The sequence below is a fragment of the Salipaludibacillus sp. CF4.18 genome (genome assembly GCF_051262595.1).
Taxonomy (GTDB): domain Bacteria; phylum Bacillota; class Bacilli; order Bacillales; family Salisediminibacteriaceae; genus Salipaludibacillus; species Salipaludibacillus neizhouensis.
This window is the reverse complement of record NZ_JBIMEV010000037.1, coordinates 1-44,423: the sequence shown is the minus strand read 5'-3', so window position 1 is coordinate 44,423 and position 44,423 is coordinate 1. Positions and strand designations below refer to the sequence as shown.

Genomic DNA, 44,423 nt, shown 5'->3' with positions numbered 1-44,423 from the left:
GAATAGCAATAGCTGAAGACCCCGCAGGACGGTTTTTGTCCGAGGAGACTAAAGCATTGCCCGCGGAAAGCGTCCGCCTACTAAAGCGGATTCGAGACTCCCTGTTCAAAAGCATCCAACAATCTCTATAAAACCAAGAAATTTATAGATTATCTGTTAAAAAAACTAAAAATCCTGTATTAACTAAACATGTTGGCCGTTAACTTCTTCTATGTTTTGCTGAGATTTTTCTTTCTCTTTTCCTAATTCTTTTTCTTCCGCTTCTTCTTGAAGTCTCTCTCGTTTTGCTTCAATCCCAAGAAATGTTCGATACGTAACGTACATTAAAATAAAGCTGAATAAACTAGGACCTACAAAGATAATTAATACAGGATAAAAATAAAATATGTGATAAATGGTTAAAAGGACAGCTATCGCATATATAGTTCGTATTGGATGATAGATCGATATTAAGATAGCATTTTTAAAATAACTAAAAAAAGAATTATTATAGTGAACAAACAATGGAATAATATAGATAAGCATTATACTGTAAATTAATGTGGTTAAAAGTAATAATATCGTAGAAATAAGTGGAATCCACTCTCCATCAACCGTAAAGAAGTTTAAATTGATATATAAGATATATCCTAGTCCAAACAGAATCCAAAATAAGAAGTTAGATTTTAAAAAGTCTGTACGATACAGATTCCAAAATGTTTTAAAAACTGGTATATCACTTTCAGACATTAAGTATTTCCTGCATACACCATACATGGCAACAGTACTAGGTCCTAACCCAAAAACAATCAGACCAAGTAAAGAAAAACAAATCCATAAAAAATTGACGTATACTAAAAAAATGGATATCTCACCAAATTTATAAAATTTACCCATAAACCCAGTACCGTTTAACAATTAAAACCTCTCCTTTCAATGTCTTCTGATAGTTTTAATTCTAGCATATAACTAGTCTTCAAAAACTTCCTGACTGAAATGTTATTAAACTTCGTCCTTCACTTGAATCGTAACAGGACCTATCAATCCTGATTTTAATGACAGGTTATCCATTTTATTTGCTATACTATTTGTAACCTCAACCTTGAGGGTATTTTTACCGCTTTTTAAATCGCTTGATTTCATTTCAAATTGGTAAGGAGCCCACATTTTCACGCCACTATCGTTCTCATTTATAAAAACATGAGCGAGCTCAAAAACTTCCCCTAGATCAATCGAAACCTTCGAGAGTAAATCTTCTTCGTTTAATTCAAAAGTTGTTTCATAGGTAACTTTTCCTGAAAAATGCTTCATTCCTGACCATTCTGTCCAAGACTGCAGTCTTTTTAGTGAAAAGGCTAATTTCTCATTCTTAATAGACCAGTCACTAGTTATATCGATTGTTCTGCCCGTTTTTGCTGAAACAGTTTGTTCCCTAATAGTTGGTTTTTGATTCGGGTCCACACAATAGATGAGTGATTCCCTTCTATTCAAGAAGATTGGTACACAATTACTTTCTGATTCTTTAATAGATGCTTCCCATGCGCTCCATACTTCCACTTTACCTTCTTCATTTACAGTTAATGTACCTCTATAAGCTGCTTCACCTTCATTAACAAACACATAAAATACCTTGTCATTTTTCTTGAGTTTACTTACCCTGATATCCTTCCCTTGAGGAGATAACAATACTTGTCGTTCATGAATGCCATCTAGTACATCAATAATAGAGTCATTCTGTGAAATCGAAACAGCATCCCTCAGTGGTGAATCTCCAAGACTAACAACTTTGCCACCGTCTTCTATGAACTGCGCTAATTTCCGCTCCACTTTTATATCTAATTGTTTACTAGCTTCCATAAGAAGCACACGATATTTTTGCTGTTTAATCTTGAGGAAACCTTTATCAATCCTTGAACTATTGAGAAACAATGATTCCTCCAAATAGTTAAACTCCACTTGATTTTCAAACAGAGGTTTCACTATTTCACATGGTAAATGATCTTCCTCACATAACACCGCTATTTCAGTTGTATTGACACTATCTGTCATTAACCAGCTCATCCGTTTGATATACTGGGCAAACTGTTTATAATAAGGCCACCAACTATTATTTGGTCCTACATCCGGAGGCCGTTCATGACTTCTCTTCATCCCGTCAATGGAATAATAAAAAGCATGTGGAGTAATGAGGTTTACCCCTCTAACAAACAGCCAATCAAAATACCATTTCATATCGCCAGGACTCAATGCCCAAGCGCTTTCTTTACCACAAACTCCTAACACTTCGTTTAAATTCCTACGTCTCCCACGATGTCTGGCAGCATCAGCAGAACACTTTCCAGCAGTAGTATGTTGCCCCTCTAGTGCCTTCCCGTCTTCAGGTGCAACCCAACGCCAAACAACGTCCTGTCCAGGGATTTGAAAATGTTCCAATAACCCAATATCATCACTAGCTGCCGGATGACCGGTTAACGAAATATGATGTGACTGGCACCAATCACTTATTGGTTTGTAATACGATGCTGTTAATTTCTCATTTACAGTTTTCCGATATGCTTTTCTAATTTCCAAGGAATGAGACTCCGCATCAAACCAAAGAGCTGGCAAATATGATTCCTCATTTCCTGCCCGTATGTAGAATGCGAGAAAATCATTAGTCCACGGCATCAAGTTTGCATCCGAGTTTCTGCCTAGCATATCCGGTTCATCCGTAAACATCGCAATAACAGTATTACCGAAGTATTCCTTTAATGCCGAGTAGTAGTTGTCATGTGTAAGGTGAATATATGTTTTCATAGCATCAGGATTCAGCAGGTCGGCAGATTTAGGTGCAGCTTCTTCGCCATCATCCTCACCGAAATGAATACCTCTAATTGTTCCATTAGTATACGTCTCAATAAAAAGTAGAATCGACCATTCACTGTCATTCGGCGGCGAAAACGATATTTGTTCACCCTGATCACCGATTACCTTCGTCTTTTCGAAATTAATAGCTGACTCGGAAAGTTTTTCAACTGCTTGAATAGAGACAAGTTGTTCCCCGGATGATACTACTGTGGAAATAGTATTATCTCCTTGTTCACAAGGGTATTCCACCATCTTGAGACCTCGACTAGCAAACTCAGGATTCTTTTTAACAACTTGCCCATTTGCAGAACCGGAAGGATACATGCCTTCATCATATAGAATGACAGTCATCCCTAAGTCATTTGCTTCTGCTACTGCAACTTGAACCAGTTTCATATAAGCATCAGATAAATAACCTATTTCTTTCGGAATGCCAATTCGAGGATGCAGAACAAACCCAGTAACCCCTTTATCATAAAAATCATGGATTTGTCTTATGATTTCTTCTTTTGTTAACTGGTCGTTCCAAAACCAGAAAGGAATTGGCGTATATTCATCTGAGGGACTCAAAAATTGTTCTCTTATGCTCGCCACAGTCATTTCGTCACACCTGCCTTTGGCTCCTCATACAACTTCGTTTTTCCATTTACTAGGCTCATCATTATTCGAGTTTTCCAGTGCCTTTTTAAGTTTCATTGTTTCGATCCCAGCTAATAAGACGATCCCTGTTCCATGTGTGTCATTTAAAATCCATGTTAGATCATTCTTATAGTAATCACCTGTAAAAGAATAGCCTGACCCCTGGCAAACGCCATATACATTTCCTTGTTTATCAATGGCTCTTTTTGCCATTCCTTCCCATCCGCGATAAACAGATTGAACGTAGTGCTCCTTATTCTTTAACCACCCATGACGTATCCCTCTCGAAAATGCACAAACAAACATCGATGTACAGGATGTTTCTTCATATGATTCTTGATCGGTTAATACTTGGTGCCACATGCCATTTTCACCTTGTAGCCGGGTAAATCCCTCTGATAATTCACGGAAAAAAGTAAGAAGTTCATTTCTTTTATCATGACTTTCAGGTAAGACAGCCAACAACTCGGATAGAGAAAATAATACCCATCCATTCCCCCGTCCCCAAGGTACATTCGTAGCAGTATCAAATTTAAAATCATATACGTGTGACATGATTTTTAGTTCAGGAATATATAAATACTTCTTATATTGTAAGAATTGATGTACAGCATCCTCTAAATACGACGGATCACCTGTTTTTTTATAATAGCGGCATAAAAATGGTGTACTCATATATAAATCATCACACCATATCGTATCTTTCATGAAATCTACGCTTCCAAATCGGCGGTATAAAGTGCCATCAGCAAGTCGATCCTGAATATTTGTAATATGGTTTACGATGTCGTCCGCTATATGGGTTGCATCTTTAATCTGTGCAGTTTCTTCGCTTAAAAGCATGGTTGCTCCGAATGAACCACAGTCATCCAGACTATCAATCGCTGACAGTTGATTGTTTATACCCGCAGCACCATATTCATCTTTATCCCAGAGTGAATACTTATATAAAGCCGTACTCGTCTCCATATGTTTTATGACATATTTGATGATGTCACCGCGCTGAAGCTCTTTTCCAGTCTCAATTAATCCGTATAACGTAACGCCCAACGGATAATCCCACTTTCCGAACAAGCGATTTTCCAGGTATGGTCTGACCCATGTATTTGGCTGATTAAGCCTCCAAAATATCCTAGAGTCTGCCCCTTCCTTGAGTGAATCCATACTCTTCAGTGTATTTAAGTCCAACACTTGATTTCTATCAAAGGGTCCAACGAATAACCAATGATCATTCGCCCCCTTCACCGGATAAGGAAGTTCAAATTCCACACCCTCTTGAGTCGTTTCTAAATGAAACCCCCAGTTTTCGGTTAAACAAGTACTCTTGACGAGAACGTCGCTCACTCCAAAAGGTAAATCAATTGCAAGATGAAAAGATCTACTTGCATCTGCTTTAAAAACTACTATTTCATTAATAAATATTTCCAAGGCACCTTTACATCGACCACTTAAGGTAATCTCTTTTTGCTCAAAGGATGTGTTTTTTATTTTTGTCCAAGCAATTGCATAGTTATTGTTTTGTTCGCCAAACATTCTTGCCATTTGCAAAGCTTGGTCGGGTTCTTCCTTAGGAAACCAATTTACTGAATCTAATTCAGAAACTGGAGCATTTAAAGGTTCCGTGAACACCCATCCTTCTTGACCTTCCTTTTCCTTTAGAGGAGACAAAAAGTGCATCGGATGCCTTTTGAAAGAACCTGTGCCAAAAATCCCGCCAATTCCAGAGGTTGTTTTCATAAACCTTAATAAAAAGTGATTCCAGCCTTTTTTTAATGTTAGCTTAAAACCGCTTCTTCTCTTTGGGTCTAACTCTTCGACGATCGTGGAGCGATAAACAAGTTCATCATTCAGATATACTTGAACCGGACCGTAACAATTCAAGGCAAACATAAAATCTGCTTCATCGTCCTGCCATATCTTTGCCCATGCATAGATGTACTGTCCATCCTTACATCCAGGGAATTTTTCACTAAAATCTAAATCGTACCGATAATCCAGTAACCTAGTTAATCCGCTTTTGTTAAATGCCCGATAAACAACAGGATGAGGCGGATTATCCCCTATATAGCGGCCAGCAATCGTGGTTAACATCTCTGCCACATCATCAGTTAACTTGCTATAAATGCTTTCATTTAAATCTATATAGGTTTCCAATCATCTCACTCCATTTCTATCTGTGAATGTTTACTAATTCATCCACTTTTACTGCTTGGCCTGTGCGTAGAGATATGTTTCCAGCAATACCAGTGAGGATAGACATCGCGCCATCAACATGCGAGGCTGCTCGATGAAATTCATCTTCTTCAGGAGTACCGAAAATATCTCGTAATAGAGCGGGATCTCCACCTCCATGACCACCTTCACCCTCTGAAACTTCTACTTCATAAGGCTTTCCGAACATAGGCAGCACATGAATAGACTTCTCTTCAATCGCCCCTTCATCTGCCTTTTCTCCACCCGAATTAATATACGACTGTTCTCGCACCTTTACTTCAATTCTTCCCTTACTACCATTAAAGGAAATAATAAATCCTTCCCAAGGTAAGTAAGCATTTAACGAATACGTTAACATCGCCTTGTTTTTATAAGTAACCATCACTCCTAATGTGTCTTCAATGTTTATTCCATCTCCAAACACACTTTGGTCACGTTGGTAGCCATCTTCCTTCTCGGCATCTAAGTACATCGCTTTCAAATGCTCATTATCTTCCATGTGTATCGCAAATGGATCTTCCTTTGCATATTCACTTCCATGTGCCCGTTGATAAAATTTCGTAACACCTCTAGACTCTGCGTTTTCTTTTCCATAAAAACGAAGTCCTCCATTTGCATAAACTGTTTCAGGTTCCGTTCCAAGCCAAAAGTTAACTAAATCAAAGTGGTGGGTCGATTTATGTACGAGTAACCCGCCACTGTTCCGTTTATCCCGATGCCATCTCCGGAAATAATCAGCACCATGCTGGGTATCTAATGCCCACTCAAAATTCACTGAATAAACATCCCCAATCGTGCCATCTTTAATGAGCTCTCTAATTTTTGTATTGTGTGGTGCATAGCGGTAATTAAATGCTACACGGACTTCTTTTCCGGTTCGATGAACTGTATCAATAATTTCTTGACACTTTTCTGCATCGATGGTCATTGGTTTTTCTGTAATCACATGACAGCCAAGTTCTAATGCTTTAATAATGTATGTATGGTGCGTACGATCCACCGTTGTTACGATCACGAAATCAGGTTTTTCTTGTTCAATCATTTTTTCAAATTCATCACTTAAGTATGTTGGGACAGCCGGGTGATCATATTTCTTTTGTAATAAGGTGTTCGCATAATCCATTCTAGTTTGGTTGATATCACAAAACGCCCTTAATTCTCCCGTTTCCTTGAATTCGCTAGTCAAAGCTCCATAGAAAAACTCTGCCCGACCGCCTGTTCCGATTAACACATATGTCTTTTTCATTGGTCATCTCCCCTTACTCATTTTCTTTAATTACTATTGTAGCCATAGCAGTTCAAACTACGGCTACTTTTTCTATGATGACTGATTTCACTTTAACCCTTCACTGAACCTAACATCATTCCTTTAGCAAAGTGCTTTTGTAAAAATGGATAAACCAACATGATTGGTACAGTAGCTACAACTATGACAGCCAACTTAAGTGATTCATCAGGCTGTTCAACCAGAGTATCCACTTCACCAAATTGCGTATCAGCCATCGTCATAATGTTTTGCAGTAATAGCATCACAGGGTACTTTGAATTATCACTTATATATAAAAGTGCATTGAAATAGTCTCCCCAGTATTGCACTGCGTAAAACAAAGCGAAAGTTGCGATGATCGGTTTTGATAAAGGCAATGCAATTTTCCAAAATACCCCTAAATCGGTACATCCATCAATACGTGCCGACTCTTCCAACTCTTTAGGAATATTGCGAAAAAACGAAATAACAATAATTAACCACATCGGATTCATTGCAATTGGCAAAATTAATGCCCATAAAGAATTTAGTAAACCTAAGTCCCTTATTAGAAGGTATGTAGGTATCATCCCACCTTGGAAAATAATTGTAAAAATAACAATATAAATATACCACTTATGCCCAATTAAGCGTGATTTCGATAAGGCATATCCCATTGTTAAAGTTAATGATAAACTAATTAACGTCCCCGCTATTGTGACAAAGATAGAAACCCCTATACCTCTAATAAATGTAGGTGTGGAGAAAATATACTTGTAAGCATTAAGGGAAAATGTTTCTGGTATAATGAAAAATGCTCTTCGCGCTAGCTCTGATTCGGTTGAAAACGATCCAGCTATAACATAGAAAAATGGTACAATCATAGCCAGTGCAATAATGGCTAGAATGATGTAGTTAAAAACATCAAATACTCTGCCTAATGGTGTATTATGCGATTTCACAACCATTACCCCCTCTATTTATGAAATAGATTTTAAAATAACGTTTCCTGGTTTAATCTTTTGGCTATATATCTTGTCGATAAAATTAATATAATTCCAACGACACCCTTGAATAAACCTACTGCAGTACTGTGGCTGAATGCACCTTGGGTAATACCGGAAAAGTAAATATAAACATCAAACACATCAGCTACAGAGCGATTTAAAGAATTCGTCATTAAATAGATTTGTTGAAATCCTTGATCAAGAAAATTTCCCATCCGTAAAATTAACAAAATGACAATAACGTTGCGTATTGCTGGTAATGTCACGTGCCACATTCTTCTAAATCTGCCAGCCCCATCAACGATTGCCGCTTCATATTGTTCGGAACTTACACCAGATAGTGCTGCTAAGAATATAATTGTTCCAAATCCTGCATCTTTCCAAATTTGCTGTCCAATGATCATCGAGCGAAACCATTCCGGACTGGACAAGAAGTTAAAGGTTTGTCCTGTTAAACTCTCAATGATTACATTTACAGCCCCACCGCTTGTCGTTAAGAAAACGTAGGATAAACTGGCTACGATTACCCATGACATAAAGTTAGGGATATAAATAACCGTTTGGATGATTCTTTTATACTTGGTAAATCTAATTTCATTTAACATCAGCGCCAAAATTATCGGAGCTGGGAAAACAAATATCGTTTCATAAAATGCCAGAACCAATGTATTTTTTAGTATTCTGTAAAAATCAGGATTCTGAAATAATCTTTCAAAATGAGTAAAACCAACCCACTCACTGGCCCAAAAACCTAAATAAGGAGAATAATCTTTGAATGCAATTAAAGCGCCCCACATTGGAACATATTTAAAAACAAGGAACCAGATGAGCCCTGGCAATAATAATAAAAACAGCCATTTATCCCTTTTTAACATTTTCCATTTAGATACTTTACGAACTGATATTGGTTCTATTGAAGTACTATGGTCCACATCTACTTTTGGCATATTGTTTCTCCTTTCATTTTGATGAAAAGCAGGGGAGGATCCCCTGCTCCATCAGGCTAATAGGGATTTTTTACTCAGCTGCCTGAGATTCTTCATAAGCCTGATTAATTTCGTCAATATATTCAGTACCGCCAGCACCCATCCATCTTTCTATTTCTGCATCAAATTCTGCATCATCAATTTGTCCAACAATGTACTGAATACGAGCATCATCAATAATATTGTCTAACTGTTGTCCTCTTTCAGTATAAGTTGGAGAAATCAATGGTTCTGCAGGATTAGCTACGACAAACTCCATATTTTCTTCCATCAGTGCATCTGCTTTCTCTTGCAATGCGGTTTGTGGTTGTACCATAAAGTTTTCTTCAGGAATAGCCATTTGGAACTGATTTAAATCAGAAACTTCACTTTCAAACTTTGTTCCTCCATCTGCTTGTGAAGTAATATCAAGAACGCCGTCTACAATTTCATGGTGAACACCTTCCACACCTATATAGGCAAGATTCTGAACTTCTTCATCGTTCAAATCGTCTAGAAATTGCAATACTCGTTTCAATTCTTCTTCCGTTTCTACAGCTGTTTTGGAAATAGCAAGCATACCTGCATATCCTGCAGTTGGTAACGTATGCATTCCATGAGGCCCTTCAACTGCTCCAAAAACATCTAAAATTTGATTTTCTTCCGTATAGCCTTCCGTGATTTGATTTTGAATTCTATTCGCTGCATCAAGCACGTCTACAAAAACACCTGCTTCTTGATTTACGAGCGGTTCCGTCCACTGTCCGGAATCCATTACAGCAAAGTCTTCATTGACCAATCCTTCATCATATAACTCCTTGAAAAAAACGAGTGCTTCACGGTATTCATCAAATGTGAAATCCGGAGCTAGCTTATTATTTTCATCAAAGCCCCACTGGTTAGGTGCCCCCATCCAAACTTGCATCGTATTCCATGGCCCTTCCCATTCAGATACGACCATTCCATACGTATCATCTTTACCCGATTGGTTTGGATCATCATTTGTAAAGGCTCTTAGTACTTCGTGAAATTCTTCTATTGTTTCAGGCATTTCTAAACCAAGATTATCTAACCATTGTTTATTAATTGCGGCACCATTTCTTCCAAGTGGTCTTGCACGATACACACCATAAATTCGGCCATCAATCGTTGTATTATTTAATACAATTTCATTCGCCTGGCTTAAATTTTCATAGTCATCTAAGTGATCTGTTAAGTCCCAAAATGCACCATCCCTTGCGGCGTTGATAAAACTTGGTTCTTTGTTTGCAACCATAATTTCTGGGAATTCCCCTGAAGCCAACGTTACATTAAAACGATCCTCATAATTTGCATTGGCTACAAACTGTAAATCGATATCTGTATTCGTATACTCTTCTATTGCCTGTAAAGCGGGACTATCTTCGCCAGCAGGCTCAGCTGCAAAGGATGGGGCCATAATAGATACTGACAACCTCTCTTCTCCGCCGTCAGAATTTGAATCAGCATCTGCATTCGCCTCTGAATTACTATCATTATTACAACCGGCAAGTAAGAAAACAAAAAGTCCTAGTGAAATACCTAAAGATGTTTTTTTCATTTGTACATTTCCCCCTTATTCTAATTGAGTGAATCGAACCATCAATACATAGAACCTTTTTTATAGAACTTTCATTTCCCCCCTTTGCTTCAAAGCATGAATTAAATTTTCCAAGGTTCTCCGGTTCACACCCTAAATATAAAGCGTTTACATTTTTCCAACAACATTCAATTTTTGCTATCCGTTATTACAAGGAATACATATGTAAAAACCTTATATGTAAACCTTTTCACTCGAATTTGCACTTTCTTGGCAAACCACACTTTCTTGCAATACAGCATCTATTCATAACCTAAGGTAGGAAATAAAGTACTTCTCTGCTCTAATTAAAAAACAACACAAAAGCATTACTAACCCCCAATAATAATTGAAGGGTTAAGTAATGCTTCCTGTTAATCATTGTTCATTAGTAAGCTTTTTCCGGTATTGACTCGGAGTAACACCAACCTGCTTTTTAAAAATACGATTAAAATAACTATGCCGGTAACCTACTTCTTCAGCAATATCGTTAATTTTCATATTTGTTTGCAGAAGTAACTCTTTTGCTTTATCCATTCTTAATCCAGTCAAGTAGTCTATGAAATTAACACCAATCACTTTTTTGAAAGCTTTACTTAACGTATACGGATTCGTTTTTACATCATCCGCACAGCTTTCTAACGAGACATCCTCCTTAAAATTCTCTTGAATATATGTGCAAACTTGTTCAACAACACTTTTCATTTCAATATTAACTCTTCCCTCTACTTTCTGAACAAAAGGAGTAATGACTTCATCTCTTAACCAAATGACCATTTGTTCAGGTTCGCGCAGGTGAGTCACTTCTTCAAACATATTCTTCCCTTCAAAAATCTCATTTGGGTGAATTCCGGAATACAGTATTTCATGTTGAATACTACTAAACAATTGTGTAATTGCTGGTAAAATGTTAATTTCTTTACTTCCTTCTTCAATAAGTTCCTGTATAAAATCCCTTATTAATTTCTCCGCTTCATCGATATGTCCTATTCGGATAGCTTGTAAAATTTCTTTTTCAATTTCAAATGGATAGTGAATATAATTTAAGTTTTTAGAAGGTTCCATCGTTTGTAAATCAATGATTTGATTTTCATCTTCAAAATTACGATACCGTTTTCCCTGTCGTACCTCTTCAAATAAGTACGGAATACGTTTTATTTCTTCATCCGGTTTACTTATCGTTACCGTTACTTGTGTTTGAAGTACTCGATTAAGAATATCCGTAATTTGTTCAGAGAAGCCATGTAATTCTGCTCTCATTTCTTTATTACTAGGATAAACAATGAGGACTACTGTCGATAGATCATAAAAATTGATGACATTATATTGATCAAATCGTTGGTGTGAAGCTTCCTCCATTATGTTTGTCAACGTAAAATCAACTAAACTTTCATCTTGCTTCATAAGTGCCCCTTTGGATTCATGTAAACCTAATACTTGAATATCAATCACTACAAAGGAGTGTTCCTTTAATTCCCATCCATAGTTTTGCATTCGATTGTATAAATCTTGTTCTGTATAATGATACAAATACCCTTGAATAAGTTGCAGTAGAAAACTATTCCTTAATTGAGGCAGCTGTGTCGTTAACCGATTTTGTAATGATTTACTTTCCTTTGACAATTCATTAAATTGCTGTTCAATTAGTAAGAACTCATCCTTTTTTTCATCATTTGACCACTTATCCTCGGCACTAAGTACCTTTATCAGTTTTGCTACGGGACTATATATCTTTTTAGAAACAAACCACGATAAAATTAAAGCCAATAGTAGCCCTGCCAAGCTGATGAGGATAATAATCTTTGATATAAAAACGATTGGCGTTGTAATCGAGGACATTGGTGCAGCTGATACATATGTCCATTCAGAGTCTATTCTCTTCATTTTCCCATAAGAAACAGAATACGTTTCATCTGAATATTCAAAAGTAAAAGAACCCGCTGGCCCATTGTCAAATTCATTTAGTAATCTCTCTCTCACCATCTGATTAAATGATTCTTCTCCTGTACTGTTATCAGCTACTAAAACATTATTATCTTCATCTAACAAAAATGTTGCACCTTTGTCATATGGAGTTAATGCTTTAAATATATCAGCCACCTTCGCACGGTCTAATATTAAAATAATAGATCCGAATGGGGCATTGCTGTTTCCAGGAATACTATGAGTAAGAACAAGCGGGGTTGGGTCTTCAAACTCACTTTCATTTGGAGAATAATAAAGTCGATTCCAACTTATATTCTTGTGATTTGCTAAAATTGACTGATAAAATTCATGTTCTTCTTCCTCAAGTACGTTATAGCTCGGTTTAAATATTACAGGTGTTGGAGAATCAACATAAAGCTCCACCTTATCAATCATCGGATTACTCCCCTGTAAAACAAGAAGTGTTCGAACGATATCACGAGTGTCTTGAAAATTTTCTACATAATTAAGATCCATTAATGACGAATTGAATCTAGGTTCAAATGCCCAATGTGAGACAGAAGTCTCAAGATAATCAAATTGATCATTTATGTTTTCTGCTCGCTGTATTATTTGACTTTCATGCATTTCCTTAAGCGAATCCTCCACTTCACTAACTCCAAACCAGTAAATACCAATCCCTGATATTAATCCTGGAGTAAACGCAATCAAAAGAATTAGAATAAAACTTTTACGAAAATACTGACTTTTCCAACCATATGTATTTTTCTGAGTATTCTTGAGATGTTTAAGCACTCAGTCCCCCACCTTATTCCTGTATCGTTTCCCCACCAATTATGTAAGCATTATCATTATACTACACTAGTCTGAATTTTTGTGCGGTATTCTGTCGAATAATCTAGATGTTTGCTAAACTACTAACCGTATTTGTTACTCTAAACCCGATTTAATGCCGAAAAAAGCATAAAAAAGTACCACACTTTCCCTCAAGAAAACATGGTCAAATCTATATTTTTTTAACTTCCCAAATGTAACCACATTCTTGTTATCACTGCAAGAAGTATGCAAATGAGTAAAGGGTTATAATTGTGTATATTTTTAAAATTGAAAGCGAATTATTGAATTCAAAAAGGCCAATCGAGCCGATAGTGTTAATCTTGGTTCCATTTAGACTAGCAAGTCTAGCTAAGTGTAGTTATAATCTCTTTATAGTAACACTCAGTATGGCAACATCCTCTGAATGTAACTATAACTTCCTATGGTTAATTCAATCTAATCCTGGGCAGCTAGTGTCACTATCCACGCTCCTAATAGGAGAAAGACTGTCTACGTGTAGACAGCCTTTCATTTGAAAATAAAAACTGTAACGACTACTCTTTTATCTTCCCTAACTTCAATCCATTGTTGTTTACTATCGGTAAAAAACATGGTCTTATATTCGGGGTGGAATTTGGTGAACAACAAAAGGGTCTCTCTTCGAATTTCTTCTTTTTTCTTAGACAAATACCTTCATCGGTTTATCCTCTCATCGGAAGTTGACTCCCTCCAAACTCGCTCCCTTCGTGAACACTCTTTCAATCTGTTTCTCCACTCCTGGATCTTCCACTAGTGGTGGTGCATGATGAGTTTTAATACGAGCATCAATAATCATTGTTTCACAAGACCAATGTTTGTTTTCATAAGAACTGTTCACTCCGTATATGTCATGAGAAGGATTACTTCGTGTGAAAGTAGCCCAAAGAAAATTTTTGTCTGTCGCACTCATAAATGTACTGTCATCACATAATACGATCATCGGGCACGATTCTACGGGACCCTTTGCTTGAATCGTATCATCTAACTCTTTTAATTCTTTTTGCGCAAGATCATAGTTTTGGAATTCCGGTCCCTCTATGGCTACAACTCCCGGCATTACTAGTTGAGGATTTCCAAACTTACTAATATCTTTTAAACCATCAGGCACATCCGTACACAACTCTCTTTTTTTATCGCCGTAAGCAGCAATAACAACTTTGCTTCCTTGATTTAACCCAGTCCCTGAATAGTCAAGTGTATCCATCGTTGTATTTGTGTAAAAATGAAGATCTCTTTTCAGATCAATCCGTTCTAATATATACTTCAAAAATGCCGTTTCATCATGAGAATTCAAAGGAATATCCTCTTCGGCAGTAATAAATAAAAACTTCGCTAAACTTAGTTGTCCAGTTCCTAAAATTTTATTTGCAATCGTAAGGATTTCTGTTGGTTGTTTTACTTGTTGATAAGGAGTGTATCGTTCACTCCCAATTGCAAAAAGTAGCGGGTGGACCCCTGCAGCATCAACAGCATGTACTTCTTTTACACCAGGTAGTTCTTGTTTTACCGCACCACCAGTTAACTCATGAATCATTTCCCCAAATACCGTATCTTCTTGAGGCGGTCGACCAACAACCGTAAAAGGTAGAATCGCATTAGATTTCGCATAGACTTTATGTACTTTCATTACCGGAAATGAATGAGTAAGACTGTAATACCCTAAGTGATCCCCAAAAGGTCCTTCAGGTTTCGTATCATTCGGGCGAATCTCACCAGTAATCACAAAATCTGCATCATTACTAATACAATAACCATCGATATAGCTATACCGAAAGCGACGGCCAGCTAGTAATCCCGCAAAAGTCATTTCACTCATTCCCTCCGGCAAAGGCATGACCGATGATAGAGTGTGCGCGGGAGGTCCACCTATAAAAATACTGACTTTTAAAGGTTTTCCAAGCTTATTTGCTTTGGCTTGATGAACCCCTATACCTCTATGAATCTGATAATGGAGACCAATTTCTTTATTGGTCTCATAGTCGTTTCCATTAAGTTGAACACGATACATTCCAAGATTCGAATTCATAATCCCCGGCTTGTCCGGATCTTCCGTATACACTTGAGGCAACGTGATAAATGCCCCGCCATCCATTGGCCAATGTTGAATAGAAGGAATATCTTCAATGCTGATTTCTTCCATAGTAACGGGAGCATTTTTATTTTTCTTAACCGGTAAAGCAGTCGAAGCTGCTAATCCTGTTTTCACGTGTTTAAATGGATTTTTTAACGCCTTTATTGGATCGTTGCGCAAAGCAATGACCGTTTGCACGGAGTCCCATGTACTGCGAAAAATAAATTTACTTCGCTCAATAGTACCAAAAAGATTGGATACCGCTTTGAATTTACTGCCTTTTACATTTTCAAATAACAAGGCAGGCCCTCCAGCCTCATATACTTTCAAGTGAATCGCAGCCATTTCCAGGTACGGATCTACTTCTTCTTTCACGCGTACTAAATGACCGTTTTTTTCTAAATCAACAATACAATCTTCTAAATTCTGATACATAATAGACATGCTCCAATCTCTTTAAACTTACGATATATAAGAGAGTTATTTTGCTAGCTATAACTAAATTTCATACATATTAAACTACTTCTATATTCGCATAATCTGGCGTAAAAGAGAAGTAGCTCATCATCTATCTTTCATGTACGTAAATCGAGTTGTTAGATAAAGAACCCGCGGAAAGCGTCCACCTGTAGTGAATTCAAGTATCCCACTGTTCAAATTCAAAACAACAATCAGTGATAACAGTGCCATTATTTTAAAATAACACTTGTGTAAGCGTTAAACATATTGCTATTCCTATGTTCATCACTACAATTAGTTTGATTTATAAGTATTTTCTGAAAATAAGGGTTGTTTTTCTTGCTTTAAGTCGTTAAACTATTTTCTATAGTTAAATAATATGACATACATCAGGGAGACACACACTATGATAACTTTCTTAGTTGCAATTATATTACTTATTGTCGGATACATCGTTTATTCCAAAGTAGTCGAACGAATTTTTGGAATAAATGACTCACAACTAACACCCGCTTATACGAAATCAGACGGCATGGATTTCGTCCCAATGAGTTGGTGGAAAGGCAGTCTCATTCAATTATTAAATATCGCAGGTTTAGGTCCAATATTCGGGGCCATTCTAGGCGCTTTATACGGACCAATTGCCTTTATATGGATTGTTGTAGGCTGTATTTTTGCAGGAGCAGTGCACGACTATTTCTCCGGAATGCTTTCCATACGTCATAACGGGGAACAATACCCAACACTCGTAGGAAGATATTTAGGAAAAACAATGCAAGGCTTCATCAATGTTATTTCTATTTTATTAATGGTACTAGTTGCCGCTGCATTCACAGCAGGTCCAGCACAGTTAATTTCAGAAATCACACCGCTAAGCTTTATCGTGGCTCTTATCGCGATCTTCGGTTATTTCGTATTAGCCGCTCTTTTACCAGTAAACAAAATTATCGGGAGAATTTATCCGATCTTCGGGGCAATCTTAATTTTCATGGCCGTCTCGATTGCTATATCCTTACTGTTTTCTGACACATCTATCCCTAACCTAACGTTCGCTAATTTACATCCAGGAGATTTACCGATTTGGCCATTATTAATGGTAACCATTTCCTGCGGTGCAATTTCCGGATTTCATAGTACGCAAAGTCCCATCATTGCTAGAACGTTAAAAAAAGAATCTGACGGCAGAAAGGTTTTCTATGGTGCAATGATTGCAGAAGGAGTTATTGCGCTGATTTGGGCAGCTGCCGGCATGACTTTTTTCGGCGGAACAGAAGGTCTTCAAGCAGCTTTAGCTGCCGGTGGGCCAGCTGGTGTTGTAAACGAAATATCAACAAGCTTATTAGGTACTCTAGGTGGAATTCTTGCTATTTTAGGAGTTATTATTTTACCTATTACAACTGGAGACACGGCAATTCGTTCATCTAGAATGATGCTGATTGAACTATTAAGTAAAAGTTTTAAGAAAACGGAAGGCGCTAGTCAGGGAAAGGGAAAATTCATCGTTATTATAGCAACGGTGTTTATTATGATTCCTACTTTCTTCTTATCTACCATCGACTATTCGTTTTTGTGGCGCTACGTCGGGTGGACGAACCAAGTTGTTGCTACAGTAATGCTCTGGACCGGAGCTATGTATTTACTTAAAAATAGTAAATTTCACTGGATATGCGGCATCCCGGCTATTTTTATGTCAGGAGTCGTATGTACGTACATTTTCTATGCACCAGAAGGATTTAGCATGGGATACAATATTTCGCTTGTTATTGGAACAGCGCTCACGTTGATTATTATTGGCTGGTATATAAAACAAATAATCTCACACAAAAATAATAACTCAGATTCTCAACACACTGCAGCTTAATACTAGATCAATTATGGAAAGCACAAGCTACTCGCTTGTGCTTTTTCACTTTTTTACTAATAACTGTCTATATCACAAACAGTGAATAAATTAAACACCGATAGAAAAACTACTCTCAGAGGATTGGTGATTGAATGACGATTGGAATGTTTTTAGACCGTGATGGAGTGATTAACGAAGTATTAAGTCACAGGGTAAAGTTTGTGAACAAGCCTAAGGATTTTTATTTATTAGAAGGGGTTGGCGAAGCGATTAAACTGTTTAATGAGGAAGGATTTAAGGTTTTTGTAGTCACGAATCAAGGTGGTATCGGACTTGGTTTTATGGAGGAAATTGCCTTGCAAAATGTACATAAAAAAATGCAGGATGATTTAGCTGTATATGGAGCCAAAATTGATGACATCGCTTATTGCCCTCATAAGCCACACGCTATGTGTGCATGTCGCAAGCCGAAGCCGCAAATGATTTTAGACCTCGCTATAAAATATGATATTGATCTAGCCAATAGTTTTATGGTCGGTGACCGAGAGCCGGACATTGAGGCTGGAAAGGAAGCCGGGGTGCAAACCATTCTTGTTGGGGATCGTAAAAAAACTCATGCAAATGCAGACATGATTTTCCCTGATCTGATATCCTTTGCTCATTGGATATGTAAAAAGTAAACGAGTGTTAAAAGATTAATGCGATCTTTTAACACTAGTTGTAAATAATTGATAGTACTCTAATACTTCTCTGCGTCAAAATTTTGAAACACATACTTATCGTAAATCGGAAAAACTTCTTTGCCGATTAAGTGATTGATGATGACTTTATTTCGATGAACGGCAAGGCCTAAGTTTGTCGATCCTACTCCATGTGAATGTGAAATTCCACTATGGACATAAATTTGGTTAGGAATATTCAGACGTAAACGATAATCAGCCTCGACTTCATACCTGCCTTGATCATCCCAGGATATATAAGATCTTAACTTATTAATCATACCAGGAACATTAGGACGATAGCCAGTCCCTACGATTACGACTTCACTTTCTTGTGTGAATGCTTTATTTTGTTGCCATTGATTACATTGGATCTCATATAACTCTCCTTTTTCTTTTATTCCTTTCACTTCTGTTAAGACCTGTAAATCAACATTCATTTCTTGTCCAGAAACCGAATTTTCATAAAGTAAATTATAAATATCGGTAATGGTATGCGAGCTAATACCTTTATAGAGCAAATCTTGCGATGCAAATATTTCGTCCTTTTTTTCTTGAGAAAATTGGTAAAAGTAATTCACGTAATCTGGTGAAAATTGTTCCACACTTAATTTTGATTCTTCCATAGACAAAAAGCTTCTCGAACGAGTGATCCAATTCAATTGATAGTGATGCATCATCCGTTCTTTTAACAATTCGCGAAACACTTCTGCGGCGCTTTGACCTGACCCAACGACAGTAATCGATTTCGCTTTTCTACATCGATCTTGACGTTCTAGAAACTGAGAAGTGTGAAAAACATTTTCTCCTGAAAGGCTTTGGTATGATTCAGGCATCACAGGATCACTGCCGGTACCTATCACAAGGTGTTTACCTTTATATGTAGTTGTCTCTTCCGTATGGATATCCTGTACGGAAATGATAAAATATTCTCCCTTTTCGATGTAATCTAACTCTACGACCTTTTTTCCAAAATGACAATTTTTCAATTCTTTAGCAGCCCACTGACAATAATCATTGTATTCTCTTCTTGGAATATCCAAGCGCTGTAAAAAATAAAATGGGTACAAGCGATTTTTTTGAGATAAATAATTCAAAAAACTATATGGATTTGTTGGATCCGCTAACGTTACCAAGTCTGCCATAAAAGGGACCTGAAGTCTTGTACCTACAATTAACATGCCTGGATGCCAATCAAAATGAGGTTTTTGATCAAAAAAAACAGATTCCACTTCCGGAAGTTCATCGAGTAAAGCCGCAAGACTCAAATTAAAAGGCCCTACTCCCACACCTACTAAATCATACACCTTATTATCCATCCTATCTTTCCTCCTCAAGTTCCTTTCCTCCTATTATTAGGAGAAAAGTCAAAAGTAATTCTTAAGGAAAGGAAGATATTATAAGGGAATGCTGAATAATAAGAAGCTCTTGAGTCACAAACCCCTTATCATTGGTTTTCCATTTCCTAGTTTATTAAACCGCGTTTGCTCATTTGAAAAAGACCATCTTCTTAGAATTAGGTGGACCACATGGTACGATGGCAAAGTGGCTCGTTACATTTTACTGTTTGAAAAAAATCCCTAATTTATTCCAAAAGAGTTTTCCAGTTTACGTATTAAATGAATAAGTTCAACCCATTCCTTTTTCAATTCTTCTCCAGTGTCATTTGTCGGTCTCATCATCGTTATATCCCTCCATTGACCATGTATCAATCAAATGTTGCAATTTCTGTAATTTTTTCAATAAAAATCTTATGACTTTTAAATTCATTAAAATCTAGCCACACAAAGATAAAAGGCGCATTAGTAAGTTATACTGACCATCTACTAAAAACTGTTCTATATATATCTTTGAATTGAATCGGTGTCTGGGTTGAGGGGGTTCCGTAGCCTGAAAGACAAATCCCAGATTAGAAGAATAAGAGCTTATAAATGAAGAAAAGGTAAGGGATCATAAATCAGCAAGATAAAAATAACCAAAATACCGGGACGACTACTACTATAGAGTAGGTAGAGGTAGCCCCTAAGATTTCAGTGAGATGTACCGTTTACGTAAAGGCTATTGAGTTTTTTTTCAATAGGCTGAAGCAACATGTTAAGTTCAAACGTTTTATGGAGTGAGTGAACCAGCAGTATAAAATCAAGTATGAGTCCTTATTCTGATGCGCCTTTCAGGCTGCGTAACCGGTAGTAGCTAAGCCCGTTGAACTGTTTAGCGTCCGCTTGTGTTTTTTCACTTTACTAATAACCAGCTGGATCTCAAACAGTGAATAAATTAACCCCCGTTTGAAAAACTAAGTCAGAGGACTGGTGATTTGATGACGATTGGAATGTTTTTAGACCGTGATGGAGTGACCTCCTTGCTGCTGCACATTGGATGTAATAAATAAGAGGGGCCTCATTAATGAGAACCCCTCGAAAGACTTATAAAAATAAAGGAATGAGCAATCCTGCCAATAAAAGGATCAAAGCTCCGCCTAACCTTGAAGCAATTTGAGCAAAGGGCATTAATTCCATTGATCTTGGAAGCAGATAGTACGGCAACGTCACCGGTTCCACCCATGTTCGCCATACAAAGACCAGCAGTGATTGCTGATTCAATAGGGTAGAAACCTACAAATTTCCCCATAATACCAGCTCCTATCGCTGCGCCTAGCACTACCGCTCCTACGATAAGGACATATTGTATGCTTAAAGCAGCCAAAACCGCATTTAAGTCTGTATATGCAACACCAATTCCAAAAAGTAGGGCTAATGTAAATGTTTTTGCAACGAATTGATACCATTGACTTGCCCCGTCTACGATGCTTTTTGGAATAAGATTGAAGATTTTTGCCATTGCTACAAGAATTCATTATAGCATAGGGTTGCTAAATGCTTTAACCATGTTCCGCTCTTATTACTATAAATATATTTTTTTGCAATTCTTTCACTTAGACCTTTTCAAAATTAACCAGACGATTCAAAGTTTCGGAACCGAACAATACACCTATTATGACACAAGACAAACCAATCCAGTGGCCAGGTTCTATCGATTCATTTAAGAATAAATACGACCCTAAAATGGAGAAGAAAGGAGTTAGATTTAAAAAAATAGCTGACTTCCCTGCACCTAATTCACGAATCGCAACATTGTATAAGAAATGGCCAATACCAGTTGCAACCACACTTGAAAAGATAAATATAAGCCAAATCTTCCAAGTACCTGTATCTAAGGCTGATAATCCATCAGGTTCTAATCCCTGACTTAATCCAAATAACATCATACTTCCTAATAACTGGCTAACACCGGTAATTAATAGAATATCGATATTATCTGATATTTTCTTGACAAATACAAATCCTATCGCCTGTACAATCACTGTACATATAAATAATAAATCTCCTAAATTAATGGATAAGGTGTATCTCGAACCAGCTAGCATGATTATAACGACTCCAACAAACCCAAACAAAATCCCTATAACTTTATGGATATTGAATTTCTCCTGTAAAAAAATAGCTGCAGCTACAGATGTAACAATTGGTACTGTCCCTAATATCAAACCACCGTTTACCGCAGATGTATGATTTAATCCAACTGACATAAAAAATTGATGACCTAATATCGTGGTTAATGATATTCCTAATAAGAATAAACCATCACGTTTCGACATCCTTTTCCACGATTTTTTGATCAAAATAAATGGTAAAATCGACAAAAATGCGATAAACACGCGTAAAGTTGTAATCGTTAACGTTGGAAATGTTGTTACGAGGACTTTAATAGCAATCACATTAAATCCCCAAACACACATGGTTATTACCAGTAAAGTATAAAGAAGTACCAATCGCATTTTAGAGCACCCTCTTTATATAAAATCTAAGGTCACTACTTATCAAGTAGTGACCTTCTTACGTTCATATTTTCATAATAATAGGTAAAACAAACAAATATAATTTAAAACCCAGATAAATCCCCAGAATGCCTGCTATTCCAGATAATGCCGGTGGTGCCGGTATTGGTAATTTTACCAATCCAAACACAAATCCAACAATAATTCCAGAAACAATAGCTAAAAATATTTGAATCATTTCCCCACCTTTTTCTAATCAGTTATTGACATTTAAATTTCCTTGAATTTTTTCACTTGTTCACGAATGGCTACTTCAGTCGGGAGACGTTCCACACTAGAGGCTCCAAAAAACCCGGATACACCAGTTGTATGATCCAATACATATTTGGCGTCTTCAGGCTCAGAAATTGGACCACCATGACAAATAACGATAATATCTTCATTTACAGATTTCCCAGCATCATGAATTTCCTGTACCAATTTAACGGACTCCTCTAAACTTAATGCAGTTTGTGCACCGATAGCTCCTTTGGTAGTTAAACCAACGTGAGCTACTAGCAAGTCTGCTCCAGCTTCTGCCATTTTAATCGCTTCTTCTTTGTTGAATACATATGGGGCAGTAAATAACCCTAGCTCTTTTGCTTTCCGAATCATATCTACTTCTAAATCATATCCCATCCCTGTTTCCTCAAGGTTTTGTCGGAATTGACCATCCGTCAAACCAACCGTTGGAAAATTTTGCACTCCAGAAAACCCCATATCCTTCAATTGTTTTAAAAAGTAGTCCATATCACGGAATGGATCTGTTCCACATACACCAGCAAGTACTGGGGTATCCTTTACAATAGTTAACACTTCATTGCCCATCTCTACCACAATTTGATTTGCATCTCCATAGGGCATAAGGCCTGCTAAAGATCCTCTTCCAGCCATTCGATAACGTCCTGAGTTATATATGATAATCAAGTCGATATCACCTAATTCTGCACTTTTCGCAGATAGTCCTGTACCTGCGCCACCACCTATAATTGCATTTCCATTCCTAATATTCTCCCTTAACCTATTTAATATTTCTTCTCTTGCTACTGTCATTCTATTCACCCTTCCTTTCTACATTAATTTTAATAATTCGTCTGCCATTAACTGTGATACGGAAGAATCATTTATGTCTTCCTCAACTTCAATATAAGGAATATGGTCTGCTAAATTTTCTTTAATAGTGTTAAATAATACTTTTCGCTGTTCATTTCCTTCAAAAGCCTGCCCCACTGTATCTAACATCGATACCCCGCCTTTTGGAAGAACCACAATTGTCTTATCGTGCGCTTTATTTAATTTATCAGCAATCATTTTTCCTAGTTGGCGGTTTTCTTCAACCGTTGTTCTCATTAATGTTGTTGTTGAATTATGTTGATAAAAAAGACGATCCTTAAATTCCTTAGGGACTGTTTCGGGAGGCCCGAAGTTAACCATATCTAACGCACCAACTGAAACAACTTGCGGAATTCCATGTTTGCTAGCACTTTCAAGACGGTCATCTCCAGGGCTGAAAATCCCGCCAACTAATAGATCAGCAAACTCTGTAGTTGTGATATCTACCACACCTTCTATAAATCCATCTTGAATTAAAGATTCCATAGCATCTCCACCTGTACCGGTTGCGTGGAAAACTAGTACATCATACCCCTTTGATTCTAATATTTCTCTCGTTTTAGTAACACACGGAGTCGTAACCCCAAACATCGTTGCGGCGATCATTGGTCTTTTTTCTATCTTAGGGGCATTATCAGCAAGTTGAACCATACCACTTATTGCGTTTGCCGCATTCTTTAATATATTAGCTGATAAGCTATTAATACCTGCTATATCTACCACAGAATACATCATCGTAATATCCTTATCTCCAACATACGGACGAGTGTTTCCAGAAGCGACAGTAGAAACAAGGACTTTTGGCAATCCAACAGGTGCACTCTGCATGGCTGTACCAGCAACTGTCGTACCAGCTGTTCCGCCCATACCGAAAATACCAGATATACTGTCTTCTGATAATAATTTTTGAACCATAGTATTAGCGCCTTTGGTCATGGTTGCTACAGCCGTTCCACGATCATTTTTTTCACGGAGTACACTAATCTCGTGACCACCAACTTTAGCTACCTCCGCACTGGTAATATCCCCCGTTAATTTTGATTCATAAATACCTGTGTTCATCAAGATTACTTCAATTCCATTTTTTTCTACTATTTTCTTCACAAAAAGAAATTCCTCTTCCTTCGTGTCTAGCGAACCAATCATTAGCACTTTTTTACCCATATCGATAACCTCCTCATTGGTTTATTTAAGCAAATTCTCTATAAACTCCTTTGTAAGGCGAACGACTTCTACTTCACCGATTTTATCCTGTTGATAGAAAGATGGATAATGCGTATCAATTGTTAAAATAACATCTGGATCCCCACTTACAAGCGCTTTCAATATTTCTTCATGTTTAAAATCATCCCTGCCTGCAATCGCAAAATTGTTGAAGCGTCCTTCTGGCATCTCATTTGAAACAGAATTAACTAACTGAGAAGCCCCTTTTAAATGAACTGAGCCAACGTAACCCTGAATATGACGCTCATATAGGACTGGTGTTGGATATTCTCCAGCTCGCCAACCATTAACAATATCCCAGTTCAGTCTTAATTGAGGATTATCCGCATATTTTATTAATTTTCCTAATTCAAAAATCGTATTTGCTAAAGTAGGTGGTTCATTTTCAACTAAAATGGTTTTACCTCTTTCAGTTGCATGTTTTACATGCTTATTTAGCATCGCAGCATTATGTTTGTATTGTTCCTCTTGCTCATTCTCAGATAATTGATCAAATTCTGGACTGCGATACAAGGAATAAATTCTTACATTCTCTGCGTCAAGTGCATCAGCTAAATCTAATAATCGATCCAATTCTTTTTCCATAGCTTGATGATGGTTATCATCATAATTATCATATCTTGGAGGACCAGAGAATGTACAAGGATTAATCGCCCATGAACTAAGTGTAGAAACCTTTAATCCATGTTCCTTTACTTTTTGTCCTAATTGTTTTGCTTTATCTACTGAAATCGAATCAATAGTATCACCATCAAGTTTTGCTCTTAACTCAACGTAATCAAATTTTAAATTTTTCGCTTCCTGTAATGCTTCATCAAAAGATTCCTTTCCCAACATATCTGTTACTATACTAAACTTCATACTATTACCTCCTCATTGGAATCCAAACCTATCGCCAACTTTATTTGGCGATAGCATGGTATTCAATAATTAGAAAAAATTTTTAAAGTTAAACTGAGACTTAGTCACCAATCTTAATCCAATTACCAGCTTTATTATCACGATATGCATCAAAAATTTGTGTTAAATGCCATGCGTCTCGTAATGTCGCTCGTTCCACTGCCTTATTTTGAATTACTGATTCTGCAAAGTGATTAACACTCTGTACCATTCCTTGAGTAAATAAGTTCTTGTTGTGTAGCTGCCCTAATGAAAATTCCGGTTCCCAATGAACAGGACCATTAGTTGGATCATCACCAATGAAGGAAGGTGCTTTACCATAGTCCCCGCTTCCCTTTTTCCCTTGATAGTAGTCAAGGCGGATAGCATTATCAATTACTATGTTTTCGCCATTCCCAATAATTTCATAGTTTTCGTTTGGAGCCGTTTCTGATTTAGTGGATGGTAAATGCAAACTACCAATCGCCCCTGATTTAAATTTAAATAATGTTTGTACATTTCCACTTGGTTGATGGTCTATAAAACACATTTCATCAAAATCACCCATTAAATAATGCATACCGGAAACGGGATGACAGATATCTAAAAACCAGTGTAATCCATCACGATGACCAGTTTCTTCATTAAATGGAGTTAATGTTAGTGGATAACGACCTGTTATCGATACCGCATCTCCAAACTTTTCACTATCTACGATTTTTTTAGCACCATCAAATGACGGATAAAAATATCGTTTATTGGAGACTAATACTTTCACATTATATTTCTGTTGTAGTTCCATTAACTCTTCGGCTTCTTTAGCCGTATATGAAATTGGCTTTTCCACCCAAATAGGTATACCTGCTTTCATAATATCTGGAAGAATTTTCGGGTAAAGTGGTTGTCCATTACGATCAAAGTTAAGTACAACGAAGATAGCATCTAAATTTTCTTTTTTAATCATTTCGTTATAATCGGTATAAGCATTGTCTGCACCAAATCGTTTTTTATATATTTCTGCTCTTTCTAGGTTCAAATCACATACTGCAACTAAATCAACTGGTGCATAATCGAAGGTTGGATATACGTTACGAAAGGCGTGAGCCCCGCAACCAATAAAACCTACTTTTATTTTGGTGTCGTACTCATAATTAAATTGAATGTTAGCCATAATAGTTCCTCCTTATTAAAATTATTCTCCAATAGTTTGACGATCTGGAGCAGAGTAAGCAATAATCATTCTACAAGGTTCCCAACTTGTAACCTTTGCATTATGTGGTACATTTCTTGGAATCCGTAACATCATACCTGGTTTTAAATGATAAACTTCATCTCCTAAGGTATGATCACATTCTCCTGATAACACAAAGATTACTTCTTCACAATTCGGATGAATATGACGAGGATTTTCCGTGCCAGCATTAATATATACCATGCCAAATGTCAGTTCACATTCAGGATCGATTTCTTCCCCTAACATCCACTGAATTCCACCCCAATCCATTGGAAGTAAGTATTTTTCCTCATTCAAATTTGTAATCGTTGCAACTTTTTGATTATTAGCCATTACAATCCCTCTCTCCTATTATTTATTGAGTTATTGTTCAATGTTTTACACAATAACATTCCTAATTACTATTTTAAAGGTAAATACAACGCTTGCAATATGGTGTTTCTCTTAAAAAAGTGGTCAAAAAGTAGATGAACCTTTTTAAAAATTTTTTATTTATTTGAACCACTCGACATACCTTCAGTGAAGGAGCGTTGAAAAATCAAATAAACAATAATACTTGGAATCATACTAATAACCGTACCACCGAATATTAAGGAATAGTTGGTAGCATTCTCTCCTTGGAAAGAATAGAGACCGAGAGATATCGTGTACTGACTTTGAGACATTAATAAAACTAACGGTAAAATAAAATCATTCCATATATTCATAAATGTAAAAATCAATAAAGCGACTATTCCTGGTTTTGCAATTGGTAACATGATTTGCCAATAGGTACGCCATTCACTGGCACCGTCTATCATGGCAGATTCTCTTAACTCTTTGGGTACATCACGGAATGTATTACGCATTAAAAATACTGAGAAAGGTAAAGCAACGCCTGCTGATACTAGTGTTAAACCTGTCAATGTGTTCACTAATCCTAAAGATCTTAAATGAAAGAAAATTGGAATGATAATGGCCTGAACAGGCAATGCCATACCTAATAAAATCAAATAGAACAAAAAGTTGTTACCTCTAAAAGTCAATTGAGAAAAGGCATATCCAGCTGGGCATGCTGCTAATGCTACTAAGAGCATCCCACCCACTGTAACTATCGCACTATTGACAATATATTGTTTAAAATTACCTACTTGCCAAGCATGAACAATATTGTCAAAATTCCATGTACTAGGCAATGAAAAAGGAGTAGAGAAAATTTCCATGTTTGTTTTAAAACTTGCTAAAACTGCATAAATAATAGGTGAAATGATCAGAGATAGGAGTAAAAATAATACAACCCATATAATAACTTGAGCAGAAGGCTTTTTTGCGATAGTTTTTTCCATTGTTATTCAGTCCTTTCTCGATAAATATTGAACGCAATTGTAAAGGTTATGATAATTATTCCCAATACCACACTTTGTGCTGCTGCGTAACTTACCTGATTCATACTAAACGCTGTTTTATATACAAGTGTTGATACAACTTCACTCATATAGAAAGGACCACCTTGGGTCATAATCCAAATTAAGGCAAATCCTTTTAATGCGTGTATAATGACCATACTAATAACAACGTTCATTGTATTACGAAGACTTGGAATCGTAATATACCAAAATTTCCGTATAGGTCCGGCTCCATCAATATCGGCAGCTTCATACATTTGAATATCAATACTTTGAAGGCCCGCTAAAAATAAAATCATATACAGTCCATAAAACGCCCAAGTAGAAGCTATTACTAATGCCGGAATTACAAGCAATGGTTCACCTAACCAGTTAAACGCAAGTACATCAAGCCCTATTGCTTCTAAGAAGATGTTAATCGGTCCCATCGTCGGATTATAAATTTTTGACCACAACACCCCAACAACTGCCAATGACAAAACACTTGGTAAAAAAAATGCTGCACGGAAGAAGGTTCGTCCCTTTTTTACTTTGCTGATCAAAACTGCTAAAACTAACGTTGGAATGACCATTAAGATTAAACTTAATACTACCCACCATAAATTGTGCATTAAAGCTTTCCCAAAAATGGCATCCTCTGTTAACGCAGCATAATTATCTAATCCAACAAAATTCATGGTGGCGGACGTTCCGTTCCAATCAAATAAACTGTAGCGAAAGGCATCTACCATTGGATATAACATAAACAATCCATATAAGACTAATGTTGGTGCCAAAAAGGAAATAAGCACTAATCTTTTTTTCCATCTACTTTTTCTCTTCATTTTGATTTGTTCTTTAAAGTTACTATTTACACTCGGAGTTGTTAAACTCATATTTATTTCTCCCTCCATATTTAATTTCTGTAAGCGGATTTATAGTTTTATTGAAATGATATTCCTCCTTTAATAGTTACTTCTATTTTTGCTTAATTTAATAGTAAGCGGTTCAGTGCACAAATAAAAGGTGCCATTCCGGTGAAAAAGGTGGGTATATCTTAATTCTACGAACACAATCAAATCAATATTGTAAGCGGATACCTTCTTCTATTCTTATGTTATTGAAAAGTAGAATTATTTGGGAATAAGTGATTCTCTAGCTTGCTTATTACTGAATAGTTGTGGAAGGTCCGTTCGAAATTTCATAAGACAATGAAAGATCATAACCTCACTGCCAACAGATCTGGACATGCTATTGATTATTACTGATTGTTATCCACAGTACCTACTTTTATATCTTTACAAGGAAAAAAGACTCCAGTTCTATTTTGAACTGGAATCTTCTCTTTAGTTTTGTAATTGGAAGCCGTTTGCTTTATCTTCTTGTGCTGCCTCTTCAATGGCATTCATGGCTTCTTCAGGGGAAACAAGTCCACCTACTAAACCTTGTAGATTTTGGAAATAAGCTTCACTAGTTTCTACACCAATAAACACACTTGGATTATAACTCGAACCTTCTTCAACTCGGTCTGCTGCTTGTCGTAGTACATCTCCGACAGGATCTATCTCCATGGATGCAGTAGACGCTAGAATGAAATTGTAATCTTCAAAACTATAAACAATTTCAGCGTAATCAGTTGATAGAATAAAGTTCAACCATTTTTCTGAAAGATTTGGTTTTTTAGCATCGGTCGGAACAACCCATGATTGTCCGATACCACCTGTCGGTTCAGCAGATCCATCATCCATGAATGATGGAGCCATAAAGAACCCTACACTATCATGGAGATCTTCTGCAGCTAAATCGGTAATCAGATACGTACCAGCAGAATAGATTGCTGCCTGCTTATTTAAGAAATTAAATTTCGCATCGGTTTCTTGTAAAGTAACAGCATCTTCTGAAATGTATCCTTTTTCTTGCCATTCAGTAAGAGTTGTTGCTACTTTCACTAATTCTGGATCATTCCATTTGCCATCGCCGAAGAAAACTTCTTCCATTTTTTCGGTACCGGCCATGGACTCCAGCATAACACCAAATAACCAACCAATTGCATAACCATTACGTGCACCTACTGTAATTGGAGCTATATCAGTTTCACTCGCTAATGTATCTAACAATTCAATATACTCATCGTTCGTTGTCGGAGCTTCTAACCCATGCTCTTCAAAAATATCTGTGTTATAGAAATGGCCAATCGCATCTACCATATGAGGTACTTCATAAATATTATCTTCGCTAGCTATTAAGTTGTAAGCAAAAGGACGAACCGCATCTTGCCATCCATTGGATTCATAAATCTCATTCAATGGTCTGATTAGCTCACCATCAGATAGTACTGATATACGACTTGTACCCGCGTTCATCAGAATTGCATCTGGTGTATTTACATTGGACTGCAATAGAGCGGTTAAACTTCCAGATTCTACCCTTACGTCACCAGCCTCCAGTTTCACTTCAATATCTGGATTCAATTCTTTAAATTTGTCAACAACCTGCGCCCACTGTTCTCTCTCAACATCATTGTAATAGTTCGGGATTAACAGTTGTAATGTGTCACCGTCTGAACTCTGTTCTTCCGATTCTTCATCTTTCTCAACGTCACTTTGGTTCTGATTTTGAATACTTGACGGTGAGGAACATGCCGCGGTAACAGCCAACAACATCAGTCCCAATAAAAGAATAGATAACTTCATCAACTTACTTAACATACCTTGACCTCCTTTTGATTAACGCAATAATACTTTTAGTGTAGCTTGCGTTTGATAGACATAATGTTAAGCGTTTTCACGAAGTATAAAAAGGGGGCATTTCTGTGACAAAGGTGGCCATTGTTGTTATCTTACTCAATATCAACTTTACTGCATTGACATAATTCTATATGTTCATTATAATTCACGTGAAAGCGCTTAATAAATTGAATCATTAATAATTAATTGTTGACTAGGCTATCAAATTAGTTAAACCATTGACTTGAGGTGTATGGATTTGAAATTTTTTCACTCCTTATTTTTCAAACTTCTATTTTGCTTACTAGTGATTTCCATTATTCCTCTTAGTATTGTTGGATATATTACATACGAGAACGCTTCGAATAGCATGACAGAAAATTTAAATTACCATGCAGACTATATCTTGAAACAAAGAGTAGCATCCTTACACCAATTGCAAGATAATCTCGAACGATTAAGCAATGGAATTGTAACCAATCGCGTTTTCGCAGAATTCAGTGAAAATACTGATTACAAGAGAAATATGCAATTATATATAGAGCTGGATAAACTGTTAGTCAGTATTGAAAATATCTTACCATCTTTTAAAGGTATTACCATTATTAACGAAGAACATTTTATGTATTATTATGGCTATTCCATCGGATTAAATGTACAAGGCAAAGATATTATACAATCTGATTGGTATACCCATATAGAGAACCAACCCTTCCCAAAAATTTCTTCTTTGCACGACAGAAACTATAGTAATCAAGTCGATGCATCACCGGTTTATTCCTTTATCTATGAAGGATGGGATAAAAAATTGAGAAATCGAAGTGTTATCATTATCGATTTTACCGAAAAATTTATTTCAAAGATTCTTAATGTTTCAGAAGGAACAGTCGATATTACGGGATCTCTCATCTATAGTAACAATGAAATTGTCTATAGTACTGGTAATGAACTCCAATTAACCTATCAAGATATTTCATCTAATCCGTCAGGGACAATTATATCTGCGCCAAACGGACAAAATTATATTATTTACAAACAGGGAGTACCATCTTTTGGTTGGACGATTGTAGAATATTTTAATGTAGATAATCTATACCAACCAGTTTATGATATTCGTAATTTTTTCATATTTACGATAATTATCAGTGTCCTCATTTGTACAGGTGCTTCCTTATTTGTTACCAAGCAAATCTCTAGCCCCATTTACAAATTACAAAGAAAAATGCGCAAAGTTGAAAAAGGTAATTTCGAGGAGGAGTATATCACCAATTCAAAGGACGTGATTGGTGATCTAGCCAGCGGTTTCAACCACATGCTTGTTCAAATCAAAGGGTTAATTAAATCCGTTGAGAATGAGGAGAAATTAAAGAGAGAGGCAGAGGTTACGGCTCTACAGTTACAAATTAACCCGCATTTTATTTACAACACACTAGAAACAATTAATTCATTGGCACGCAAGAAAAAGGACTACGAAATTAGTCATCTTATTGTACTGTTAGGAAGATTACTACGTCTCAGTATTAACACGTTTAATGAAAAAATACCTGTTTCAAAAGAAATTAATTATATTCAATACTACTTGGAAATTCAGCAAAAGCGGATGCGTAGCACTCTTGTATTTGAAATTGATGTGGATCCTGTTCTCGATAATCAAAAAATCATAAAATGGATCTTACAACCAATTATTGAAAATGCCATTATACATGGAATTGACCCATTAAAAGGTGATGGTCGAATTGATATAACTGGGATAACAAAAGATAGTGAGATCATATTTTCCGTTAAAGACAACGGTGTTGGAATGAGTTTTGAACAAGTTAATCAAATAAGAGACCATTTAAATACTAACCCTTCAGAGCTTGCTAAATATAAAAATAAAATTGGCTTATATAATGTACAGGCACGAATTCACTTACATTATGGGGCAAGTTATGGTATTAAGGTATTTAGCGAACCACATGTTGGTACAGAATTTCAAATTATTATTCCAAGAAAGGAGCAGGACTTATGAATAAAATGCTTATCGTTGACGACGATTGGATTATTGCAGATAGTTTAAAACATATGGATGAATGGTTACACATGAATATAGATGTAGTAGGGACTGCTGAAAATGGTAAAGAAGCGTTGTTTTGGCTAGAAAAGGAAAACATCGATATTATTTTAACCGATATACGAATGCCTGAAATGGATGGTTTGAGTTTAACCAAACATATTTATGAAGCAAAAATAAAATCTAATATTATTATAATGAGCGGATTTGAAGAATTTAGTTATGCGAAAGAGGCATTGCGCTACAATGCAAGAGGTTATTTATTAAAACCTATTGACCACATGGAATTGTTTGATATTGTAAAAACCGTACAAGTAGAACATTTGTCAAAAAATATGCCAACAACTAATCTTCAAGACGAAATACGAAAACCAACTCAAACTCAGCAAGAAAGAATTATTACTTCAACATTGGCCTATATTCAAAGTAATTATATGGAATCGCTTTCTTTAAGAGAGTTAGCAGACCGTGTTCATTTAAGTGGCCATTATCTTGGACAATTGTTTAAAACAGTCACCGGTGAATCATTTTTGAAATATTTAACTGATATTCGAATGCAACAAGCTATTCAGCTATTAGAAAATCCTTTATTAAAAGTCTATGAAATTAGCGAAATGGTTGGATATACAGATTCAAAACACTTCATGAAAATTTTCAAAAAAACATACCGTACTACGCCAAAAGATTTTCGACAAAAACTATTAACTAAAACATAAGGAGGAAGATAACTATGGAGTAGTTACAACATATTGCTATTCTTAATGGTTTCATGCTATATACTCACCAACCCTCAGGTGTTTATCGTTCCGCCTAGTTATTTGCCATTTTCAATAAGTACCAAGTTTTCCTCAACTCTATTAATCAAGTCATTTGTAAGGAAGATCTGAAATACTTCCTTGACGTTCATTTTTAGTTCATTTGAAAGTGCTGTTGTCGAAATATATTTAACTTTGTTCGTAGTACTCACGTAAAATTCCCAAGTTGTATAAAATCCCCTATTTATATAATGCTTTTTATTAGGACCTCAATCAACCGTTTGAGGGGAATAGTTGTAGGGTACAGAGGGGACGGTTCCTCCGGTCAGCTATTGGTAATTCCAATCAACGCGATCGACTCCCAGTAAACTATCATCACAAGCGGTGAAAATCCGTCGCCATTGAACAAGGCAACGGGCACCCACTTTGTAAAAAGAGCTTAACATACTGGTTTTTTGAACTATTTTTATGTTTTTTTGCTCACATCATTTAAAACCCTTTTATTAAACTGAACCTAATGCGACACCTTCAGTTATTTGCTTAGAGAAAACAAAATAAATAATTAACATTGGTATAGTGGCTATCGATAAGACTGCAAACAATATGCCATGATCAATCCCCGAGTCACCAGAACTGATTTCTGCAATTGCCACTGGTAATGTTCTCGCACTTGGATTCGTTAATAAAACAGACGCAAACAAATACTCGCTCCAGATTGTAATTACATTGATGATCGCAATTGTACCCACACCGACTTTGTCATCGGTAGAGCGTAAGACCAAAAGATTCTTAACTCACTCCATCCGTCTATTCGTGCAGACTCTTCAACGGCTTTTGGGATGAGCTAATTGAGTTTAGCCGAGGAAAAGGAGCAAATCAGGCTGTTCAATGTGGCAAATTAGGAATAAAACTTATATGATAGATCCTTGATCTATTTAAAAGCTCTTCTCCGACTAGTATAGTGTCATAATTAATTGCTTGTCCCGAAGTATTTTGGCCGACTCAAAGATGCTTTTTCCATCAACCTTCGTCATTAAGCGGTAGAACTCAGTATCAATAAGGGATTGTCCATCTAGCTTTGCTTCATTAAAACAGGTATATACCTCCCGCAGTCTCGTTGATTTTGTTGGTCCTACAATCCGACATTATAAGATGACATATCCTAAGGCAACGTTAACGATTCGCGGAGATAGCACGATTCCCGTTCCCGGACTTTACGAGTTATGCGAATAACATCAGGCCGCCTTTGGGATTTGCTTAATAACTAATAATAAACTAACTACCAAAGCTCAGAAAATGAAGGAAAAACGCATAGAGACCATGCGAACACAACTCATCAAAATTGCTGGGAAAGTCATTCTTACCGGACGATATACGGTTGTCAAATTGTGTAATAGTTGTTTGTATCAAAAGGAATTTCGGAAAACACTTTTGAACATCCAAAAGCTTCCTCCTCTCCAATAAAATGACCGATAGTAATCATTAAACAACGTTGTTTTGTAAACATTTTTGTTTTATTGACATGCTCGAGAAGTGAAAGGCGCGACTCCAGCTGGAAAACAACAGCTCTTCAAATATCTTAGCAAAGTTATTTTTCGATCTTGTGGGACATATTAAAACGTTTCATACAGCGTTGAAGTCTTCGATGCCATTACACATCATTGACTCTACGACAAATTCCATTGAATATCCGGAAGTACAGTTGGGGAGCGAAGGAACGCGACCGTGGACAGTTAGAAGTCCTCGTGGATGATCCGAATGCGATGTACGTGTTTGATCGCGGATATCTTGATTATGAACGCTTTGATCGGATGACTGATGACGGATACTTTTTTGAATCTCACCTGAAAAAGGATACTGTGACTCGAGATATTTATGCATTTGACCCTGGAGTAGAAGAAAACATTCTCTCTGATAATTTGGTGTGGCTCGGTACGGTACAAAAACGAGCAGAAAATGTCTATCGTATCGTTGAAGTATAAGACGATAGCGGAATGACGCTCCGACTTATCACCAATTGATTTGACATCAGTCCAAAAGAAATCAGTGAGATGTACCGTTCACGTTTAAGGCTATTGAGTTGTTTTTCAAATGGCTGAAGCAACATGTTAAGATCAAAACGTTTTGTGGAGTGAGTGAAACAGCAGTATAAAATCAAGTATGAGTGCTTATTCCGATGCGCCTTTCAGGCTGCGTAACCGTTAGTAGCGAAGCCCGTGGAACTGTTTAGCGTCCGCTTGTGTTTTTTCACGTTTTTTACTCATAACCAGCTGTATCTCAAACAGTGAATAAATTAAACACCGATAGAAAAACTACTCTCAGAGGATTGGTGATTGAATGACGATTGGAATGTTTTTAGACCGTGATGGAGTGATCAACGAAGTATTAAGTCATCGAGTAAAGTTTGTGAACAAACCTGAGGATTTCTATTTATTGGATGGTGTTGGCGAAGCCATTAAATTGTTTAATGAGGAAGGGTTTAAGGTTTTTGTGGTCACGAATCAAGGAGGTATCGGACTTGGTTTTATGGAGGAAATGGCCTTGCAAAATGTACATAAAAAAATGCAGGATGATTTAGCTGTATATGGAGCCGAAATTGATGATATCGCTTATTGTCCCCATAAGCCACACGCTAAGTGTGCATGTCGCAAGCCGAAACCGCAAATGATTACTGACTTGGCAAAAAAATACGATATCGATTTAGAAAAAAGCTTCATGATCGGAGATAGAGAACCTGATATTGAAGCTGGAAAAGAAGCTGGTACTCAGACTATCCTTGTTGGAGACCGAAAAGAAAGACAGGCCGATGCTGACATGTACTTTCCCGATCTCCTTGCCGCTGCGTATTGGATTTGTAACAAATAAAAAGGGGCCTCATTGATTAATGAGAACCCCTTGAAAGACTTATAAAAATATAGGAATGAGCAATCCCGCCAGTAAGAGGATCAAGGCTCCGCCTAGTCTTGAAGCAATTTGAGCAAAAGGCATTAATTCCATTCTCTTCGAAGCAGAAAGTACGGCAACGTCACCGGTTCCACCCATGTTCGCCATACAAAGACCAGCAGTAATAGCTGATTCAATAGGATAGAAACCTACAAATTTTCCGACAATACCAGCTCCTATCGCTGCGCCTAGTACGACAGCTCCTACTATAAGGACATATTGTATGCTTAAGGCACCCAGAACTGCATTCAAGTCTGTATAAGCTACACCAATTCCAAAAAGTAAGGCAAGGGTAAATGTTTTTGCAACAAATTGATACCATTGACTTGCACCGTCCACGATATTTTTTGGAATAAGGTTGAATATTTTTGCCATTGCTACAAGTATGATCATTAGAGCATAAGGGTGTAATGGAATAAATCCACCAAGAATGTTCCCACTTACGAAGAATACCAATGCTGCAAGTAATCCCACGGCTAATTTTTGAATATCAAATGTTGATTCATTCTTCTCCATTTCAAACCCTTTTATTAATTGACCATTCCCAGTTAAAGACGGCATTTTGTTACCGAGTTTATTTAACAAACTTGCGAACACGATCGCAAATACATTGCCAAGCGCCAGAGCTGGAACTAACATAGAAATATAATAGCTTGGTGGATTGCCAAGAAACTCAGAATAAACTTGTGACATGGGAACGGCTCCTGCTCCCATACCGCCTCCCATAATTGGCAAGGTAATAACAAGAACTGCATCCTGCAGCGTAAATCCTGATAATGTTCCAACGAGTGCCGCCATTCCCATCGCTACAATAACAGCACCAATGATAGGTGCAAAATAACGGGCTCCGATTTTCACTAATATTTTCGAGTCCATTCCAAGAATGCTTCCGGTAATTAAAGCCGCAATATAGAAGTCCAGAAAACCTCCAGTTGTCATGAATCCATCCACAGAAGTCGTTACTGATTCAGGTAAGACACCACTGTAAACGAGATAAGCAGATCCAAATATCGCAACAATAGCGCCTCCGCCAAGAAAACTATTTATAATAGGTGTTCTGTCACCAATCCAACCAAGTGTTTCCCCTAATACGATCATCACCAACAGACTACCAATCATGCCTGCGGGAAGATTATCGGTATATATACTAACAATCGTTAATGCTAAAATCACAGCAAACCAGATTATCGGCATATGAAACACTTTGACTCCCTCTTTTGACTTTATCTCATATAAATTATCTTCGTTTTTATGATTTGTAAGTAATTTTTTTGCTGCCTCTACCATTTCACATTCCCCTTTCTGGAAAAGCTTTTTCATTTTAATGTCGTAAGTTTTTTTCTAGAAGGATCACCTATATATTGGAATCGCTTTCACTGATCTATTTATATCTTAAAGAATGTGACTAAATTGTGAAATGTTTTGTAACTTAAAAAAGGTTTTGTAATTAAAAAAAGCAACCGATTGGCTGCTTTTAAGAAAACGATCTATCTTATAGAGGAAGTTCAAATAGGTAAAAAAACTACCTTTTTGACCCTCCTCTTATAGAAATTTAGAGATGGCCGATTTATTTGATTCTTTATACGTATATAAGTAAGTTGGTCTCCCAACAGGTCCGTATGTCATTCTTTCTCCTAACACACCTATGTCATTTAGGAATTTTAAATACTTCCTCACCGATACTCTTGATATATTACTTTTCTCCGCAACTTCATCCGTTGAAAAAGCTTCTCCTTTCAATTCTTCCATTGCATTAAAAATAACTTGTAATGTACTTTTAGAAAGCCCTTTAGGCAAAAGACTCACTCTTTTTTCTCTTTGATGAAATATTTCGGAATCAAGTACATCCTGGTTTAAAGCACCTTGCTTATTTAACAAGTGAAACTTCCCTTTATACGTAGCCAAGGAATGATGGAATCTCTCAAATTCAAATGGTTTAATAATATAGTCAACAGCGCCATTCCTTAATGCTGTCTGGATAGAATCGACGTCCGTTGCTGCGGTAATAAGGATGACATCAATATTTTGCAGTTCATTATCTCTAATATCTTTTAAAAGCTCCAAACCGTTTTTTCCAGCCATATAAATATCCAACAATATGAGATCAATGGCAGTCGTTTTTATATACTCCATCGCAGAATCAAAAGAATTCGCGATACCAACTAAATGGAATCCGTCTATTTCTTCTAAATATTGTTTATTGAATTTTGCGACCATGGGATCATCTTCTACTATTAATACATTAATCAATCCCGTTCACCTCAATTTCATAGGGTATGCCCATTGTAAATACTGTTCCTTCCCCTTGAAAAGAATCAACCGTAAAGTTACCACCCAGTTTATCCATACTGTTTTTCAAAAGGAACAATCCGTAGCCTCTATTTTTCCCTTTCGTCGAAAACCCTTTTTCAAATATATGTGCTAAGTGCTGCCGTTTGATTCCAGGACCAGTATCTTCCACCTTTAATTTTAGCATTTCATGCTCATAACTTAGCTTCACATCAATCTGTTTCCTATCACTATCTGTTAAAGCTTCGATCACATTATCAATTAAATTTCCTAAAATTGTAATCAATTCGTGAGTAGTGTCACTTGATTTTGGAGATGGAATGTCCGTTTCATTTACAATGTTCAACGTTATCCCATTTTCCCTCGCATAACTAAGTTTACCGATCAGAAACCCTGCCAAAACTGGATCCTTTATATTTCTCGTCACGCTACCTATTTCATTGTTTTTATGATCGACTAATTCGCGTATATAATGAGATAATTCTTCGTAGGACCTATTTCTAACCAACCCGAGTATTACGTGAAACTTATTCATCACTTCATGTGATTGTGAACGAAGCGCTTCTGCATATAATTTCACACCACTTAACTGTTTAGCCATTTCATTCACTTCTGTTTTATCTCTAAAAGTAGAAATAGCACCAATGATTTGATTATCAACAATTAATGGTGTTCGATTAACGACAAATGACATCCCATTTATCGTTAACTCTGAATCAAGTTCGGAGTTCCCGGTTTGTAACACTTCTTCTAAACCATTTCTAGGCATATACTCGGTGATTTCCATTCCTATCGGGTCGTTTTTCAGTCCTGCTTTTGCAAACAATTGTAATCCCGATTTATTAACGAGCGTAATTCTAGCATCTTTATCCACCGCAATAATACCTTCACGTACAGATTGAAGCATCGTATTTCTTTCTTCAAACGTTTTTGCGATTGTAAATGGTTCTAATCCGTAGAGAATCTTCTTTATGTAATTAGCAATGAGTAAGGCACCTATAATCCCTGTGATGATTCCGAATAGCGATCCTATAATGAGATTTTTATGACTTTCATCCAAGGTTTGCTCTACATTTTCTAAAGAAATCCCCACCGCTACAGCGCCTAATTGCTCATTATCTTCACTCATAACCGGTGTAAATGAACGTAGAGAGGTTTCCAAAGTCCCCTTGGAAATGGAACTGTACTCCTGTCCCATTAAGGCATTTGCTTCATCTTCTCCCTCGAATGGTAAGCCTACCAAATCATCGTTCGGGTGAGAATAGCGAATCCCATTCATGTCCATCACGACGATAAATAGTACTCCTGAGGTCGACCTTATATCATTTGCAAACAGCTGTATGTTTTCAGGCGTTTCCTCTGCCAAACCTTGTTGCACCGTTTCTGATTCAGCCACAATTCTTGCTACCGTTAATGCTTTTTCTTCTTGATCATCCATAATTTGATCACTGATCGTATTGCTTACGAGAACATCTGTGATCAATAATGAAATTGCTACTACAATAATAACAAGACATATAATAATTGAACGTAGTTTAAACTTTCTTCTCAGCAATGCATCCACACTCACTCCACTCACCGTAAAATATCGTTAGAATCATTATACAATAGATTATAAATGAAGGTTGTTTTCTATAGAATTGAGCTTTAATTAGAACGAGAAGTACTTGAATCAGCTCCAAGCAACGCAGAAAAAGACGGACTCTTTTTAACAAAAGTCCGTCTTTATCGTCGTTAAATTTATCATTAGTTAATCAATTTTATGAATGACTTGATTTTGCTCCTTCGTTCCTCATCCTTTATTTAATAATGAAAGGACTCGATATTCGTAAGGTCCAATCTCTAATCGTCCCGCTGAAATCATCTCTTCTGTTAAACGATCCAATGCTTTAACTGGAACGGTCACACTTCCACCTTCTCCATCCATATTGACAATCACCCACGATTGTTTGCCTTCATCATCGATTCGCGGTGCGACAATCGTTCCTTTCGTCACATCCGTTCGCACACTTACTCCTGCTTCTGTTGCATAATGATCTATGAGTTTTATTAATAAGGAATCCCCCTCTTCACCAACAGGTAAAGAACCGATGTGAACTATTTTCCCTTTTCCAACTTTCGATTCTGTTATGAAGGCCTTTCCATCTGAGTTGCCTCCTGCAATCGTACCGACAGCCGTTTGCTCATCATATTCAAACACCGTACTCCATAACCCTAACGGTGCTTTTTCACCAAATGCATGACCGACTGAGCCGGTTCCATCCATCGGATATGTGTATAACGCTTCGATCCCGGCGATTTCTTCAAGCTCTCCGAGTGCGGCATTTGTATGAATCGTATGCTCTTTCGTTCGTCCACCACTCAGAGGCCCAACGATCCATGTTCCACCACTTTTCACAAAATCAACAGCCCGCTTTCGATATTCATCTGAAATATACGGCAAGAATGGTGTAAATAATAGCTTATAGTCTTGTAAGCTTTCCTTTTCTGGAATCAAATTACGATGAACTCCTAATGAGACAAAATGGTTATAAAAATTCGTCACTAATGACCTGAAATCCATTTGCTGGTGAGGCTCCGTTTGAAAGAATGCGTTTGCCTGATCCGAATACGTTATCGCGATGTCCGCTTGCTGGGGCTTTGTTGCAACCATAAATGGCTCCACTTTCTTTCTCATCTCTTCCACTTCTAAGACACTTTGAAAACCGACCGTTGGCTTCCCCCAAGCACTAATCACCGAACCATGTGGTTGCTCACACCCTGCTCGTTGCTGTCTCCATAACCAATAACAAAAAGCTTCTCCACCTAGCGCATACGAAGCAATCGCCTCTGCTCGTAAATAACCATTTGCATGTGGACTTGCATAGCTCTCAAGCGAAGCAGCATGTGACGTGCTCGTTTCCATAATCCAAAAGTCTCGACCTTTTTTAAAGTTACGCCACAGATCACAATTCATTAAATAGGATGCTTTATTCTCTTGTGATGCATATGTATCAAACGAAGCAAAGTCTAGATTTTCAAATAAACGTTCATTATCAACTGAAAATGGAACATTACTATTATGAGTAATCGGGGCGTCTGAATATTGCCGAATAATTTCGGCCTGACTATCAGAAAACTCCGCTATCTTTTCCATTGAAAACTGGCGATACATCGTACTTAATGAAGAATTATGCAAAAATGGAGCAGGACCAGGCTGTGGCACTTGATCAAACGAATGGTAATATTGACTCCAAATCTTCGTTCCCCACGCCTCATTTAGCTGTTCAATCGTTTCGTAGCGCTCCTCTAACCATTGGTGCCATAAAGTACGACATTGCTCACACATACATTCACTCACATGACATTTAAATTCGTTATCAATTTGCCAACCAATCACTCCTGGCAATGAACCAACTGCTTTGGCAATATGTTCTGTAATCTCATTTGCTTTCTTTCGAAAGTACGGATGATTCGTACAAGTATGCTGACGCGAACCATGTCCCATTACGGTGCGGTCCTGACTGACATACATTCGCTCAGGGTGGTTATGAGTGAACCAGATAGGAGGAGTTGGCGTCGGCGTACACATCACCGTCTCGATCCCGTTTTCATGTAGCTTATGAACAATATCTACAAAAACACATATGTCGATATTGCCTTCTTCCTGCTCCATCGTATGCCAAGCGAACTCCCCCATTCGCGCTACGTTAATGCCTGCTTCCTTCATGAGGTGAATATCCTCTTCAATCACCTTTTCATTCCAAAGCTCAGGATAATATGCTGCTCCATGGTATAGCTTTTTTGCCATTTGTATCACTCCAAATTGTTTGATTTAACCCTTAAATTGAATACGCTTACTTTTTATTGTATAATACTTGATTTCAATTACATCTTAACGAATATTATAGGGTACTAGAATATTCATCATTTTAAACCTTCCATTCTTCCGAACATATTGAACTTAACAACGTTCTCATTTCAAGCTTTGCATTACCCATCTATTTAAAAATTTTATCATGTACAATACATGGTGTCTAATTAAGAAAGCTCTAAAAACCTTTGATAATCAACGGAAATGAGTACCTGGAAAAAACAACCCCATTTCCCCAATAGACAGCACCTGTAATAATAGGGGCTGCGAATAACACTAAGAGGGTTGAAGTACTTTAGTTCACAAAGACTCTTTATAAGTAACTAAAAAAGGGGGGAACAAAGAACCAATTATTAAAATAAAAATAGCTATCCCAAGTGTCACAATAATGTTGCTAAAATGGGACAGGAAGTTACCGAAGATAAGCATTGGAAGAATAGTAAAGGAGACAAAAATCAATCTACCTGGAATTGTTATCTTATGTATCGTACCGCATTCTTACTCCAACTAAATTGTGCATTGCAGTTCTCACATTTTTGCAAAACAAAATCACCTCAATTTTTTTCTGAATTCTCTAAGATATTTTATTCAAACTTTGTTAACCTGCCATTTCAAGAAAATAGTGAATGAAAGAACAACAACTCCTTATTCCATTTTTGCATTTCTTTAGTTCAATAACCAATTATTCAACCACTATTTTACTTGCAACTTTATTATCAATTGAGTTATTTTCTCCATTATCTATGATCCAAATATCAACATTTAGGTCCTTCTTTAATTCAGAAAAATTATCAACTTCTCCTAAAAATACGGTTTCATCATCTATCAAAATTTCATAAGTAGGATACGTAGCCTCTGGGTCAACGTCATCTGTTCCCACTAAAATACTTGCGTTTTTCACTTCCAAAATAACACCGTTAAAATCCGAACCGTTTCCACATCCAACTAATATTAAAAATAAAAATCCCACTAAAAAGACTATGATAATACGCATTGAAAACCTCCTATAATAATGTTTGACGTTCAACAAAGCTTTTAAGTTTCAACAGAGTTTTGTTCAACATAACTGCTTCGGTTCCATTTTTTCAAAACCCAAAAAGCACTCAGAGATAGTGATATATCAATATCCCTTAGTGCTTTATAGAGAAATTTAATTAGACAAGGCTACATCATGTATCGATTGTACAAACACACCAACCGGCTGTATATATATCTTAATTATAATATACTAGAATCAACATTATTTGACCCAAAGTTATCAAGCAATGCACGCACTTCATCTGTTGACGCTGTGTTCATCATTTGATTTCTTAATTTACTCGCCCCTCGAAACCCACGCACATATATCTTAAAAAAACGATGAAGAGGTTTGAATGGACGCGGTTCAAATTCCTTTGAATAGTGATCATGGAGGTCAAGCTGTAGTCTTAAGAGATCCAGAAATTCTTCACTACTATGCTCTTTCGGCTCCTTTTCAAAGGCAAATGGATTTGTAAAAATACCACGCCCAATCATAACCCCATCAACACCGTATTGATGAACGAGGTCCAAGCCAGTTTGACGATCAGGAATATCCCCATTGATCGTCAAAAGTGTATCTGGTGCCACATGATCACGAAGTTTCTTAATCTCCGGAATCAGTTCCCAATGAGCATCCACACTACTCATTTCCTTTTTTGTACGCAGATGAATAGAAAGATTTGCGATGTCTTGCTTCAATATGTGTGTAAGCCAGCCGCGCCATTCGTT

Annotated in this window: 35 protein-coding genes and 1 pseudogene; 7 read left to right on the top strand and 29 right to left on the bottom strand. The window is 36.9% G+C overall.

The window, feature by feature from the left end:
- Positions 1–183: 183 nt before the first annotated feature.
- The 9 genes from ACHABW_RS18320 to ACHABW_RS18280 form a co-directional block, all read right to left on the bottom strand.
- Complete coding sequence (locus tag ACHABW_RS18320) at positions 184–897, bottom strand: YesL family protein (protein ID WP_435757388.1); 714 nt, start codon at positions 895–897, stop codon at positions 184–186.
- A gap of 84 nt (positions 898–981) precedes the next feature.
- A complete protein-coding gene (locus tag ACHABW_RS18315) occupies positions 982–3,426 on the bottom strand; it encodes a glycosyl hydrolase (RefSeq protein ID WP_435757386.1) in 2,445 nt (814 codons plus the stop codon).
- A 24-nt stretch (positions 3,427–3,450) separates the two neighbouring features.
- Positions 3,451–5,619, bottom strand: a complete 2,169-nt coding sequence (locus tag ACHABW_RS18310; RefSeq protein ID WP_435757384.1) for a glycoside hydrolase family 88/105 protein — start codon at positions 5,617–5,619, stop codon at positions 3,451–3,453.
- 16 nt (positions 5,620–5,635) lie between these two features.
- A complete protein-coding gene (locus ACHABW_RS18305; protein ID WP_435757382.1) occupies positions 5,636–6,925 on the bottom strand; it encodes a Gfo/Idh/MocA family oxidoreductase in 1,290 nt (429 codons plus the stop codon).
- Positions 6,926–7,017: 92 nt separating this feature from the next.
- Positions 7,018–7,893, bottom strand: coding sequence for a carbohydrate ABC transporter permease (locus tag ACHABW_RS18300; RefSeq protein ID WP_435757380.1), 876 nt, complete (start codon positions 7,891–7,893; stop codon positions 7,018–7,020).
- Positions 7,894–7,919: 26 nt separating this feature from the next.
- The gene (locus ACHABW_RS18295) at positions 7,920–8,807 is read right to left on the bottom strand and encodes an ABC transporter permease (RefSeq protein WP_435757392.1); all 888 of its coding nucleotides are present in this window, start codon (positions 8,805–8,807) and stop codon (positions 7,920–7,922) included.
- Between the two features lie 142 nt (positions 8,808–8,949).
- Entirely contained in the window at positions 8,950–10,476 is a 1,527-nt protein-coding gene (locus ACHABW_RS18290; protein ID WP_435757378.1) for an extracellular solute-binding protein, read from the bottom strand.
- A 396-nt stretch (positions 10,477–10,872) separates the two neighbouring features.
- Complete coding sequence (locus ACHABW_RS18285; protein ID WP_435757376.1) at positions 10,873–13,215, bottom strand: helix-turn-helix domain-containing protein; 2,343 nt, start codon at positions 13,213–13,215, stop codon at positions 10,873–10,875.
- A 730-nt stretch (positions 13,216–13,945) separates the two neighbouring features.
- Complete coding sequence (locus ACHABW_RS18280) at positions 13,946–15,781, bottom strand: UbiD family decarboxylase (protein WP_435757374.1); 1,836 nt, start codon at positions 15,779–15,781, stop codon at positions 13,946–13,948.
- Between the two features lie 430 nt (positions 15,782–16,211).
- Between ACHABW_RS18280 and ACHABW_RS18275 the strand changes: the two genes are divergently transcribed.
- On the top strand, positions 16,212–17,666 hold the full coding sequence (locus ACHABW_RS18275; RefSeq protein WP_435757372.1) for a carbon starvation CstA family protein: 1,455 nt from the start codon (positions 16,212–16,214) through the stop codon (positions 17,664–17,666).
- Positions 17,667–17,800: 134 nt separating this feature from the next.
- Complete coding sequence (locus ACHABW_RS18270) at positions 17,801–18,328, top strand: D-glycero-alpha-D-manno-heptose-1,7-bisphosphate 7-phosphatase (protein ID WP_435757370.1); 528 nt, start codon at positions 17,801–17,803, stop codon at positions 18,326–18,328.
- Positions 18,329–18,387: 59 nt separating this feature from the next.
- On the opposite strand, the gene ACHABW_RS18265 is transcribed toward ACHABW_RS18270, so the two are convergent.
- The 12 genes from ACHABW_RS18265 to ACHABW_RS18210 form a co-directional block, all read right to left on the bottom strand.
- Positions 18,388–19,686, bottom strand: coding sequence for a lysine N(6)-hydroxylase/L-ornithine N(5)-oxygenase family protein (locus tag ACHABW_RS18265; RefSeq protein ID WP_435757368.1), 1,299 nt, complete (start codon positions 19,684–19,686; stop codon positions 18,388–18,390).
- Between the two features lie 1,081 nt (positions 19,687–20,767).
- Entirely contained in the window at positions 20,768–21,205 is a 438-nt protein-coding gene (locus ACHABW_RS18260) for a 2-hydroxycarboxylate transporter family protein (protein ID WP_435757366.1), read from the bottom strand.
- A gap of 94 nt (positions 21,206–21,299) precedes the next feature.
- Complete coding sequence (locus ACHABW_RS18255) at positions 21,300–22,202, bottom strand: DMT family transporter (RefSeq protein ID WP_435757364.1); 903 nt, start codon at positions 22,200–22,202, stop codon at positions 21,300–21,302.
- Between the two features lie 64 nt (positions 22,203–22,266).
- A complete protein-coding gene (locus tag ACHABW_RS18250; protein ID WP_435757362.1) occupies positions 22,267–22,440 on the bottom strand; it encodes a XapX domain-containing protein in 174 nt (57 codons plus the stop codon).
- A 32-nt stretch (positions 22,441–22,472) separates the two neighbouring features.
- Positions 22,473–23,294, bottom strand: coding sequence for a phosphoenolpyruvate hydrolase family protein (locus ACHABW_RS18245; protein ID WP_435757360.1), 822 nt, complete (start codon positions 23,292–23,294; stop codon positions 22,473–22,475).
- 18 nt (positions 23,295–23,312) lie between these two features.
- Positions 23,313–24,518: a Tm-1-like ATP-binding domain-containing protein gene (locus ACHABW_RS18240; RefSeq protein WP_435757358.1), complete on the bottom strand. Its 1,206-nt coding sequence runs from the start codon at positions 24,516–24,518 to the stop codon at positions 23,313–23,315.
- Between the two features lie 21 nt (positions 24,519–24,539).
- Positions 24,540–25,439, bottom strand: a complete 900-nt coding sequence (locus tag ACHABW_RS18235) for a sugar phosphate isomerase/epimerase family protein (protein ID WP_435757356.1) — start codon at positions 25,437–25,439, stop codon at positions 24,540–24,542.
- 100 nt (positions 25,440–25,539) lie between these two features.
- Complete coding sequence (locus ACHABW_RS18230) at positions 25,540–26,628, bottom strand: Gfo/Idh/MocA family protein (protein WP_435757354.1); 1,089 nt, start codon at positions 26,626–26,628, stop codon at positions 25,540–25,542.
- Between the two features lie 21 nt (positions 26,629–26,649).
- Positions 26,650–27,024 (bottom strand): cupin domain-containing protein, encoded by a 375-nt coding sequence (locus ACHABW_RS18225; protein ID WP_435757352.1) that lies wholly within the window; start codon positions 27,022–27,024, stop codon positions 26,650–26,652.
- A gap of 155 nt (positions 27,025–27,179) precedes the next feature.
- Entirely contained in the window at positions 27,180–28,016 is an 837-nt protein-coding gene (locus ACHABW_RS18220) for a carbohydrate ABC transporter permease (RefSeq protein ID WP_435757350.1), read from the bottom strand.
- 2 nt (positions 28,017–28,018) lie between these two features.
- Positions 28,019–28,951: a carbohydrate ABC transporter permease gene (locus ACHABW_RS18215; protein WP_435757348.1), complete on the bottom strand. Its 933-nt coding sequence runs from the start codon at positions 28,949–28,951 to the stop codon at positions 28,019–28,021.
- 450 nt (positions 28,952–29,401) lie between these two features.
- A complete protein-coding gene (locus ACHABW_RS18210) occupies positions 29,402–30,763 on the bottom strand; it encodes an ABC transporter substrate-binding protein (protein ID WP_435757346.1) in 1,362 nt (453 codons plus the stop codon).
- A gap of 277 nt (positions 30,764–31,040) precedes the next feature.
- On the opposite strand from ACHABW_RS18210, the gene ACHABW_RS18205 reads away from it, so the two are divergent.
- Complete coding sequence (locus ACHABW_RS18205) at positions 31,041–32,792, top strand: sensor histidine kinase (RefSeq protein ID WP_435757344.1); 1,752 nt, start codon at positions 31,041–31,043, stop codon at positions 32,790–32,792.
- A complete protein-coding gene (locus ACHABW_RS18200; protein ID WP_435757342.1) occupies positions 32,789–33,550 on the top strand; it encodes a response regulator transcription factor in 762 nt (253 codons plus the stop codon). The genes ACHABW_RS18205 and ACHABW_RS18200 overlap by 4 nt, the downstream gene beginning before the upstream one ends.
- A 542-nt stretch (positions 33,551–34,092) precedes the next feature.
- Here the strand turns inward: ACHABW_RS18200 and ACHABW_RS18195 are convergent.
- Together ACHABW_RS18195 and ACHABW_RS18190 are read right to left on the bottom strand one after the other, a co-directional pair.
- Positions 34,093–34,371: a hypothetical protein gene (locus tag ACHABW_RS18195; RefSeq protein WP_435757340.1), complete on the bottom strand. Its 279-nt coding sequence runs from the start codon at positions 34,369–34,371 to the stop codon at positions 34,093–34,095.
- Positions 34,372–34,566: 195 nt separating this feature from the next.
- Positions 34,567–34,668, bottom strand: a pseudogene (locus ACHABW_RS18190) (hypothetical protein); the annotation flags it as partial.
- 172 nt (positions 34,669–34,840) lie between these two features.
- On the opposite strand from ACHABW_RS18190, the gene ACHABW_RS18185 reads away from it, so the two are divergent.
- The 3 genes from ACHABW_RS18185 (at position 34,841) to ACHABW_RS18175 (ending at position 36,454) form a co-directional block, all read left to right on the top strand.
- On the top strand, positions 34,841–35,053 hold the full coding sequence (locus tag ACHABW_RS18185) for a transposase (RefSeq protein WP_435757390.1): 213 nt from the start codon (positions 34,841–34,843) through the stop codon (positions 35,051–35,053).
- Between the two features lie 218 nt (positions 35,054–35,271).
- Positions 35,272–35,571 carry a hypothetical protein gene (locus ACHABW_RS18180; RefSeq protein WP_435757338.1) on the top strand — a complete coding sequence of 100 codons (300 nt, stop codon included), beginning with the start codon at positions 35,272–35,274 and terminating at the stop codon, positions 35,569–35,571.
- Positions 35,572–35,926: 355 nt separating this feature from the next.
- Positions 35,927–36,454, top strand: a complete 528-nt coding sequence (locus ACHABW_RS18175; RefSeq protein ID WP_435757336.1) for a D-glycero-alpha-D-manno-heptose-1,7-bisphosphate 7-phosphatase — start codon at positions 35,927–35,929, stop codon at positions 36,452–36,454.
- A gap of 39 nt (positions 36,455–36,493) precedes the next feature.
- On the opposite strand, the gene ACHABW_RS18170 is transcribed toward ACHABW_RS18175, so the two are convergent.
- The 6 genes from ACHABW_RS18170 to ACHABW_RS18145 form a co-directional block, all read right to left on the bottom strand.
- Positions 36,494–37,819: a 2-hydroxycarboxylate transporter family protein gene (locus tag ACHABW_RS18170; RefSeq protein WP_435757334.1), complete on the bottom strand. Its 1,326-nt coding sequence runs from the start codon at positions 37,817–37,819 to the stop codon at positions 36,494–36,496.
- A gap of 255 nt (positions 37,820–38,074) precedes the next feature.
- Positions 38,075–38,782 (bottom strand): response regulator, encoded by a 708-nt coding sequence (locus ACHABW_RS18165; RefSeq protein WP_435757332.1) that lies wholly within the window; start codon positions 38,780–38,782, stop codon positions 38,075–38,077.
- Positions 38,775–40,400: a DcuS/MalK family sensor histidine kinase gene (gene dcuS / locus ACHABW_RS18160; RefSeq protein WP_435757330.1), complete on the bottom strand. Its 1,626-nt coding sequence runs from the start codon at positions 40,398–40,400 to the stop codon at positions 38,775–38,777. The genes ACHABW_RS18165 and dcuS overlap by 8 nt, the downstream gene beginning before the upstream one ends.
- Positions 40,401–40,613: 213 nt before the next feature.
- Positions 40,614–42,611, bottom strand: coding sequence for a beta-galactosidase (locus ACHABW_RS18155; protein WP_435757328.1), 1,998 nt, complete (start codon positions 42,609–42,611; stop codon positions 40,614–40,616).
- Between the two features lie 745 nt (positions 42,612–43,356).
- Positions 43,357–43,668, bottom strand: coding sequence for a hypothetical protein (locus ACHABW_RS18150; RefSeq protein ID WP_435757326.1), 312 nt, complete (start codon positions 43,666–43,668; stop codon positions 43,357–43,359).
- A 224-nt stretch (positions 43,669–43,892) separates the two neighbouring features.
- Positions 43,893–44,423 (bottom strand): tRNA-dihydrouridine synthase (locus ACHABW_RS18145; protein WP_435757324.1); only part of this gene is annotated, 531 nt, incomplete at its 5' end.

Excerpts from the sequence above, each read along its gene's own strand:
- ACHABW_RS18170 (WP_435757334.1), bottom strand. The coding sequence starts at position 37,819 with ATGGTAGAGGCAGCAAAAAAATTACTTACAAATCATAAAAACGAAGAT.
- ACHABW_RS18275 (WP_435757372.1), top strand. The coding sequence starts at position 16,212 with ATGATAACTTTCTTAGTTGCAATTATATTACTTATTGTCGGATACATC.
- ACHABW_RS18230 (WP_435757354.1), bottom strand. The coding sequence starts at position 26,628 with ATGGCTAACATTCAATTTAATTATGAGTACGACACCAAAATAAAAGTA.
- ACHABW_RS18155 (WP_435757328.1), bottom strand. The coding sequence starts at position 42,611 with ATGGCAAAAAAGCTATACCATGGAGCAGCATATTATCCTGAGCTTTGG.
- ACHABW_RS18220 (WP_435757350.1), bottom strand. The coding sequence starts at position 28,016 with ATGGAAAAAACTATCGCAAAAAAGCCTTCTGCTCAAGTTATTATATGG.
- ACHABW_RS18245 (WP_435757360.1), bottom strand. The coding sequence starts at position 23,294 with ATGACAGTAGCAAGAGAAGAAATATTAAATAGGTTAAGGGAGAATATT.
- ACHABW_RS18305 (WP_435757382.1), bottom strand. The coding sequence starts at position 6,925 with ATGAAAAAGACATATGTGTTAATCGGAACAGGCGGTCGGGCAGAGTTT.
- ACHABW_RS18240 (WP_435757358.1), bottom strand. The coding sequence starts at position 24,518 with ATGGGTAAAAAAGTGCTAATGATTGGTTCGCTAGACACGAAGGAAGAG.
- ACHABW_RS18150 (WP_435757326.1), bottom strand. The coding sequence starts at position 43,668 with ATGCGTATTATCATAGTCTTTTTAGTGGGATTTTTATTTTTAATATTA.
- ACHABW_RS18300 (WP_435757380.1), bottom strand. The coding sequence starts at position 7,893 with ATGGTTGTGAAATCGCATAATACACCATTAGGCAGAGTATTTGATGTT.
- ACHABW_RS18225 (WP_435757352.1), bottom strand. The coding sequence starts at position 27,024 with ATGGCTAATAATCAAAAAGTTGCAACGATTACAAATTTGAATGAGGAA.
- ACHABW_RS18210 (WP_435757346.1), bottom strand. The coding sequence starts at position 30,763 with ATGTTAAGTAAGTTGATGAAGTTATCTATTCTTTTATTGGGACTGATG.
- ACHABW_RS18315 (WP_435757386.1), bottom strand. The coding sequence starts at position 3,426 with ATGACTGTGGCGAGCATAAGAGAACAATTTTTGAGTCCCTCAGATGAA.
- ACHABW_RS18215 (WP_435757348.1), bottom strand. The coding sequence starts at position 28,951 with ATGAGTTTAACAACTCCGAGTGTAAATAGTAACTTTAAAGAACAAATC.
- ACHABW_RS18280 (WP_435757374.1), bottom strand. The coding sequence starts at position 15,781 with ATGTATCAGAATTTAGAAGATTGTATTGTTGATTTAGAAAAAAACGGT.
- ACHABW_RS18250 (WP_435757362.1), bottom strand. The coding sequence starts at position 22,440 with ATGATTCAAATATTTTTAGCTATTGTTTCTGGAATTATTGTTGGATTT.
- ACHABW_RS18265 (WP_435757368.1), bottom strand. The coding sequence starts at position 19,686 with ATGGATAATAAGGTGTATGATTTAGTAGGTGTGGGAGTAGGGCCTTTT.
- ACHABW_RS18175 (WP_435757336.1), top strand. The coding sequence starts at position 35,927 with ATGACGATTGGAATGTTTTTAGACCGTGATGGAGTGATCAACGAAGTA.
- ACHABW_RS18295 (WP_435757392.1), bottom strand. The coding sequence starts at position 8,807 with ATGTTAAAAAGGGATAAATGGCTGTTTTTATTATTATTGCCAGGGCTC.
- ACHABW_RS18200 (WP_435757342.1), top strand. The coding sequence starts at position 32,789 with ATGAATAAAATGCTTATCGTTGACGACGATTGGATTATTGCAGATAGT.
- ACHABW_RS18260 (WP_435757366.1), bottom strand. The coding sequence starts at position 21,205 with ATGGCAAAAATCTTCAATCTTATTCCAAAAAGCATCGTAGACGGGGCA.
- ACHABW_RS18290 (WP_435757378.1), bottom strand. The coding sequence starts at position 10,476 with ATGAAAAAAACATCTTTAGGTATTTCACTAGGACTTTTTGTTTTCTTA.
- ACHABW_RS18270 (WP_435757370.1), top strand. The coding sequence starts at position 17,801 with ATGACGATTGGAATGTTTTTAGACCGTGATGGAGTGATTAACGAAGTA.
- ACHABW_RS18255 (WP_435757364.1), bottom strand. The coding sequence starts at position 22,202 with ATGCGATTGGTACTTCTTTATACTTTACTGGTAATAACCATGTGTGTT.
- ACHABW_RS18235 (WP_435757356.1), bottom strand. The coding sequence starts at position 25,439 with ATGAAGTTTAGTATAGTAACAGATATGTTGGGAAAGGAATCTTTTGAT.